At 70.2% G+C, this 55,797-nt stretch carries 47 protein-coding genes (1 of these 47 only partly in view); 25 read left to right on the top strand and 22 right to left on the bottom strand.

Annotated elements, in window-relative coordinates; genetic code table 11:
* Window positions 1–609, bottom strand: the 5' portion of a protein-coding gene (locus ACJ8AN_RS29745) for a tetratricopeptide repeat protein (protein ID WP_407758891.1). It extends 516 nt beyond the left edge of the window; the window shows 609 of its 1,125 coding nt (coding positions 1–609); the start codon lies at window positions 607–609; its stop codon lies off the left edge, out of view.
* Between the two features lie 193 nt (window positions 610–802).
* Between ACJ8AN_RS29745 and ACJ8AN_RS29740 the strand changes: the two genes are divergently transcribed.
* A complete protein-coding gene (locus ACJ8AN_RS29740; protein ID WP_407758890.1) occupies window positions 803–1,297 on the top strand; it encodes an endonuclease V in 495 nt (164 codons plus the stop codon).
* 18 nt (window positions 1,298–1,315) lie between these two features.
* Here the strand turns inward: ACJ8AN_RS29740 and ACJ8AN_RS29735 are convergent, their stop codons facing one another.
* Both ACJ8AN_RS29735 and ACJ8AN_RS29730 read right to left on the bottom strand, forming a co-directional pair.
* A complete protein-coding gene (locus tag ACJ8AN_RS29735) occupies window positions 1,316–2,467 on the bottom strand; it encodes an ArsA family ATPase (RefSeq protein WP_407758889.1) in 1,152 nt (383 codons plus the stop codon).
* Complete coding sequence (locus ACJ8AN_RS29730) at window positions 2,464–3,384, bottom strand: ArsA family ATPase (protein WP_407758888.1); 921 nt, start codon at window positions 3,382–3,384, stop codon at window positions 2,464–2,466. The genes ACJ8AN_RS29735 and ACJ8AN_RS29730 overlap by 4 nt, the downstream gene beginning before the upstream one ends.
* Window positions 3,385–3,547: 163 nt before the next feature.
* Between ACJ8AN_RS29730 and ACJ8AN_RS29725 the strand changes: the two genes are divergently transcribed.
* Together ACJ8AN_RS29725 and ACJ8AN_RS29720 are read left to right on the top strand one after the other, a co-directional pair.
* Complete coding sequence (locus tag ACJ8AN_RS29725; protein WP_407758887.1) at window positions 3,548–3,850, top strand: hypothetical protein; 303 nt, start codon at window positions 3,548–3,550, stop codon at window positions 3,848–3,850.
* Between the two features lie 9 nt (window positions 3,851–3,859).
* Complete coding sequence (locus ACJ8AN_RS29720; RefSeq protein ID WP_407758886.1) at window positions 3,860–4,669, top strand: ParA family protein; 810 nt, start codon at window positions 3,860–3,862, stop codon at window positions 4,667–4,669.
* 264 nt (window positions 4,670–4,933) lie between these two features.
* On the opposite strand, the gene ACJ8AN_RS29715 is transcribed toward ACJ8AN_RS29720, so the two are convergent.
* The gene (locus ACJ8AN_RS29715) at window positions 4,934–5,596 is read right to left on the bottom strand and encodes a polyhydroxyalkanoate synthesis regulator DNA-binding domain-containing protein (protein ID WP_407758885.1); all 663 of its coding nucleotides are present in this window, start codon (window positions 5,594–5,596) and stop codon (window positions 4,934–4,936) included.
* Window positions 5,597–5,747: 151 nt separating this feature from the next.
* Here ACJ8AN_RS29715 and ACJ8AN_RS29710 point away from each other — a divergent pair, with 151 nt between their 5' ends.
* A complete protein-coding gene (locus ACJ8AN_RS29710; protein WP_407758884.1) occupies window positions 5,748–8,096 on the top strand; it encodes a zinc-ribbon domain-containing protein in 2,349 nt (782 codons plus the stop codon).
* Window positions 8,083–8,832 carry a hypothetical protein gene (locus tag ACJ8AN_RS29705; protein ID WP_407758883.1) on the top strand — a complete coding sequence of 250 codons (750 nt, stop codon included), beginning with the start codon at window positions 8,083–8,085 and terminating at the stop codon, window positions 8,830–8,832. Before ACJ8AN_RS29710 ends, ACJ8AN_RS29705 begins: the two co-directional genes overlap by 14 nt.
* On the opposite strand, the gene ACJ8AN_RS29700 is transcribed toward ACJ8AN_RS29705, so the two are convergent.
* Window positions 8,829–9,062 (bottom strand): twin-arginine translocase TatA/TatE family subunit, encoded by a 234-nt coding sequence (locus ACJ8AN_RS29700; protein WP_407758882.1) that lies wholly within the window; start codon window positions 9,060–9,062, stop codon window positions 8,829–8,831. The two genes, ACJ8AN_RS29705 and ACJ8AN_RS29700, sit on opposite strands and share 4 nt — an antisense overlap.
* A 110-nt stretch (window positions 9,063–9,172) precedes the next feature.
* On the opposite strand from ACJ8AN_RS29700, the gene ACJ8AN_RS29695 reads away from it, so the two are divergent.
* On the top strand, window positions 9,173–9,901 hold the full coding sequence (locus tag ACJ8AN_RS29695) for a glycerophosphodiester phosphodiesterase (RefSeq protein ID WP_407758881.1): 729 nt from the start codon (window positions 9,173–9,175) through the stop codon (window positions 9,899–9,901).
* On the opposite strand, the gene ACJ8AN_RS29690 is transcribed toward ACJ8AN_RS29695, so the two are convergent.
* The 3 genes from ACJ8AN_RS29690 to ACJ8AN_RS29680 all read right to left on the bottom strand — a co-directional run bounded on the left by ACJ8AN_RS29690 (window position 9,898) and on the right by ACJ8AN_RS29680 (window position 15,298).
* Window positions 9,898–10,851, bottom strand: coding sequence for a hypothetical protein (locus ACJ8AN_RS29690; protein WP_407758880.1), 954 nt, complete (start codon window positions 10,849–10,851; stop codon window positions 9,898–9,900). The two genes, ACJ8AN_RS29695 and ACJ8AN_RS29690, sit on opposite strands and share 4 nt — an antisense overlap.
* Window positions 10,852–11,015: 164 nt before the next feature.
* The gene (locus ACJ8AN_RS29685; protein ID WP_407758879.1) at window positions 11,016–14,267 is read right to left on the bottom strand and encodes an MXAN_5808 family serine peptidase; all 3,252 of its coding nucleotides are present in this window, start codon (window positions 14,265–14,267) and stop codon (window positions 11,016–11,018) included.
* Window positions 14,268–14,491: 224 nt separating this feature from the next.
* The gene (locus tag ACJ8AN_RS29680; RefSeq protein WP_407758878.1) at window positions 14,492–15,298 is read right to left on the bottom strand and encodes an EI24 domain-containing protein; all 807 of its coding nucleotides are present in this window, start codon (window positions 15,296–15,298) and stop codon (window positions 14,492–14,494) included.
* Window positions 15,299–15,356: 58 nt separating this feature from the next.
* Between ACJ8AN_RS29680 and ACJ8AN_RS29675 the strand changes: the two genes are divergently transcribed.
* The gene (locus tag ACJ8AN_RS29675) at window positions 15,357–16,694 is read left to right on the top strand and encodes a glutamate--cysteine ligase (protein ID WP_407758877.1); all 1,338 of its coding nucleotides are present in this window, start codon (window positions 15,357–15,359) and stop codon (window positions 16,692–16,694) included.
* A 237-nt stretch (window positions 16,695–16,931) separates the two neighbouring features.
* A complete protein-coding gene (locus ACJ8AN_RS29670) occupies window positions 16,932–18,575 on the top strand; it encodes an ATP-binding protein (protein WP_407758876.1) in 1,644 nt (547 codons plus the stop codon).
* 76 nt (window positions 18,576–18,651) lie between these two features.
* Here ACJ8AN_RS29670 and ACJ8AN_RS29665 read toward each other — a convergent pair whose 3' ends face one another.
* From ACJ8AN_RS29665 to alaS, 4 genes are all read right to left on the bottom strand, one after another.
* Window positions 18,652–19,284, bottom strand: a complete 633-nt coding sequence (locus tag ACJ8AN_RS29665; protein ID WP_407758875.1) for an outer membrane beta-barrel protein — start codon at window positions 19,282–19,284, stop codon at window positions 18,652–18,654.
* A gap of 155 nt (window positions 19,285–19,439) precedes the next feature.
* The gene (locus ACJ8AN_RS29660) at window positions 19,440–22,076 is read right to left on the bottom strand and encodes a TIGR02266 family protein (protein WP_407758874.1); all 2,637 of its coding nucleotides are present in this window, start codon (window positions 22,074–22,076) and stop codon (window positions 19,440–19,442) included.
* A gap of 26 nt (window positions 22,077–22,102) precedes the next feature.
* Window positions 22,103–22,738, bottom strand: coding sequence for a hypothetical protein (locus tag ACJ8AN_RS29655; RefSeq protein WP_407758873.1), 636 nt, complete (start codon window positions 22,736–22,738; stop codon window positions 22,103–22,105).
* On the bottom strand, window positions 22,735–25,434 hold the full coding sequence (gene alaS / locus ACJ8AN_RS29650) for an alanine--tRNA ligase (RefSeq protein WP_407758872.1): 2,700 nt from the start codon (window positions 25,432–25,434) through the stop codon (window positions 22,735–22,737). Before alaS ends, ACJ8AN_RS29655 begins: the two co-directional genes overlap by 4 nt.
* Before the next feature lie 72 nt (window positions 25,435–25,506).
* Here alaS and ACJ8AN_RS29645 point away from each other — a divergent pair, with 72 nt between their 5' ends.
* The 6 genes from ACJ8AN_RS29645 to ACJ8AN_RS29620 all read left to right on the top strand — a co-directional run bounded on the left by ACJ8AN_RS29645 (window position 25,507) and on the right by ACJ8AN_RS29620 (window position 30,701).
* A complete protein-coding gene (locus ACJ8AN_RS29645; protein WP_407758871.1) occupies window positions 25,507–26,250 on the top strand; it encodes a HEAT repeat domain-containing protein in 744 nt (247 codons plus the stop codon).
* A gap of 59 nt (window positions 26,251–26,309) precedes the next feature.
* On the top strand, window positions 26,310–27,056 hold the full coding sequence (locus ACJ8AN_RS29640) for a HEAT repeat domain-containing protein (protein ID WP_407758870.1): 747 nt from the start codon (window positions 26,310–26,312) through the stop codon (window positions 27,054–27,056).
* An 85-nt stretch (window positions 27,057–27,141) separates the two neighbouring features.
* A complete protein-coding gene (locus tag ACJ8AN_RS29635) occupies window positions 27,142–27,693 on the top strand; it encodes a Wall-associated protein precursor (protein WP_407758869.1) in 552 nt (183 codons plus the stop codon).
* A gap of 136 nt (window positions 27,694–27,829) precedes the next feature.
* A complete protein-coding gene (locus ACJ8AN_RS29630; protein ID WP_407758868.1) occupies window positions 27,830–28,378 on the top strand; it encodes a hypothetical protein in 549 nt (182 codons plus the stop codon).
* A 108-nt stretch (window positions 28,379–28,486) separates the two neighbouring features.
* Complete coding sequence (locus ACJ8AN_RS29625) at window positions 28,487–29,500, top strand: GlxA family transcriptional regulator (protein WP_407758867.1); 1,014 nt, start codon at window positions 28,487–28,489, stop codon at window positions 29,498–29,500.
* A 79-nt stretch (window positions 29,501–29,579) separates the two neighbouring features.
* A complete protein-coding gene (locus ACJ8AN_RS29620; protein WP_407758866.1) occupies window positions 29,580–30,701 on the top strand; it encodes a DJ-1/PfpI family protein in 1,122 nt (373 codons plus the stop codon).
* A gap of 12 nt (window positions 30,702–30,713) precedes the next feature.
* On the opposite strand, the gene ACJ8AN_RS29615 is transcribed toward ACJ8AN_RS29620, so the two are convergent.
* Window positions 30,714–33,665 carry a helicase C-terminal domain-containing protein gene (locus tag ACJ8AN_RS29615; RefSeq protein ID WP_407758865.1) on the bottom strand — a complete coding sequence of 984 codons (2,952 nt, stop codon included), beginning with the start codon at window positions 33,663–33,665 and terminating at the stop codon, window positions 30,714–30,716.
* A gap of 279 nt (window positions 33,666–33,944) precedes the next feature.
* Between ACJ8AN_RS29615 and ACJ8AN_RS29610 the strand changes: the two genes are divergently transcribed.
* Window positions 33,945–35,567: a DUF4153 domain-containing protein gene (locus ACJ8AN_RS29610; protein WP_407758864.1), complete on the top strand. Its 1,623-nt coding sequence runs from the start codon at window positions 33,945–33,947 to the stop codon at window positions 35,565–35,567.
* Between the two features lie 79 nt (window positions 35,568–35,646).
* Here ACJ8AN_RS29610 and ACJ8AN_RS29605 read toward each other — a convergent pair whose 3' ends face one another.
* The 5 genes from ACJ8AN_RS29605 to trmB all read right to left on the bottom strand — a co-directional run bounded on the left by ACJ8AN_RS29605 (window position 35,647) and on the right by trmB (window position 39,598).
* Window positions 35,647–36,054 carry a cupredoxin domain-containing protein gene (locus ACJ8AN_RS29605; protein ID WP_407758863.1) on the bottom strand — a complete coding sequence of 136 codons (408 nt, stop codon included), beginning with the start codon at window positions 36,052–36,054 and terminating at the stop codon, window positions 35,647–35,649.
* Between the two features lie 17 nt (window positions 36,055–36,071).
* On the bottom strand, window positions 36,072–36,926 hold the full coding sequence (locus tag ACJ8AN_RS29600) for a hypothetical protein (RefSeq protein ID WP_407758862.1): 855 nt from the start codon (window positions 36,924–36,926) through the stop codon (window positions 36,072–36,074).
* 406 nt (window positions 36,927–37,332) lie between these two features.
* A complete protein-coding gene (locus ACJ8AN_RS29595; RefSeq protein ID WP_407758861.1) occupies window positions 37,333–37,749 on the bottom strand; it encodes a hypothetical protein in 417 nt (138 codons plus the stop codon).
* A gap of 45 nt (window positions 37,750–37,794) precedes the next feature.
* Complete coding sequence (locus tag ACJ8AN_RS29590) at window positions 37,795–38,874, bottom strand: diguanylate cyclase (RefSeq protein WP_407758860.1); 1,080 nt, start codon at window positions 38,872–38,874, stop codon at window positions 37,795–37,797.
* 100 nt (window positions 38,875–38,974) lie between these two features.
* Complete coding sequence (gene trmB / locus ACJ8AN_RS29585) at window positions 38,975–39,598, bottom strand: tRNA (guanosine(46)-N7)-methyltransferase TrmB (protein ID WP_407758859.1); 624 nt, start codon at window positions 39,596–39,598, stop codon at window positions 38,975–38,977.
* A 92-nt stretch (window positions 39,599–39,690) separates the two neighbouring features.
* On the opposite strand from trmB, the gene ACJ8AN_RS29580 reads away from it, so the two are divergent.
* The 6 genes from ACJ8AN_RS29580 to ACJ8AN_RS29555 all read left to right on the top strand — a co-directional run bounded on the left by ACJ8AN_RS29580 (window position 39,691) and on the right by ACJ8AN_RS29555 (window position 47,958).
* A complete protein-coding gene (locus tag ACJ8AN_RS29580; protein WP_407758858.1) occupies window positions 39,691–40,617 on the top strand; it encodes a bifunctional riboflavin kinase/FAD synthetase in 927 nt (308 codons plus the stop codon).
* Between the two features lie 153 nt (window positions 40,618–40,770).
* Window positions 40,771–42,474 carry a type IV-A pilus assembly ATPase PilB gene (gene pilB / locus ACJ8AN_RS29575; protein ID WP_407758857.1) on the top strand — a complete coding sequence of 568 codons (1,704 nt, stop codon included), beginning with the start codon at window positions 40,771–40,773 and terminating at the stop codon, window positions 42,472–42,474.
* A gap of 47 nt (window positions 42,475–42,521) precedes the next feature.
* Window positions 42,522–43,625: a type IV pilus twitching motility protein PilT gene (locus ACJ8AN_RS29570; protein ID WP_407758856.1), complete on the top strand. Its 1,104-nt coding sequence runs from the start codon at window positions 42,522–42,524 to the stop codon at window positions 43,623–43,625.
* Window positions 43,626–43,676: 51 nt separating this feature from the next.
* Entirely contained in the window at window positions 43,677–44,933 is a 1,257-nt protein-coding gene (locus tag ACJ8AN_RS29565) for a type II secretion system F family protein (RefSeq protein WP_407758855.1), read from the top strand.
* Window positions 44,920–46,548: a two-component system sensor histidine kinase NtrB gene (locus ACJ8AN_RS29560; RefSeq protein ID WP_407758854.1), complete on the top strand. Its 1,629-nt coding sequence runs from the start codon at window positions 44,920–44,922 to the stop codon at window positions 46,546–46,548. The genes ACJ8AN_RS29565 and ACJ8AN_RS29560 overlap by 14 nt, the downstream gene beginning before the upstream one ends.
* Before the next feature lie 21 nt (window positions 46,549–46,569).
* Entirely contained in the window at window positions 46,570–47,958 is a 1,389-nt protein-coding gene (locus tag ACJ8AN_RS29555) for a sigma-54-dependent transcriptional regulator (protein ID WP_407758900.1), read from the top strand.
* 25 nt (window positions 47,959–47,983) lie between these two features.
* Here the strand turns inward: ACJ8AN_RS29555 and ACJ8AN_RS29550 are convergent, their stop codons facing one another.
* From ACJ8AN_RS29550 to ACJ8AN_RS29535, 4 genes are all read right to left on the bottom strand, one after another.
* On the bottom strand, window positions 47,984–48,751 hold the full coding sequence (locus ACJ8AN_RS29550; RefSeq protein ID WP_407758853.1) for an ABC transporter permease: 768 nt from the start codon (window positions 48,749–48,751) through the stop codon (window positions 47,984–47,986).
* The gene (locus tag ACJ8AN_RS29545) at window positions 48,751–49,719 is read right to left on the bottom strand and encodes an ABC transporter ATP-binding protein (RefSeq protein ID WP_407758852.1); all 969 of its coding nucleotides are present in this window, start codon (window positions 49,717–49,719) and stop codon (window positions 48,751–48,753) included. The genes ACJ8AN_RS29550 and ACJ8AN_RS29545 overlap by 1 nt, the downstream gene beginning before the upstream one ends.
* Entirely contained in the window at window positions 49,719–50,621 is a 903-nt protein-coding gene (locus ACJ8AN_RS29540; protein ID WP_407758851.1) for a hypothetical protein, read from the bottom strand. The genes ACJ8AN_RS29545 and ACJ8AN_RS29540 overlap by 1 nt, the downstream gene beginning before the upstream one ends.
* A 103-nt stretch (window positions 50,622–50,724) precedes the next feature.
* The gene (locus ACJ8AN_RS29535) at window positions 50,725–51,372 is read right to left on the bottom strand and encodes a prepilin-type N-terminal cleavage/methylation domain-containing protein (protein WP_407758850.1); all 648 of its coding nucleotides are present in this window, start codon (window positions 51,370–51,372) and stop codon (window positions 50,725–50,727) included.
* 279 nt (window positions 51,373–51,651) lie between these two features.
* Between ACJ8AN_RS29535 and ACJ8AN_RS29530 the strand changes: the two genes are divergently transcribed.
* From ACJ8AN_RS29530 to pilM, 4 genes are all read left to right on the top strand, one after another.
* Window positions 51,652–52,632 (top strand): prepilin peptidase, encoded by a 981-nt coding sequence (locus ACJ8AN_RS29530; protein WP_407758899.1) that lies wholly within the window; start codon window positions 51,652–51,654, stop codon window positions 52,630–52,632.
* Window positions 52,633–52,645: 13 nt separating this feature from the next.
* Window positions 52,646–53,767 carry a sensor histidine kinase gene (locus ACJ8AN_RS29525; RefSeq protein WP_407758849.1) on the top strand — a complete coding sequence of 374 codons (1,122 nt, stop codon included), beginning with the start codon at window positions 52,646–52,648 and terminating at the stop codon, window positions 53,765–53,767.
* Window positions 53,768–53,818: 51 nt separating this feature from the next.
* On the top strand, window positions 53,819–55,234 hold the full coding sequence (locus ACJ8AN_RS29520) for a sigma-54-dependent transcriptional regulator (protein ID WP_407758848.1): 1,416 nt from the start codon (window positions 53,819–53,821) through the stop codon (window positions 55,232–55,234).
* Window positions 55,235–55,447: 213 nt separating this feature from the next.
* A partial coding sequence (pilM, locus tag ACJ8AN_RS29515; protein WP_407758847.1) for a type IV pilus biogenesis protein PilM occupies window positions 55,448–55,797 on the top strand: 350 nt, incomplete at its 3' end.

Here is a 55,797-nt window from a genome sequence, read left to right as displayed (position 1 = left end):
CTTGTCCGAGAGCCCCTCGTACGTGGTGAGGACCTGGCGCAGCGTGGCCTCGGCCTTCTCCGGCTGGCCGGACTCCAGCTCGCACACGCCCTGCTGCACCTGCGCCTCCAGGCGCTTGCCCACCGGCAGGTCCCCCCGGGCGGCGATCGTCCCCAGCACCTTCGCGGCGTCCGCGAAGCGCTCCAGGTGGTACTGCGTCTCGGCCAGGCGGAAGGCTGCGTCCAGCGCGTCCCCCGTGCCCTTCTCGGCGTCGGCCAGCTCGGAGAAGCGCAGGTTGGCGTCCTCCCACTGCTCCAGCCGCTCGTGGGCCAGGCCCGCGTTGTAGAGCGCCTCGTGCCGGTGCGAGCTGTTGGGGTGGAAGTCCGCCAGCCGCCCGAAGTAGCGCGCCGCCCTGGCGAAGTCGTTGGCCGCGAAGGCCGACGTGCCGCCCGCGAACAGCTCCTCGTCGTTGAGCTCCGACAGCTCCAGGTCCGCCGTCACCGTCACGGGGTCGAACTGGACCACCTGCTTCGGCGTCTCCGCGCTCTCCCTCACCGCCGAGCCCGTCGTCCGGCACCCCACCAGGCCCAGGACTCCCACCAACACCCACTTGCGCCAGGTGGCCGACATGTATGTCCTCCGCTCCAAGTCTCGTCAGGGGCCCGCTGGGGGGCCGTCCGCGTTTCAGCCTCCAGGACAGCACGAGCCATCCCGAGGTTCCCAGGCGGGCCCCAGCTTAACCTCCACCCGCGTTTCCCGCCCGCATGGCTCGCCGCCCGGCGGCCAGCCCGGCGCCAGGGGTGGACACTCGGAGAGGAGCACGATGCTGGCCTGCCTGGACGTGGACTACCGGACCGGGCTCACCGTGGCCGCCTGTGTGCTCTTCCGGGACTGGACGGACGCCGCCGAGGCCTCGCACGGGGTGGAGCGCGGCCCGCCGGCCGAGCCCTACGAGCCCGGGCAGTTCTTCCGCCGCGAATTGCCCCACCTGCTCCAGGTGCTCGCCGCCGTGCGCGAGCCGCTGGAGACGGTGGTCATCGACGGGTACGTGTGGCTGGGCGAGGAGCGGCCGGGGCTCGGCGCGCACCTGTACGAGGCGCTCGGGCGGCGCGTGCCCGTGGTGGGCGTGGCCAAGACGGCGTTCCACTCCAGTGGGCTCGCGGTGCCGGTGCTGCGTGGGCAGAGCCAGCGCCCGCTGTTCGTCACCGCGGTGGGCATGGACGCCCGCGAGGCCGCCGAGCACGTGCGGAGGATGCACGGGGCCTCGCGCATCCCCACGCTGCTCGGCCGGGTGGACCGGCTGTGCCGGGACTCCTGAGGCCCTCCCCGCGTCCGCCTACGCCCGGCTCTCTCCCGGGGAGAGGGCGGGGGAGAGCGTGGCAATGTGCTCGTCGCCCATGAGGAAGCGGCCCGTGCGCCACAGCGCTCCAATGTCGTGCACGTCCAGCTCGAAGCGCGGCACCTGGATGAGCGGGGTGCCCTGGCACGCCGCCTGGAGCTCGGCGATGCCCCGTGCGTCCTGCTCGGCGAGCACCGTGAGCTCCCGCAGCGTCTCCTCCACCTTCGCGCGCCGGGCGGGAATCAGGCCCTTGGCCTCCTCCCACAGCTCGGGCCCCGGCATCGGGTGCACGCGGTTCACCACCACCGCCACCACCTCCATCTCGTTCTGCTTCAGCAGCCGGTGGAAGTGCATCACCTCGTCGAGCCGCTCGCGCCCGGGGCTCGTCACCAGCACGAAGCCCGTGGACTCGGCCTCCAGCAGCTCGCGCACCCCGCGCGCCCGCTCCCGGAAGCTCTCGTTCATCGGGGCGATGGCCATCATGAAGCCGGCCAGCTCCTGCAGCGTCTCCGTGCCGGTGAACTTGGAGAGGGTCTTCGCCGCGTAGCTGCTGCCCAGGCTGAAGAGGGACAGGCCAATCTTCCCCGCCGCCAGCGCGGGGGTGAGCAGCCACTTCGCCGCCTCGTTGTCGAGGAAGTCCAGCACCCGGTTGGGTGCCTCGAGGAAGTCCAGCGCGTGCGCCGTGGGCGGCGTGTCGAGCACGATGAGCTCGTAGTCGCGCCGGGTGCGCAGCTCCCACAGCTTCTCCATCGCGATGTACTCCTGGCTGCCCGCGAGGGCGCTGGAGAGCGACTGGTAGAAGCGGTTGGAGAGAATCTTCTCCCGCTTGTCCGGTGGGGCGTACTTGAGGATGAGGTCGTCCCACGTCTGCTTCATGTCCAGCATCATCGCGTGGAGGCGGCCCCGGGGCTTCACCCCGAGCGGCTCCAGCGCGGAAGCGGGGACCTCGGCCTCCACGTTGCCCAGCGCGTTGAGGCCCAGCGAGTTGGCCAGGCGCTTGGCCGGGTCGATGGTGCACACCAGGCTGCCGCGGCCGTCCACCGCCGCGCGCAGCGCCAGCGTCGCGGAGATGGTCGTCTTGCCCACCCCTCCCGAGCCAACGCACACCAGCACGCGCTTCTGCTTCAGGGCTTCCGAGAGCGCGTTCATGCCCCTGCCTTGCCGGTGACGAGGGGCTCCAGGTGGCCCATCACCTGTTCAATCGCCGAGCGGTCGAAGTTGGGCGTGAAGATGCGCGGCACCAGGTGCACCGGCACGTGGAGGTTGCGCTCCAGCTTCATCTCCGCGAGCACCGTCTGCGCCGCCCGGTCGTGGTGCGCGCGCGCCAGGTGCAGCAGCTCCGGCTCGTCCACCAGCGCCTCCAGGTCGTCCTCGGTGAAGCGCTCGGGGAAGGCCGCGTTGAGCACCGCCGCGTGGGTGCGCACCCGCACCTGGTCGCGCAGCGCCGAGTGCAGCTCCAGCGTCTCGTTCACCGGCATCTCCTCGGGCAGCGACACCAGCACCGCCGCCGTCGTGGCCGGGTCCTCGAGGAGGTTGCGCATCTTCATGGCCTCGCGGGTCATCGGCCCGGGCGGCAGCGTCTGCAGCAGCACCTGGGGCACCCGCAGGAAGGTAATCGCGTGGCCCGTGGCCGGCGCGTCCATCACGAGGGTGTCCCACAGCGGCTGGCCGTCCGGCCGCTTCTCCTGCGCGTGGTAGAGAATCTTCCCCAGCAGCACCAGCTCCTGCAGCGAGGGGATGAAGCGCAGGAAGTAGCGCACCACCTTGTTCTCGAAGACCGTCTTGTAGAGGGTCTCGAAGCGCAGGACCATGAGCGCGTACTCGCGCATGGCCTCCTGGGGGCGCACGTCCACCGCCCACAGGTTGTCTTCCAGCTTCGTCACCTCGGGGCCCACGGGCTGGTGCCCGAGCAGGCGGCTGATGCGCTCCTGGGTATTCACCTCGCACACCAGGGTGCGCCGGCCGGCACGCGCCGAGCGCAGCGCCAGCGCCGCGGCGATGGTGCTCTTGCCCACGCCGCCCTTGCCGGAGACGATCCACAACCTCTTGTCGAGCAGGCCGGCCATTGAGAGGCGCGAACCGTAGGGATGCCCCTCTCCCCTGTCAACGCGCTCTGTCACCTGGATCCCATCGCTTGACACGTCGCGTTGCGTCCAACCAGAGTTCGCGCGTTTTCTCCAGGACTTTCCGCGGCCTCCTGACCCCCGCGCGCGGACCTGACGGACCCCCATGCTCAAAGACAACCCCGTGGTGAAGAAGCTCGTCGAGACCGGCGAGGAGCGCGTCGGCAAGCTGGCGCAGCAGCTGATGTCCAACGAGAAGTTCGTGTCGATGGTGCAGAACCTGGTGTCGCGCTCGCTCGCCGCCAAGGGCACGCTGGACGGGGCGCTGCGCACGGCGCTGTCGGCCATGAACCTGCCCTCCACGGCGGACGTGGAGCAGCTGCGCAACAAGGTGGACGACCTGGAGCGGCTGCTGTCCTCGGTGGAGTCCAAGGTGGACACGCTGGTGACGACGGCCCGGAAGAAGTAGAGGCCCGACATGCGGCGCATCGCCTTCATCAACGAGAAGGGTGGCACCTGCAAGACGACGCTCGCGGTCAACACCGCGGCGTGGCTCGCGCGAGAGCGCGGGCTCAAGGTGCTCCTGGTGGACCTGGACACGCAGGGGCACGCGGGCAAGTCGCTCGGCCTGGACGTGCGCACGCTGCCTCGCAACATCTTCCACCTGCTCACCGACCCGGCCGTGCGCCTGGAGGACGTGGTGCGGCCCTCGGCCCTTGAGGGCCTGTCGGTGCTGCCCGCGTATAAGGAGATGGCGGACTTCCCGCTGGCCGTGGCCCAGGACGAGCGGCGCGCGCACCGGCTCGCCGAGCGGCTCGCCCCCGCCGAGGCCGCCGGCTACGACGTGGTGGTGTTCGATGCCCCGCCATCCATGGGCATCACCACGCGCAACATTCTCGTGGCCGCCACCGAGGTGGTGGTGCCCGTGGGCCTGACGTACTTCGCGCTCGACGGCTGCGCCGAGGTCGCCGACACCGTGCGCCAGGTGGCCGAGTCCGAGGGCCGCCCCGGGCTGCGCATCACCAAGGTGGTTCCCACGCTCTACCGGCGCACGGCGCTTGCCACCGCCATCCTTGAGCGCCTCGAGTCCTATTTCCCCGACGCGCTGGCGGCCACGCCCCTCGGCTACAACGTCAAGGTGGACGAGGCGCAGAGCCACGGGAAGACCATCTGGGAGTACGCGCCCAGCAGCACGGGAGCGCGGATGCTCGCCGCCATCGCCGCGGAGATTTACGACGGCGTGCCCGCCAGGGCGAAGCGCGGCAAGAAGGCCTCCCGCGTGGCGTAGGGCCGGGCAGGGAGCGTCTCTTCACCTGGAGGCGCCGTCCGGGGGAGGGGACTCCTCACCTTCCGCTTCTCACCGGTGAGAAGTGAAAAGTGGGGACAGGCACCTTCCGCTTCTCACCGGTGAGAAGTGAAAAGTGGGGACAGGCACCTTCCGCTTCTCACCGGTGAGAAGTGAAAGTCACGGCCACGTCACGCCGCGTGCATCACGACTCGACCCCGGCCCTCTCCCGCGTGGGGAGAGGGAGTGCGCGGGGGAGGTGACGTGCTACTGCTGCTTGTTCTTCTCGAGCTCGTCCAGCTTCTTCTCGAGCTCTTCCAGCCGCTGCGTCAGCACCTGCATGTCGCGGCCGAGCGCCGGCAGGTTCCCCGCCAGGTTCTCCACCACGTGCTTCACCCGCTCGTCGATGCGCCGCTGCCACTCCTCCAGCGCGCGCTGGCTGGCCTTGAGCAGCTCCGCCGGGCCACCCGCCGCGTTGGCGTCCTGCTGAGCCTGCGTCTGCTCGGCCGGCTGCTCCGCGGACGTGGACTCGGCCCCCAGTGCGGCTTCTTCCTTCTCGCGCCGCAGCAGCTTGTCCAGCCTGGACTCGGCCTCCTCCCGGATGGACGCCACCCTCGGCGTCACTTCCTTCTGGATGAAGTCCGTCAGCGACTCGCCCGGATGGCGGATGATCTCCCGGAGCACCGTGAGCGGCATCCGGTTCCGCTTCTTCTCCTCCTCGAAGATGATCTGCGCGAGCGTGACCGAAGTGAGATCCTCTTTCGTCCGATTGTCGACGATCTGGACCTCCACGCCCTCTTTGATCATCGCGGCGATTTCATCGAGGGTCACATACCGGCTCTCGACGGTGTCGTAGAGCTTGCGGTTGGTGTACCGCTTGATGACCTTGGGCTCCTTGCCCGGTACGCCTGCCTGCTCTGGCTCGCTCATGTCTGTTTCTCCCCCTGTGCGTCCGGACACTTTCGCACATGGTGCGTGATCAGAGCCTGTAGCAGAGGGGGTGGGGGCGGGCAAGCTGGGTGGAGGCTTGCTCGCGGTAGTTGCCCTCTGCGCCTATACTCTCGGACCGGCCGAGCCCTGAATGATCGTCAAGTGTGAGCGTTGCCAGACGCGGTTCAAGATCCCCGATGAGAAGGTGACCGACAAGGGGGTCAAGGTCCGCTGCACCAAGTGTCAGCATACCTTCCGGGTAGCGCGTGAGGACGTCGCGTCCGCCACGCCCGCCCCGGCCGACCCGGCTTCGTCCGCGAAGCCACCGGCCGCCACCCCCCGTGCGGGCCCCCCGCTCGAGGTGCCTCGGGCCTCCGCGCCCGGCACACCGGGCAAGGCGCCGGCCCGTCCACCGGGCTCCGGCCTCGAGGGGCTGTTCGATGCGCCCGCGAGTGCTCCGGCCGCCTCGGGACCGGGCATGGCCGCTCCTCGCGGGGGCGCTCCGGCCCTCCCGCTGGGCCTGCCGCGCGAGGCGCCGAGGACCCCGGCGACCATCGACCTGGATCCGCTGATGGAGTTCATGGGCGAGAACACCCCCCAGCCCTCCGAGGCGCTCAAGCTCGCCGCCAAGGCGCCCCTGCCCAACAAGCCCGCGGGGGCGCTCTCGGTCGGCCAGGTCCAGCCGCAGCAGCTCCCCACGCCCGTGCCCGCTCGCAGCGCGCCTCTGGCGCCGAAGCCGGCCGCCAGCGCCGCGCCCGTGCAGGTGCCGGCGAAGAGCGCCGCGCCCGTGCAGGTGCCGGCGAAGAGCCTCGCTCCCGTGAGCAGCGCTCCGTTCTCCTTCGACGAGAACGATCCGTTCGGCGCGACCGAGGCCGAGCCGACCGTTCCGGCCACGCCCACGCTGCCGCCCCGTCCCGTGCCCACGCCCGTGCCAGTGCGCAGCGCGCCTCCGGCTCCGAAGCCGGCGCCCGTGCCCGTGCAGGTGCCGGCGAGGAGCCCCGCGCCCGCGCCTCGCGCCAGCGCGCCGGTGGCGCTCGAGGAGAATGATCCGTTCGCGCTGCCTCCCGACGACGCGCCGACGGCTCCCGCCACGCCCACGCTGCCGCCCCGAGGCGCCGCGCCCGCGCCGATGGCGCTCGAGGAGAACGATCCGTTCGCGCTGCCCCCGGACGACGCCTCTTCGGGTCCGGCCTTCGAGGAGATGGAGGGGCTCGAGGGCAACAACCCCTTCGTCTCGTTCCAGGTTGCGCCGACGGTTCCGGCCACGCCCACGCTGCCTCCGGCTCCGGCTCCGGCTCCGGCGCCCAGGCCGGCTCCGGCCCGCGGCCCCGCGCCCGCTCCGGTGCCCGCCGCGGCGGCCTCCGAGGAGATGGAGGGGCTCGACGGCAACAACCCGTTCGCCTCCTTCGACCCCGTGGCGGCGCTGCCTCCGGCTGCTGGCAGGGGGCCCGCTCAGGCGCCCGCCACGGCTCCCGAGACGGACAACCCGTTCGACGCGTTCGACCCCGTGGCGGCGCTGCCTTCGTCTCCCGGGATGGCCGCGGTGCCCGCTCCGAGTCCCGCGCCGTCGGGCATTCCGGACTGGGGCGCTCCGCAGCAGCAGCAGTCCGCTCCGGCGGGCATGCCGGACTGGGGTGCACCGCAGGGCGCCGTGCCCGCGGGCATGCCGGATTGGGGTGCCCCGCAGCAGACTCCTCCGGCGGGCATGCCGGATTGGGGCGCCACGCAGACGGTCGCGGCGACTCCCACCGCCAAGGCCAACGCGCCCACCGAGCGCAACCCCTTCCCGGACTTCCCGGGCGCGGGTGCTCCGAGCACGGAGATCCTCCCCGACCTGCCGGCCGCGACGCCCACGCCGCCGGTGATCGCCCCGCCGGCCGTGAAGCAGGCGGAGGCGTCCCAGGAGCGCACGGGTCCGCGGCTGGTGCAGCGTCTGGCCGCCGTGGCCGCGCAGCTCGTGGTGGCGGCGGTGCTGGTGGTGGGCCTGGCCGCGGTGGGCAGTGCCTGGCTCAACGGAGGCCGGGTGGAGCTGTCCACCCTGTCGCCCTCGCGCATGAGGGAGCTGGTGTCGCCCACGCGTCCCCTGGTGGCCAAGGACCTGTCCAACGGCCTCTACGAGACCGCGGACGGCCACGCGCTCTTCTTCGTCCGGGGCGAGGTGGAGAACCGGGGCACCGCCCCCATCCGCGTGAAGGCCACCGTCGCGCTGTTCGACGGAGAGCAGCGGGTGAAGTCCGCCGAGGGCCTCGCGGGCACCGTGCCCTCGCCCGAGGAGCTCTTCCTGCTCGAGAGCGCCAGCGCGGCCGAGGCGCTCCGGGGCCGTCTGGACGGGGCCGTGAAGGACGTGGCTCCCGGCGCCCGGGCTCCCTTCGTCGTCTTCTTCTACGACTACCCCTCGGACCTGGCGGGCTTCCGGCTCGAGGTGACGCTCGAGCCGCACGGCGCGACCGCCGCCGCGGGAGGGTCCAAGCAGGCACCGGCCGGCAATGCCCAGCCGTGAGGAGGCCAAGAGCGTCGTCCGGCGGCTGCATGCGCTGAGCGGGGGCGCGGAAATCGTCCGCAAGGCCGCCGCGCGCGAGCTCGCCCGGAGGGATCCGCTCGACGCCAACGAGCTGCTCCACCACGTCATCTTCCTGGCGCGGGGTGCCTGGGAGCCGGCCACCTGTGTCCTCTCCGCCTTCGTGGCGGCGCTGGGCCAGGAGTCCGCGAGCATCCCCTATGCGGACTCGCTGCGGCGCATGGCCGAGGTGCAGTCGCTGGAGTCGGTGGCGGACCTCTTCGAGACGGCGCCGGCCCGCAAGGAGCTCGACGAGGGCGCGGCGGCCAAGGCGGACGCCAGGGTGCTCACCCAGTCGCTGGGACACCTCAAGCAGCAGGCCCGGCTCACGCGAGACCCGGATGTGCTCGCGCGGCTCGTCACGGTGAGCAACCCCTTGGTGGTCCGCAACGCGCTGCTCAACCCCCGGCTCACCGAGCCCCTGGTGGTGCGCATGGCGGCGCGCCGTCCCGCCCGGCCCGAGCCGCTGGTGGAAATCTGGAAGTCGACGCGCTGGAGCTCGCGCCACGGGGTGCGCCGCGCGCTCGTCTTCAACCCGTACCTGCCGCCGGAGGTGGGGGTGAAGATCGTCCCCCTGCTCAACGGCAGCGACCTGGCGGAGCTGGCCGGTGACACGTCCGTGCACCCGTCGCTACGGGAGCAGGCGGCGCGGCTGTTGGCGGGGGCCGGGACTCCCTAGCCGCGCTTGGGACCGGAGGAGTCGGTGTACTCGGCGTCGGAGACGTCCGGGCCGCGCTTGGAGCGGGGCAGCGTCTTCACGTCCACCAGGTCCTCGCCCTTGGCGGCCTTCTTGAACGAGTAGACGAAGCGGCCCACGGCGTTGCCGAGCTGGCCCATCCGAGCGGCGGAGAACACCACCACGAGGATGAAGCCGATGAAAAGAATCTCCCCGGTGCGCAGTCCCAGCATGCCGCGCACAGTGCAGCAACGGCTGGGGGGAGGCAAGCCGCCTGTCACACCCCGGACGGCGCGTGCCGGGACGCTCGCCCTTGGGGCCGGGCTGTTGCAGATTGCGAGGCATGCTCCTGCTCGCCCACCGAGGTGCCAGCGCCGATGCCCCGGAGAACACCCTCGCCGCCTTCCAGGAGGCCGTGGCCCAGGGGGCCGACGGCGTGGAGCTGGACGCCATGGTGTGCGGCTCCGGCGAGGTGGTGGTGTGCCATGACGAGAAGCTGGACCGGCTCGCCGGCCTGCCCTGGGAGGTGCGCACCACGTCCTATTGGAAGCTGAAGGGGGCGGACGTGGGCAGCCGGCTCGGCTTCGCGCCCGAGCGCATTCCCCTGCTGGAGGAGGTGCTGGACGCGCTGCCCTCGCACTTCCTCGTCAACATCGAGCTCAAGTGCGACCAGGCCGACGACGGGGGGCTGTCGCGCAAGGTGGCGGAGCTCGTCCTGCGCCGGAAACTGGAGGAGCGGGTGGTGCTCTCCAGCTTCAACCCGCTGTGCCTCTTCCGGGTGGCGGCCGTGGCGCCCTCGCTGCGCCGGGGCTTCCTCATCGACCCGGACAAGCGCTGGGGCCCGCAGGCGCACGTGGTGACGCCGCTCGTCTCCTCCCACTCGGTGCACCCCTATTACGAGCAGTGCACCCCGGAGCGCGTGGAGCAGTGGCGCCGCAAGGGCCTGCGCGTGGCGGTGTGGACGGTGGATGACCCACGCCGCGCCCGGGCGCTGGAGGAGATGGGCGTCTCCTACCTCATCACCAACAAGCCTCGCTTCCTCCGCGAGGCCCTGCGCGGCAAGGCGGCCTAGAAGTCCAGGCCGAGCGTGGCGTTGAAGGCGAACACAGCGGGCAGGGCACGCGAGCGCGTCTCCTGCGTCTGGGTGTCGAGTACGTCGATGCTGCCCTGGTTGCTCAGGGACACCTCGGCGCCCAGCTGCAGCGCGCCGCCGATGAAGCGCACGCCGCCGTAGATGCGCTGGTTGATGTTCTCGCCCAGCTTCACCTCGCTGTAGACGCCGGTGTTGTCCAGGCCCGCGTAGGGGTTGGCCGGATCGAGCGTGCTGCCCAGCGAGCGGCCCTGGTTGAAGTCGAGCGTGTCCGTGCTGGCCATCACGCCCACGAAGTCCAGGCCGCCGTAGGGGGTGAGCGTCACCATGCCGCCGAGCGGGAACTGCTTGCCCACGCCGAGGTCGAGGCCGGCCGCCGTCAGGTCGAAGTCCCGGTTGCCCATCAGCCGCGTCACATGGGCGCGCACGCCGATGTCCGGCAGATAGGTGAAGCCCTCGTTGACGGCCCACTTCAGCTCGCCGGTGGCGGTGTACATGCTGCTGCGGTCGATCCACCCCACGCGGGCGCCCACCTCGAAGGAGAAGGGCAGTCCCTTGCGCACGTGCACCGAGGGCAGCAGCAGCGTGCCCGTCTGCGTGCGCTCGGTGGGCAGCGTCACCTGGCCGTCCTCGCGGCCCGGCGAGGGCAGGGCAATCACGCCCAGCTCCACGTTGACGGTGAAGCCCGCGTGCCCCGTCGTCTCCGGGGGCATCAGGGTCGTCGAGCTGATCGCCGCGGCGAACGTGCGCGCGAAGGCGCGGAAGTCCCCGTTGGCCTCCGGGTTGTAGTTGACCGAAGCCTCGGACGAGCCCGCCCTCACGAATTGATTCGGATTGCCGAGCTTCGTGATCTCGAGGTCGTTGCGATCCGCGTACGCGGCGGGGCCGCACACCAGCACCGCGAAGGCCATCCAACGGCTGAACGTCCGCATCCTCAGTACCGCCTCCCGAGGCGCACGTCCGGCGACGGCGCCAGTCGCGAGCGACGCTAGCGTGCGTGCGAGCAGAGCGTCAATAAAACGGGCGGCTTCCGAGGGGGCACGGGGCCCCGACGAAAGCCGCCCGGAAGGCAGCCGAACAGCCGCGCTACTTCCGCTTACGGCGTGGCCGACTTGGACGCCGGCTTGATGGCGGTGGCCGGCGCCGCCAGCTTCTGGGCCATCTCGGCCGGACGGCGGCGGATGACCAGGGTGCGCCGGCTGGCGAAATCGGTGCTCTCGCGCGCCACCACCAGGACGCTGTTGTTGCCCTCCTTGAGGGAGAACTCGGTGGAGAACTTGAGCTTGTGCGGCTCGTTGTTCTTGGCGGCCACGGCGGCGTCCACGGCCTGGAAGTAGACCTTCTGGTCGTTCACCAGGACGTACATGTCCAGGAGGCCGTTCACGTCATCCACCTCGCCCGAGAGGGTGTACTTGTCGCCGTTGGCCACGAGGCCCCCCTGGCTGAAGTCCACGTCGAGCTTGATCTCCGGCGGCGAGCGGCGGGCCACGTACGTCAGGCCCTGCTGGAGCGCGGTGGCCTTGCCAGCCGTGGCCCGGGCGTCCTGGGCGCGCACGAAGGCGAAGCGATCCTTGTCCAGCTCCACCCGGTAGTAGCCCTTGGTGGCCGCGTCGGTGACGAGCACCGCCGGCTTGGACAGCCTGGCCAGCACGGTGGCGTCCTGCTGCGGCGAGGCGAGCAGCTCCGCCTTCTCCGACACCTTCACCAGGCCCTTCTTCGGCTCGAGCTTGGCCACCGGGGCGTCCGTCACGGGCAGCACCAGCCGCTCCATGGAGAACTCCTCCAGGGGCTCGTCGAGGATGGCCAGCTTCAGCGGGAAGGAGTCCTCCTTGAAGCCCTTCTTCACCTCGAGCTGGAAGCGCGCCGTCTTCGTCTCGCCCGGGGCGAGCTCGCCCAGCTTGAAGCGGCCCTTCTCGATGAAGATGTTCGGGTCGCCCACGTTCTTGATTTGAGCGAACGAGTCGAGCGCCTTGCCCTTGCCGGTGTTCGTCACGTCGAGCACCACCCAGACGTCCTCGCCGCGCTGGGCGACGCCGTCGCGGTTGCACGACTCGCAGTCATCGACGATCTGCCAGTTGAAGGCGAACGAGGGACGGGGCAGCTCGGTGAAGTTGAGCTCGCTCACCAGCGTGGTGGGCAGGGCCCCGTTGTCGTCGTGGAACTTCACCGTCACGTCGTCGCGGCGGGAGGTCAGGTCCTTGGGCAGGCGCACCTTCACCTTCCAGGTCTTCTTCTCCCCCGGGGCGAGGCTGCCGATGAGGAACTCGCGGCGATCCAGGTAGTAGTTGTCGCTCTCGGTCCAGGCGCGCACGCGCTTGAGGGCCTCGCTGCCCTTGTTCTCGGCGGTGAGGGCCAGGTCGAACGTCTCGCCCGCGGCGATGTGCTGGTCGGCCGAGGGGCTGAAGGTGGCGGCGAGCTTCACGTCCTTGGGCGTGGCACCCGCGCTCCAGTCCACGTTGAGGGCGCCGATGGCGGAGTTGATGCGCTGCTCCTCCTCGCGGCGCTTCGTCTCCACGAAGTCCTTGCCCTTCTGAATCATGGCCTGGCGGTTGTTGTAGGGCACGTTGAGGACGAAATCGCGGGCGAACTGCACCTCGAAGTCCTCCTTCACCTCGTCCTGGCTCTCGGCGTCCATCTGGTCATCCAGCTCCTCGCTGGCGCCCACCGAGTCCACGTCCAGCAGCGGGTGGCCGGGCTTGGCCTTGGGCGCGTCCTTGGAAGCCGTCTCGGGGTTGGCCTTGGCGGCCTCCTCCTGCTGCTTCTTGGCCAGCGCCTGCTGCTTCTCGTCGAGCTTGAGGTACTTCACCGACTCCTGGGGCTTCTCGCGGCCGAGCACGTCCTCGCGCTTCTTGGCCACCGAGTCCGAGTTCGGGTTGCCGAAGTGCTGGTCGAGATCCGCCTCGCCAATCGTCTTGCGGGGGGCGAACACCACCACGCGCTCGTCGGTGACGGCCGAGGGCACCAGCTCGATGTCCGGGATGATGCCGACCTCCTGGATGGAGACGTCGCCCGGGGTGAGGTACTTGGCGATGGTCAGCTTCAGCGCGCTGTCGTCCGGGAAGTCATAGAGCACCTGCACGCTGCCCTTGCCGAACGTCTGGCGGCCGATGATGACGGCGCGGTTGAGGTTCTTGAGCGCGCCGGCGACGATCTCCGAGGCCGAGGCGCTGCCCGCGTTCACCAGCACCGCCACCGGGAAGGACTCCTCCCCCTCGTCCGGACGGGCGCGCTTCTCCTCGCGCAGCTTGTCGGACAGGCCCACCGTCGAGACGATGGTGCCGTTGGACACGAAGGTGTCGGACACCTGGATGGCCTGGTCGAGCAGACCGCCCGGGTTGCCGCGCAGGTCCAGCACCACGCCCTTGAGTCCACCCTTGGACTCGGTCGCCCGGCGCATGTCCGCCAGCGCCGCCTGCAGGTCCTTGGTGGTGTTGCCCTGGAAGTTCTTCAGCCGGACGTAGGCCACGTTGCCCGCCAGCAGCTTGGACTGCACGCTCTCGATCGAAATCATCGCGCGCGCCAGCGTCATCGGGTGCGCCTTGTCCCAGCCCTTGCGCTCCACGGTGATGTTCACGCGGCTGTCCACCGGGCCGCGCAGCTTGGACACGGCCTCGTTGAGGTCCATGTTGACCGTGGACTCCTCGCCAATCTTCTTGATCTGATCATCCTTCTGGATGCCCGCGCGAGCCGCCGGCGTCTTGGGCAGCACCTTGACGACGGTGAGGTTGCCCTCGCGCATCTGGATGACGAAGCCCAGGCCACCGAACTCCCCCTTGGTGGACAGCTTCATCTCCCGGTACACCTCGGGGCGCAGCAGCACCGAGTGCGGATCCAGGGTGGAGAGCATCCCGTTGATGGCCGCGTACTCGATGTCGCGGGTGTCCTCCATGGGACGCATGTTCTTGTTCACGAAGTCGAAGACGTCCTTGAGGGTGAAGGACATCTTCCAGAGCGAGTCGACGTGGCTGATGTCGAACTCGCGCGTCTTGCCGTTGACGTTGACGTTGAGCTTGCCGGTGTCGGCGTTGCCGTCCACGAGCACGTCCGGGACGCTCTTCTCCACGTACTCCAGCGCGGAGATCATCATCTCCTTGGGCCGCACGCGCTTGGGGTCGACGTAGTTGTCCTTCACGTAGAGGATGACCTTGGTGAAGACGCGCAGGGAGGAGAGGTCGTGCTGGGGGCCTCCCTTCTCACCGGAGATGCGGGAGGAGTCGGAGGCGTTGCCCTGGCCGGCCGCCGCGGCCGCTCCGAGGGTCAGGGGCAGGGGGGCCCGGTCGTTGCCCACGAGGGCCCAGGCGCCAAGGAGAACGGCGACGGCGGTGATCCGGCGAAAGAGTCGCGGCATGGTCCATCCAGAGTGAGGCCCGTGAGCCCCGGGGGTGATGCGTGAAAAGCTCAGCGAAATCGAGGGTTTGGCGGTGAGGAACGTGTGCCGGGAGCAACCGGGCAAGCCTAATCATGGACCCCCGGTGCTTCAAGCGGACGCCTTTGCGCAACGTTGGAGAACGCCAGGAGCGCACGTTGCGTTCCCGGATCGGAGCCAGCGAACGAGACAGCCGGGCCGGACGATTATTTCCCAGCGGGGGGAGGGGGCGGGGGCACGTTCCCCACGGCGAGCAGCCCTCGGTAGAGGAGCGTGCCGCCCACCACCGCCACCGGGAGGAAGAAGCTGTTGAGGATCGGAACCCAGAGCAGGACGTAGACGCCCACGCCGAACCCCAGGCACAGGAGCCAGCGCTCGCGCAGCACCCGCCGCACCTCGGAGAAGGGGTACAGGTGGCGCGTCATGGGCGCGGCCAGGTGTTCACCCGCCAGCCAGAGCACCGTCCACAGCGTCCCCAGCACCGTCCACGCCACGCTCCCCACCCCGGGCACCAGGTTGAGCGGGAAGAGCACGGCCAGTCCCAGCAGGAGGAAGAAGACGCGCGCCAGGGTGTGCCCCACGCCGGTGGCGAGCCCCCTCACGAAGGCGCCCGGCCGGAAGGGGGGCGAGGTGTAGCCCCCGCACTGCTCCTCGGTGAGCTCCGACAGGGGATCCTGCAGCGGGGCCAGCACCACCGGCAGCACCACGTTGGCCCCCACCACCAGCAGCACCACGAACAGCAGCACGAGGAGGACGTACCAGAGGGCCTGGCCGTACCAGACCTGGGGACGGGTCCACAGCCACGCCAACAGGTCGGGCGTGTAGACCCAGAGCAGGGCGAAGAGGCCTCCGAGGGCCACCAGGGTGACGGCCGCGCAGACGGCGGACAGGCGCAGCAGCCGGGGCGTCCGGAAGATGAGGCCCCAAGCTCTGCCGAGCAGGGCCAGTCCCTGGAAGAAGTCCGCCGGACCGGGCCGGGCGGAGAAGGTGGGCACCGCCGAGGTGTGGGTCATTGTCGGGACGATGCGCAAATGCCAGCGGAAGGGTCAATCACCGTTATATACGGCGGCCATGTCTCTCGATCTCCAGCGCGCGGCCTCCGAGCCCATCACCTCCCTCGACATGCTGTTGGCCGGCTTCCGCTCCGCCGAGAAGCCCCGCTCCAAGCACCTGCTGGGGCTCGAGCACGAAAAATTCGTCTACCCCGTCCAGTCCGCCCAGCAGGTGCCCTACGAGGGCCCCTCGGGGATTGGCGCGCTGCTCGAGAAGCTGGCCCCGGCCGGCTACACCCCCTTCCGCGAGACGCCGGCCTCGCCCGTCATCGCCCTGCAGAAGGGGATGCTCACCATCTCCCTGGAGCCCGGGGGCCAGCTGGAGCTGTCCGGCTCGCCCTTCCGCACCGCGCGCGAGGCCCACGCGGAGAACCTCGCCCACCTGGCCGAGGTGAAGCAGGCCGCCGGGGCGCTCGGGCTGCGGCTGGTGGCCCTGGGCTACCGGCCCTTCGCCACCCCGCAGCAGATGTCGTGGATGCCCAAGACGCGCTACGTGGCCATGCGCCAGACGCTCCCCGAGCGAGGCCCGCTCGCCCACAACATGATGCTGATGACCGCCACCGGTCAGGTGTCGTTCGACTGGGAGAGCGAGGCGGACTGCGTGCGCAAGACGGTGCTCATCGCGCGCTTGGCCCCGCTCATGGTGGCCCTCTACGCCAACAGCCCGCTGCTGGACGGCAAGCCCTCGGGCTACCTCTCCTTCCGCAACCGCGTCTGGGACGAGGTGGACCCCACCCGCTGCGGCTACCTGCGCTCCTTCTTCGACGGCTCCTTCTCCTACCGCGCCTACCTGGACTGGGCCCTCGACGCCCCCATCCTCTTCCTGCGCCGCGACGGCGAGTACCTCCGCCCGAAGATGACCTTCCGCGACTTCATCCATCGGGGCTACGCGGGCAGCCCCGCCGACATGAGCGACTGGACGGACCACCTCTCCACGCTCTTCCCTGAGGTGCGCCTCAAGAAGGTGGTGGAGGTGCGCGGGGCGGACTGCGCCTCGGCGGAGATGACGGGCGCGCTCGGGGCGCTCTGGCGCGGGCTGCTCTACGAGCCGGGCGCGATGGAGGAGGGCGAGCGCCTGCTGCCGAAGCTCTCCTACGAGGAGCACCTGGCCTTCCACGACACCGCGCGCCGCCAGGGCCTGGCCGGACGGCTCGGCACCCATGAGCTGCACCGGCTCGCCGGGGAGATGGTGGCCATTGCCCGCCGGGGCCTGGAGCGCCTGGATCCCGCGGACGCGCCCCTGCTCGAGCCGCTCGCCGCACAGGCCGCCTCGGGCCGCTCGCCGGGCCAGACCGTGCTCGAGGCCTGGCAGAAGGATCCCCGCCCCGAGGCCTTCCTCGGCCACTTCACGCTCTGACGGAGCGGGTCGCGGGCCCGGCTGACCCGCACCGTCTCCAACGTGCCCCCGAGCGCCTTTCTCCGGCCTTTTCCCGGTTTGACGGGTTCCCGACAAATACCGCACTGTTGGACAATTCCGCTATGACTTGAGTGGAGAGGTAGGGTATTTGCGGCCGCGGAGCTGGGCACGTGGGGGGGCAGTCGGGTGGGGCGGGTAGGGGTCGACGCGTGCCCGGGGGTCCAAAGAGAGGCCACGATGAAGACGGTGCGCGGCAAGATCCTGCTGTTCGCGACGATGGCGGTGGGGCTGGTTGCGGTGATGGGGGGAGCCCTGTTCGCCCTGGCGAACCGGGGGGTGCGGAGCACGGAGGAGATGATCGCCATGCAGGAGCAGAACGCCCTGTACGGCAAGCTGACGGGGGATGCGGTGTGGGTGACGCACGCGCTGCTGGAGGCGCGGGGGAAGGGGGAGGGGGGGCGGGAGGTGCTCGACCGGGAGGTGCGGCGGGCCGAGGCGGACTTCGAGCGCCTGAGGGAGCTGGCCCGGCGGGAGCGGGCGCCCGAGGCGGTGCCCTCCGAGGACCTGGCGCGCATCGAGTCGGTGCGGCAGGTGCACCAGGGGTGGATGCGGCGCATGGCGGCGCGCGTGGGGGAGGGTGGGGCGGAGGACCGGCTGCTGCACGAGTCCATCGACACCTTCCACTCGGACGTGATGCCGCTGCTCAACGCGGCCTGGGCGAAGAACCGCGAGCGGCTGGAGGCGCACAAGCGCGGGCGGCTGGAGGCGCTGCGCCTGGGTCAGCTGTTCGGCGTGGCGGTGCCGCTGCTGGCGCTGGGGCTGACGCTGGTGCTGGCGGCCACGCTGATGCTCACCCTGCGGCGCTCGTGGAGCGAGCTGCTGCGCGGGGCGGAGCGCATCGGCCGGGGCGACTTCACCACCGAGCTACAGGTGACGGGCGAGGACGAGCACAGCATGCTGGCGCGCGCCTTCAACCGGATGGCCACCGAGCTGCGGGACACGGTGCGCGAGAAGGAGCGGCTGGCCAAGGCCGAGGCCGAGGCGTCCGAGCGCGAGATGCGCCGCTACAACGCCCTGCTGGAGGAGACGGTGCGCCGGCGCACCGCCGAGCTGGAGGAGGCCAACTCCCAGCTGCTCTTCGCGGACCGGCTGGTGACGGTGGGCCAGCTCGCGGCGGGCGTGGGGCATGAAATCAACAATCCGCTCGCCTTCATCCTCAGCAACATCGACTACGTGCGCGAGGAGCTGGGCCGGATGCCGGGCACGCCCTCGCCCGAGGAGCGCCAGGAGTGGCTGGCGGCGCTCTCCGAGGCCCACGAGGGCGCCGAGCGGGTGCGCCTGCTGGTGCAGGACCTGAAGATGCTTTCGCGCGCGGACGATGTGGCGAACGAGCCGGTGGACCTGGGCACCGTGCTGCGGAGCGCGTCGAAGATGGCGGCCCACGAGGTGCGGCACCGGGCGCGGCTGGTGATGCAGTCGGAGGGGCTTCCCCCGGTGCGCGGCAACGCGGCCCGTCTGTGCCAGGTGTTCCTCAACCTGCTCATCAACGCGGCGCACGCCATTCCCCCCGGCCAGGTGGAGCGCAATGAAATCCAGCTGCTCGCCCACGCGCAGCCGGACTCCCGCGTCGTGGTGGAGGTGAGCGACTCGGGCTGCGGGATTCCTCCGGAGAACCTGGAGCGCATCTTCCGGCCCTTCTTCACCACCAAGCCCGCGGGCGTGGGCAGCGGGCTGGGGCTCTCGGTGTGCCAGCGCATCATCACCGCGCACGGCGGGGACATCTCCGTGGACAGCGTGGTGGGCCGGGGCACCACCTTCCGGATCGTCCTGCCCCTCCATACCGCCGGGGAGGACTCGAGGCCCGGCGCCCTGGCCGCCTGAGCGCGGGAGGCCCCACCGCGCCTCGGCTCGCGAGGAACGGTGGGGCTCGAGCTCCCGTGACCTGGGGGGGCGCGGACTAGAAGCTGCCGCCGACCGACAGGTTGAAGTTGAGCAGGCCGCCCGAGGTCTGTCCCGTCCCGGTGACCTCGTCCGCCCAGGACGTGCCGAACATGGCGTGGTACGCGGCGCGGGCCCCGGCGTAGATGCTGGGGGTGATGTGGAAATCCACGCCGGCCGCGAGCGGCACTTCCTCGACGAAGTCGTTGTTGTAGCGGGACTCGGCGCCTTCACTGGCGTTGAAGTAGCTCAGGCCGACGCCCGCTCCCACGTACGGACGGAGCTTGTCCTGGAGCAGCGGCATACCGGCCTTGGCCAGGAGGCTGAGGTTGTGGCGCCAGATGGCCTCCCCGTCGCCGACAACCGCGTCATCGATGGGCATGCGCTGTCCCTCGTAATCCGCCTCGATGCCGAGGATGCGCCCGGGCTGGGCATTGGCGGCGACGCCGAGCAGCGCGCCCGTTTTCGTGTGCTCCGCCCCGTTCCCGGTGAAGGCGCCCAGGCCTCCGATGAGGCCGATGCCCACGGGGACCCGTTGCTCGTCGAGGTGGACCTTCCGGCCGAGCTGCGAGGCATCCACCGCCGCGAACGCCGAGCCCGCGGTGCAGAGAGCCATCAACGCGATACCACTCATCCACGAACGGACCTGCATGTCGTCCTCCCGAAGGGGTGTCTGCTGGGCGAAATCTGGCCATTCGTCTGGAATGAGAAGCCATGGACCCCGCACCCGCCGGGATGCTCGTGCACGACTCGGGCAGGGCGTGGGGCGCCCGGCAGGCTGCTCGCCCTGCGTGAGCGGGGCGCGGCTCAGCGGCGGCCGAAGAGCTTGCGCAGGCCGGAGAGGAGCCCACCCGGACGCGCCTCGGGCTCGCCCTCCAGCGGCGAGCGGGCCAGGAGGGCCTCCAGCTCCGCGTCCTCGGGCATGTCCGTGGAGAGGGAGACGGCGTGGCGCTTCACCCCGGGCAGCGTGGCCGCGAGCGACAGGATGCCGTCCTGCGAGAGGCTGAAGTGCACCTCGAGCTCGCCGGGGCGCTCCAGGGTGAAGGCGAGCGAGCCGAGGTACTCGTTCTCCGCGGCCACCGGCGAGGGCCCCTGGAAGAGGGCGAGTGAGAGCGGCCCGGGCGTGACGGGAATGACGAGCGTCTTCTCCGCGGGCAGGCGGGTGTTGCGCTCGAGGACGCGGCGCAGGGTGCCGCCGCGCTCGGCCACGCCGATGGGGACGGAGAGCACCTCGGAGACGCTGGCGCAGGGCTTGCCGGCCGCGGCATCGAGCATCCCCTGGCCGAGCAGCGCCGCGCCGAGCGCCGCCGAGTGGGTGGTGTCCACGTCCGCGCGCACGGGCACCCCGAGGCTCTCCTCCAACCGGCGGCGCACCAGGGGTGAGCGGCCCTGGCCTCCGAGCAGCAGCACCTCGTCGAGCCCCTGGGGGATGAGTGCGCTGGACTCGAGCACGTGGCGCACCACGAGGGTGATGCGCTGCACGAGGTCCGCGGTGAGCGACTCCAGGCGCTCTCGGTTGAGAGAGAACGGAGTGGGGGCCCCGGGGAGGGGGAAGGAGACCTCGTCGCGCTCGCTGAGGGCCACCTTGGCGGCCTCGGCGGCGGTGAGGAGGGGGAGCCAGTCGGAGGGGTGCTCGGGGCGGGGGAGGCCCTGGGCCTCGCGCTCGCTGACGAGGGCCTCGGCGATGCGCGCATCGAAGTCCAGGCCGCCCACGGTGGGGTCTCCTCCGGTGGTGATGACCTCGAGATCATCGCCGGTGAGCTGGACGACGGACACGTCGAGGCCGCCGCCGCCGAGCTCCACCACGAGGATGCGCTTGCGGGCGAGCACCCGGCCATGACCGAAGGCGAGCGCCGCGGCCGAGGGGGCGTTGAGGATGCGCAGGACCTCGAGCCCGGCGAGCGAGCCGGCCTCGCGCATGGCGGCGCGCTGGCGGTCGTCGAAGTGGGCGGGGACGCAGAGGACGGCGCGAGAGGCCTCGTGGCCGAGGAAGGTGCTGGCGGCGGACTTGAGCTCGCGCAGGAGGTGGGCGGCGAGCTCGGGGAGGAGGAGGGTGCGGCCGTGGAGCTCGACGCTGGCGTCGCCGTGGGGCCCGGTGGAGAGGGGGAAGGGCAGGGGAGCGCCGAGCGCGCGCACCAGGGGAGAGCGGGCGCGCAGTCCGAGGAGCCGGCGGAGCCCGTGGATGGCGTGGCGGGGGGAGCGCTCGGCCTCGGCCCTGGCGGCGGCGCCCACGAGGAGCTGGCCCGAGGGGTCCACGGCGATGAGCGAGGGCAGGGCCTGGGACTCGCCGAGGGGGATGAGCTGGAGCGTGCCCTGGTGGTGGACGGCGACGCGCGCGAGCGAGGTGCCCAGGTCGATGCCGAGCACCACCTCGGGATGCGTGGCGGTGACGGGCGTGGAGGTGGGGACGTCGAGGATGGCGCGCCGGCGGCCCTTGGACTCGGCCGAGACGGAGCGGCGGGGCTCCTCGGGGACGGGAGGCACCTCGCGGGCGATCTCCGGACGCGCGGGAGGCTCGAGCTCCAGGGTGAGGGTGGCGGAGGGCTCCAGCTCCTCGGGGTCGAGATGCTCCAGGACGGCGTTGGCGATGAGATCCTGGGTCGTGGGCCGCGCGGGCTCGGGCTCGGGGAGCGTGATGCGCGCGGGGGTGAGGGGCCGTGCGGGCTTCTCGGCCACGGGAGCCGGGACGCGAGTGGGAGCGGGCGCCTCGGGGGGCGGAGCCGGAACCTGCTGCGCCGTGGTAGGGACGGGCTGCGCCGCTGGCGCTCGAGCAGGCGTGGGGGGCTCCGGCGCGAGCGTGACTTCGAGCGGGGCGGGCGCCGTGGAGGGAGCGGGAGGCGTCACCGTCGCCTGGGGCGTGGGCGCGGCGGGTTTCGGCGCGGGCTTCGCGACGGGCGCGTGGGGCTGGGTCTGCCTGGGCGGAACGGGGGCCGCGGGCTTGGGTGAGAAGGGAGCGGGTGCGCTCGCGGCCTGCTTGCGAAGGGCCTCCGCGGAGATGACGGGCCGCCCACGCTTCGGGGGCGCCTCCGGGCGCGCGGCCTGCGCCTGCACGGGCTCCTCCACGGGGGGCGCACCGATGGGCGCGGGCGGGGCCGCGGCTTCCGGTGCCGGTTCGAGGAGCTGCTCGGGCGCCGAGCCCCTGCGGGACACGATGCGGTCGATGAGCGCCTTGCTGTGCGCATCGAGCCGCACGAAGCGCACGGTCATCCCGGAGCGAGGGCCCTCGGCGCGGGACTTCACCACCACGCCCTCGCCGCGCAGCAGGCGTCCGCCATCGGCCAGCACCAGCTCGAAGGCGAGCCCGGTGCCCTCGGGTTTGGGCGAGCGCGTGGCGATGAAGAGTCCCCCGCGCGCGACGTTCGAGCCGTACTTCTCGACGAAGTCCTCCTCCGTCGCGTACGGGAGGCGGATGCGCAGCGGGAGCAGCTTGGGCTCGACCGTCACCGTCCGTCACCGCCTCCCGGCGGGCCTCATTGCAGCGGAATGCGGGCGTTCTCGCCGCCGCTGGTGGGAATGAGGAGGGCCAGTCCCGGGGCCATGGCGGCCGGAGGCGCCTCGAAGAGGAGGACGAGCGACTCGTGCTGTTCCCGCTCCCAGGAGTGGTCCAGCTTGCGCGTGCCGCCCACGGTCTGGGCATCACTGGTGATGGGGTACTCCTTGCCTTCCGCGTCCACCAGGCGTGCCTGCGACAGCGGCACGTTCACCGGTGCGCCGCCGGTGTTCTGGGCCTCGAGCTTCACGCGGACGAACAGGTCCGTGGTGGTGAGGGACACCTTGCCCGTGCCGCTCAGCGAGTGCAGCGACTCCAGCGCGGTGGGCTGGAGGGAGAGGCCGTCCACCTTCACGGCCTCCTTCGAGGGCAGGGAGTACGTCCTGGCCTGATCCGCCTCGTGGCCCGTGGCGAGTCCGGCCAGCCGGGCATTCGGGTCCTCGGGGGCGCCGGGCGCGGTGGAGGGCGCACCGCCCTGGTTCACGCGGTCCACCTCCTGGCGCAGCTTCTCCAGGGTGCGGTCCTCGGTGACGGGGGCGGGCTCCTCCTTCTTGCAGCCCTCGAGGAGGGCCGCCGCGCACAGCAGCGCCGCGAGACCACGGGCGGTGGGGCTCATGAGAGGCTCGTTCCCTTGACCAGCTCGTAGAGCTTGTCGAAGGCGGCGGGGATGCGCGAGGGGTCCTCGCCACCGCCCTGGGCCAGGTCCGGCTTGCCACCGCCGCGGCCGTTGACCTCCTTGGCCAGCTCCTTGAGCAGGTTGCCCGCGTGGATGCCGCGCGCCACCACGTCCTTGGTGGCCGCCACCAGCAGGACGACCTTGCCGTCCTTCTCGCCGCCGATGAGCACCACGCCGGACTTGATGCGGTCTCTCAGCTGGTCCGCCAGCCCGCGGAACACGTTCGGGTCCGCCGGGTCCACGCGCGTGGCGAGCACCTTGAGCCCGTTGATGTCACGCGCCTGCTCCAGCAGGTCCTTGCTGGAGCCGGCCTGCGCCTTGACGGCCACCTCCTCGACCTTCTTCTCCAGCTCCTTCACGCGGCGCTGCGTGGCCTCCACGCGCTTGAGCACATCCTTGGGGGACGTTTTCAGCAGCTCGGCGACCTTCTTCACCTCGCGCTCGGTTTCGCGCACGTACTGGAGCGCGCCCACGCCGGTGACGGCGGTGATGCGCCGCACGCCCGAGGCCACGCCGCTCTCGGAGACGAGCTTGAACAGGCCGATGTCCCCGCTGCGCCGCACGTGGGTGCCGCCGCACAGCTCGGTGGACTGGGGGTGCACGGTGACGACGCGCACCGTCTCGCCGTACTTCTCGCCGAACATGGCGACGGCGCCGGACTTCTTCGCCTCCTCCAGGTTCATCACGCGCGTCTGGGCCTCGGTGTTCTCGCGCACCCAGCCGTTGACGAGGTCTTCCACCTGGTCCTGCTGCTCGGGCGTCATGGGCGAGAAGTGCGAGAAGTCGAAGCGCAGGTAGTCCGGCGCCACCACGGAGCCGGCCTGCTTGACGTGCTCGCCGAGCACCATCTTGAGCGCCTTGTGCAGCAGGTGCGTGGCCGAGTGGTTGGCGCGGATGGACGAGCGGCGCTCGCCGTCGACGCCCGCCTGCACCATGTCGCCGACCTTGAAGGTGCCCTCGGTCACCCGCACGTGGTGGACGATGAGGCCCTGCACCGGGCGCTGCGCGTCCTTCACCTCGGCCTTGGCCTTGCCGCCGTGGCCCACGATGCGGCCGGTGTCGCCCTGCTGGCCGCCGGACTCGCCGTAGAAGGGCGTGCGGTCGAGCACCAGCTCCACCTCGTCCCCGGGCCTGGCCTCGGTCACCTCGGCGCTGCCCTTGAGGATGGCGCGCACGGAGCCCTCGCCCTCGTGGCCCACGCCCTCGTAGCCGAGGAACTGGGTGGGGCCGAGCTTCTCGAGCAGCTGGAGGTGGATGGTGGCGATCGCCTTGTCCTTGCTGATGCCGCCCGCGGCCGTGGGCTTGTCCGCCTCATCCTGCTTGAGCTTGTTGAAGCCCTCGAGGTCGGTGCCCAACCCGCGCTCCTTGAGGATGATCTCCGTCAAGTCCCACGGGAAGCCGTAGGTGCCGTGGAGCTCCCAGACCTTCTCGCCCGAGAGGACCTTCTCCCCGGACTGCTTCATCCGGGCCACTTCCTCGTCGATGAGCTTCATGCCGCGGTTGAGCGTGCGGCGGAAGCTCTCCTCCTCGAACTTGCACACCTCGAGGATGAAGGTGCGGCCGTCGCGCAGCTCGGGGTAGGCGTCGCCCATGAGCTCGATGACGCGGTCGACCACCTTGAAGAAGAACACGTCCTCCAGGCCCATCAGCGAGCCGTGGCGGATGGCGCGGCGCATGATGCGGCGCAGGACGTAGCCGCGGCCCTCGTTGGAGGGCTGCACGCCGTCGGCGATGAGGAACGCGGCCGCGCGGCTGTGGTCCGCCACCACGCGCATGGAGGCCCCGCCCTCCTGGGAGTAGGGCTTGCCCACCAGCTCGCTCACGCGCCCGATGATGGCCTGGAACAGGTCCGTCTCGTAGTTGGAGCGCTTGCCCTGGACGACGGAGGCGATGCGCTCGAGGCCCGCGCCCGTGTCGATGGACGGCTTGGGCAGGGGGATGAGCGGCGCGTCCTTCTCCTTGCGCTCGAACTGCATGAACACGAGGTTCCAGATTTCCAGCCACCGGTCGCAGTCGCACGCCACGCCCTGGCACTTGCGGCCCGCGGCCTCCTCGACACAGGGGATGTCGTCGCCCTGGTGGAAGTGGATTTCCGAGCAGGGGCCGCACGGGCCGGTGTCACCCATGGCCCAGAAGTTGTCCTTGAGGCCGAGCTTGAGGATGCGCTCGCGCGGCACGCCCTGCTTCGCCCACAGCTCGAAGGCCTCCTCGTCCCAGGGGATGCCGCCCTCGCCGTTGAACACGGTGACGCAGAGCCGCTCCTTGGGCAGGCCGAGCGTCTTCGTCACGAACTCCCAGCCGTACGCGATGGCGTCGGGCTTGAAGTAGTCGCCGAAGGAGAAGTTGCCGAGCATCTCGAAGAACGTGTGGTGGCGCGCGGTGTAGCCCACGTTGTCGAGGTCGTTGTGCTTGCCGCCGGCGCGCACGCACTTCTGCGAGGTGGTGGCGCGGGTGTAGTCGCGCTTCTCGCGGCCGGTGAAGACGTCCTTGAACTGGACCATGCCCGCGTTGGTGAACAGCAGGGTGGGGTCGTTCTGGGGGACGAGGGACGATGACGCCACGCGGCGATGGCCACGCTCTTCGAAGAACTTGAGGAACGCCTCGCGAATCTGGGAGGCGGACAGGGCAGAGGACATGGTGAGGGTATATGCCACAAGTGAGGGGTGCGCTGCGTTTCTTGAGGACCGGGCTAGGATCCGTTCCCTGACATGCGCTCTCCATCCCACCTTGTCGCCCTCTGTCTGTTCGTTCTCCCGGCAACCGTCCTGGCACAGACGGAGGCGCAGACGGCCTCGCTCGCCCGGACGCTGAAGCAGGGGGCGGCGCCCGCCCAGCGCGTCCAGGCGGCGCGGGTGCTGGGGGAGTCGGAGGACCCCGAGGCGGTGGGGCCGCTGTGCGCCGGGCTCCAGGACGAGAGCGCCGAGGTGCGGGCGGCGGCGGCCCAGGGGCTGGAGACGCTGGCGGAGCTGGACGGACTGGCGTGCCTGGAGGCGCGCAAGGACGAGCCGGACGCGGCGGCGGGGGCGGCGCGGGAGTCCGCCCTGCGCTCGCTGCGCGCGCTGAAGGCGAAGCCGCCGCACCAGTACGTGCGCTTCAGCGGGTTGAAGGACACGACGGGGACGGTGCCGCCGGAGCTGGTGAAGCTCACCGAGGCGCGCATGCGTCGCGCACTGGTGCGGTCCGGGGCGTGGCTGGCGCCGGAGAAGGAGAGCGAGGCGGCGGCGAAGGGGGTGCTCCAGAAGCAGAAGATTCCGGGCTACCGGCTGGTGGGGGAGATCCGCCCCGGGCCCTCGGGGGGGCTGAAGCTGTCGGTGATGTGCCTGCGCTACCCGGGCAAGCAGCTGTTGGGGAACGTGGAGGTGCAGGCCTCGGGAGGAGAGCCCGGGGAGTTGCTGGCGGCCTTGGCGCCCCGCGCCATCGAGGAGACGGGGGAATCGTTCAAGTGGAAGTAGCGCACACGCTCGGTGCCGCTGCGTTTCGCGCGGCGGGGACGCTAGGATTTGTCCTCCGCATGCGGAGCCCTTCCTCGCTCATTGCCCTGCTCTTGTTGTTCCCGCCGGGGGTTGCCCTGGCCCAGGTGGATTCCCGGACGGCCTCGCTGAGCAAACAGCTCGGAGTGGGGCAGGAGCCGCGGCTGCGCGCCCAGGCGGCGCAGGGCCTGGGGTCCTCGGATGACCCGGAGGCGGTGAAGCCGTTGTGCAACGGGTTGAAGGACCCGAGCGAGCAGGTGCGGGCGGCGGCGGCCCAGGCGCTGGGGAAGCTGAAGGAGGTGGCGGGGCTGGAGTGCCTGAAGACGCGCAAGGGCGAGCCGGACGCGGCGGCGCAGGCGGCCATCAAGGCGTCGATGCAGGCGCTGCAGGACTTGAGGGACCAGACGCCGCGGCTCTACGTGCAATTCGGAGGGGTGAAGGACAAGACGGGCCACCTGAAGCCGGAGGTGGTGAAGTTCGCCGAGGCGCGGATGCGGCGGAAGCTGACGCAGGTGGGGGCGTTGCTGGCGCCGGCGAAGGAGAGCAAGGCGGCGGCGCAGGGGGTGCTGCGCAAGCACGGCATCCACGGGTTTCGCGTGCAGGCGGAGATCCACGACACGGAGTCGGGAGGCCTGAAGGTGCGGGTGGTGTGCATCGGGTACCCGGACCAGGCGCTGCTCGGGGACGTGGAGGTGCAGGCGTCGGGAGCCAAGCCCGAGGAGCTGCTCAAGGTGCTGGCGCCGCGCATCGTCGAGGAGGCGGCGGACACGTTCGAGTGGGACACGTGAGGCGAGGCCCGGCCGGGCCGCTCGTCTTCGCCCGCGAGACCGGGTAGGAACCTTCCGAGGTCAGAGAGTGCCCGGGAGGGGCCACATGTTCGCGAGTCTGTTGTTGCTCCTGGTCACCCAGATTCCCTGCCTACCGGACGAGTCGTCGGTGGTGTGCCACTGCAAGGCGGGGATGCTCAGCGCGTGCACTGCGCTGAGCCAGGAGAACCCCCAGCAGGCGGCGGAGATCCTCGCGCAGTTGGAGAGGGTCGCGGCGCTGGCCAAGGTGGTGGAGGAAGAGGGGCAGAAGACGGAGGTGGCGCTCGAGGCCGAAGCGCGGGCCGCCGCTGCGGACTGCTCCGAGCCCAAGGAGTGCAAGGGCCAGCTGCACCACGTCATCTCCCGGCCCATCGCCAAGGCGCTGGAGGACCACAAAACACTCCGTGGCCTGTACAAACCACGCGACCCGCGCTTCGTCGCCCGCGCTGTGGATGAGAAGTCCCACTGCGGCTACCAGGAGTGGCACCGGAAGGTGGACGCGGAGGTCGTCAAATGGATCGAGGACAACCGCACGGCAACCCCGAAGCAGTTCGAGGCCCTCCTTCGGGAAATCTACAATCGGCACTTGATGCGCGCGAGGTTCCCCAATGGCTTCTGAGTCGTCTACCTCTCCGCGTTTCTTGGTCCTGGAGAAGGGTGCGCTTTGGTCCCGTTACGACGTTGAGGTCGAGAAGGCCGAGCCCGTTAACCGCGAAGAAGGGGCCGACTGCCTGCGGTGCGGTGGCCCTATTGGAATGATGAGGTGGCTTCCCCCTTATCGTGTCGAGCTGATGCTGCACGGAGAGGGTCTCGGGGACTTCATCGACGCGCCGGGGGATGACCTTCTCGTGTCCGAGCGGTTTGCCCAGGCCTACCGGGAGGAGGGGCTCACGGGGCTGGAGGGCTTCCACCCGGTGGAGGTGGTGAGGGTGCGCCGCAAACGGCGAGGCCCCAAGCCTTCCCAAATCCCCCAGTACTTGGCCGTCACGGCCTGCTTCGGCCGAGCGGCGGTGGACCTTGCGCGCAGCCGCATCCGCTACGCCGACGAGTCTCCCTCGTGTGATGAATGCCGCGAGGCAACCAAGAATGCCATCCACGGCTTCACCCTGGAGCCCGGCACCTGGCGGGGCGAGGACATCTTCCGTCCCCGGGGACTCTATGGGCGTCTGGTCGTCTCCGAGCGCTTCGCGCGCTTCGTGGAGCGCCACGGATTCACCAACATGACGCTGGTGCCCACCGAGGAGCTCGTCTGGGATCCACTGGGGCTCGGGCCGTCGCCTGGCCCCAAGCCGGGCTCCGTCTGAGGGCCGGCGGACGCGTTCGCCTGGGCCCCATGCGCTGGCCCGAAATGTCCGCTCTTTGTCCGGGGCGCGTCTGGGAACCCGGCCCCGGTGCCCTCTAGAGTACCCGGCATGTCATCGCCCCCGAGGGAAGGACAGAGCGCGCGAGCGAGGAAGACGGTCCGCACACGGCACGTCGCCGTGCTCGTGCTCCCTCATGTCCACCTGCTGGATTTGTCCGGTCCGGTGCAGACGCTCTTCGAGGCCAACGGATTCGGGGCCGACTACCGGCTGCGCCACTGCGGCACCGCCGCGGAGGCCACCTCGGCCCAGGGGCTCGTGCTGGGACGGCTCGAACCGCTGCCCGATCCGCGCTCGCTGGACCTGGTGCTGGTGCCGGGCATGGACTCGCGCACGCTGAAGGACCTGGGGAGCGTGCCGGTGGCGTGGCTGCGCGAGGCGCACGCGCTGGGCGTCCGGGTCGCCTCCATCTGCAGTGGGGCGTTCGCTCTCGGGCGCGCGGGGCTGCTCGACGGGCGCTCGTGCACCACGCACTGGAAGGTCGCCGAGCTGCTCCAGAAATGGCACCCGACGGCGAAGGTTCTGAACGACCGCCTCTTCGTCCGCGACGGCAACGTCATGACGAGCGCGGGCGTGGCCTCCGGCATCGACCTGGCGCTCTCGCTCATCCACGAGGACCACGGCCCGTTGATGGTGGCTCGCGTGGCGCGCGAGCTGGTCATCTACCTGCGGCGCAACGGTGAGCAGACGCAGGAGTCCGTCTTCCTCGAGTACCGCACGCACCTGGACCACGGTGTCCACAAGGTGCAGGACTGGCTCGTCACGCACCCGAACGAGCGGGTGACGCTCGACGGATTGGCGAGGCTCGCCGCGATGAGTCCGCGCTCCCTCACCCGGGCGTTCCGCCGCGCCACCGGCATCACGGTCAAGTCCTTCACGCAGAAGGTGAAGCTCGAGGTGGCGGCGAACATGTTGAGGGATCCCGAGGCGAACGTGGAGAACGTCGCCTCGCGGTGCGGCTTCATGGATGCGCGCCAGCTGCGCCGCCTCTGGAAGGAGGAGTTCGGCGTGAGTCCCTCCCAGTGGAAGGTGAAACGGCGCGCTCCGCCCTCGAGGCCCGTGTAGCGCGCGGCCGTACCGCGGCCGTCGAAGTCAACGCAGTCAACGCAGTCAACAGCCCGCATCCGCGGGTCAGGGGGAAGTCATGTCCAAGGTATTGGGAATGGCGCTCGTCTTCGTGTCGCTCTTCGTCCCGGCGAGGGGCGAGGCCGCACCCGAGACGAAGGCACCACGCAAGCCGTACACGCGCAACGTCGCCATCGTCCTCTACGAGGGAGTCGAGGTGCTCGACTTCTCCGGGCCGTCGGAGGTGTTCCAGGCCGCGGGTGGCTTTGGCGCCTCGGGCCAGGAGCGGGCCTTCAAGGTCTACACGGTGGCGCGCACGAAGGCGCCGCTGACGAGCCAGCACTTCATCAAGGTGCTCCCCGAGTACTCCATCGAGGACGCGCCGAAGCCGGACATCGTGGTCATCCCCGGCGGCAGCACGCAGGTGGTGCTCGAGGACGCGGAGTTCATGAAGTGGATCTCGAAGACAGCGAAGGACTCCGAGCTGGCGCTCACGGTCTGCACCGGCGCGATGACGCTGGGGAAGGCCGGGCTGCTGGATGGGCTGGACGCCACGACCTACTACGGCGCCATCGACAACCTGCAGAAGATGGCACCCGCGGCACGTGTCCACCGAGGGCGGCGGTTCATCGACAATGGCCACATCGTGACGACGGCGGGAGTGTCCGCGGGCATCGACGGCTCGCTGCATGTCGTCGCCCGGCTCCTGGGCCGGCGCGTCGCGGATCAGACGGCGCAGTACATGGAGTACAAGTGGACGCCGGAGTCCTACCTGCAGACGGAGTACGCGTATCTCAATCCGAGCCTCGACGAGCGGGGCCGGGCCATCCAGCAGGCCAGCGTCCAGGCCCAGGACAAGAACTGGACGGCGGCGGTGGAGACGTACCGCGAGCTGCTGAAGGAGCAGCCCGCGGATGCGGGGCTCTGGAACGCGCTCGCCCAGACGCTCGTCGCCATGAAGGATTATGACGGCGCCATCGAGGCCTATACCCATGTGGCCGAGTCGAAGGAGCAGCGGGCCGGGGCGCTCTACAACACGGCCTGCGTCTACTCGCTGAAGTCCGACAACGACCGGGCGCTCGAGTACCTCGGGAAGGCCGTGGATGCGGGCTTCAAGGGCGCCTGGGCGCTGTCGGATCCGGACCTGGAGAACGTGCGCAAGGACTCGCGCTTCCAGAAGCTGGCCGCGCGCCTGCGGTGAGTGGCCGGGGGCTCACGCCTTGCGGATGAGCCCCATCTCCTCGATGGCGGAGTAGAGGCGCACGCGGGCCTCGGACCAGGGGAGCAGCTCCACGCGGTAACCCGCGAGCGCGTCCAGGATGAGCTGCCGGTAGCTGGGGTGGCCGGGGTCCGCGATGACGACCACGCCCCGGTCCGCGTGCGAGCGGATGAGCCGGCCCACGCCCTGGCGCAGCTGCAGCAGCGCGCGGGGCAGCCGGTAGTGGAGGAAGCCCAGGTGCGCGTTGCCACCGCGGGAGAGGGTCTCCTCGCGCGAGGCCACCAGGGGGCGGCTGGCGGGCTCCAGCGGCAGCTTGTCGATGAAGACGCACCCCACGCCCCGGCCGGGGATGTCCACGCCCTGCCAGAAGCTCTTCGTGCCCAGCAGCACCGTGCCGGTGTCCTTCTCCTGCCGCGCCGCCAGCGAGCGCCCGTGCCCTCGCGACTGCCGCATCACTTCAATCCCCTGGGGCTCCAGCTTCGCCTTCACCAAATCTCCCACGCGCTCCATCCGCCGCGTGGAGGCGAACAGCCCGAGCACCCGTCCGCCCATCACCTGCGCCAGCCCGGACACGCGCGTCGCGGCCCAGTCGATGAAGGCCTCCTCGTGGGCGCGCGGCGCGTCCATCACCAGGATGACCAGCGCCTGCTTGCGCAAGTCGAACGGCGTGGGCGCGCGCAGCAGCCGGGGCGCGGGAATCCCCTCGTTGCGCCCGTCCAGCCCCAGCCGCCCGAGCACGTACGGCGTGCGCTCGGTGCCCGTGCTCAGCGTGGCCGAGGCCAGCACCAGCGAGCGCTTGTGCTGGGCGAAGTCCCGGGACACATAGGCCGCCACGTTCACCGGCATCGCGCTCAGGTTCCAGCGCTGCTTGCGAGGCACCGCCGTGGCCGCGTAGCACCGGCCCTCGGCGGGCTCGTCGGACAGCTCCGAGGCCAGCGTGGCCAGCTCCTGCACCTCCGACACGCCGCCCGCGAGCTCCCTCTCCAGCGGCGGCATCTTCAGCGCCAGGTCCGGCAATATCTCCTGCAGCCCCACCGTGAGCAGCTTGTGCAGCGACTGGAGGCACTCGCGCACGTCCAGGAGTCCCTCGCGCACCGGCTCCCAGGTGGCGGCGGCGCGGACCTCGGGGGTGATGCGCAGCTCCGGCGCGTAGGCCGACTCGTCCGCGTCCTCGGAGGCACTCGCCGCGGCCGGCTCGCACAGGGCCATGACGCGCTCGCCCAGTCCGCGCGCCGCCGAGCCCACCGACAGCAGCGCGCTGTCGATTTCGCTCATCAGCACGCGGGCCTCGGCGCGCCGCGAGGCGAAGAGGGCCCGGCGCAGCTCGGCGAAGAGCCCGCGCCGTCCGTCCCGCCCATGGAGCCGCTCGGCGAGCCGGCTGAAGGCATGGTCCGACAGCTCCGAGGAGAGCGCGGTGGTGGCGACGTCCTCCACCTCATGGGCCTCGTCGAGCACCAGGTGCTCGAGCTTCGGGTAGCGCGCGGGCCAGGCGAAGGCGAGGGACTGGTTGATGACGAGCACGTCCGCGTCGCGCGCCTGGGCCACGGCCGAGTGGTAGTAGCAGCGGTGGAAGTGGGGGCAGCGCTCGCCGAGCGTGGTGGCCGCCTCCGAGCGCACGGCCGGGGCGAGCGCGAGCAGCACGGGGAAGCGCTCGCGGAACCAGTGACTGAGCCGGTCGAGGTCTCCGTCGGGGCCGCGGCGCATGAGGGAGCGCAGGTAGGCGCGGGGGGCGCGAGCGGCGTGGCTCATGCCGGGCTCGACGCGGGTGAGGTCGAGCGCGCGGCGGCGGCAGAGGTAGTTCGTCTGGCCTTTGAGCAGCGCGTAGGAGAAGGCGCCGCCGGTGGCGCGGTGCAGGCGGGGCAGGTCCTTCTCAATGAGCTGGTCCTGCAGCGTCTTGGTATTCGGGGCGACGCCCACCTTGCGCCCGTTGCGCGCGGCGAAGAGGGCGGCGGGGGCCAGGTACGCGAGCGACTTGCCCGTACCCGTGCCGGCCTCGACCGCGAGCTGTCCGCCCTCGGAGAGCGTGCGCGCCACGGCCTGGGACATCTCCAGCTGCGCGGGGCGGGCGGCGAAACCCTCCTGGGCGCGCTCCAGGGCGCCACCGGGGCCGAGCAGCGCCATCACCTCCTCGGAGCGCACGGGCTGCACGGGGGTGCTCTCGTCGGGCTGCTCGGAGGGGGGCTTCGTACCATCGGTGCGCTGGCGCTCGGGGCGGCCGGGGAGGAATCCCGAGGCCTTCAGCTCGAGTGGGGCGGGGCGCGAGCGGCACAGGTTCCACAGCCCGGTGAGCAGCGTCACGAGCGGGGCCGCTTCCGCATCCAGGGCGCCGTCCAGCTCCACGCCGGACTCACCGGCCTCGATTTGAGCCAGCCGCAGGGCGGCGCGCGGGTCGAGCGTCTCCAGCAGGTCCGCGAGATCCTCGGCGCGTCCGTCGCGCAGGCAGCCCTCGAAGGCGTGGAGGAGCACGGAGTGGGTGGCCTCGCAGTCCGTCATGGCGCGGTGGCGCGAGCGGGGGCCCTTGCCGGCCCAGCGCAGCAGGGACTCCAGCGAGTGGCTGGGCAGCTCCGGGTGCAGGTAGTGCATCAGCTCGCACGAGTCGAGCACGGGGGCGCGGATGGGGCCGAGCAGGTCCGGGAGGAAGCCCTTCTCGAAGGAGGCGTTGTGGGCCACCACGGTCCATCCGGCGAGCTTCTGGCGCAGCTCGGGCACCTTGTCGGCGAGCCGGGGCTGGCCGGTGAGCATCGAGTCGTCGATGCCGGTGAGCCGGCGGATGGTGAGGGGCAGGGGGCGCGAGGCGGCGAAGAAGTGGACATAGCGGTCCACCACCTGGCCCTTCTCGATGAAGAGGGCGCCGAGCTCGATGACCTCATCGGCGCGCGGATCCAACCCCGTCGTCTCGAGGTCGAGGAATACGTGCCGGGTGAAGAGCTCCGCCGCGCTGCCCATGGGGAAGAGAGGTGAGCCTACCTGTCTTCGGGCGTCGTGCCGAGAAACCGGGCGTCCGGGGTCGGACTTCACGCGGGGAGGGAGTGTGGTTCACCGGCCGCAGCCGTGGTGGCGCGGCCACGTGCGAGTGAACGAAGCGCGAGGGCGTCGCGAGTGGGGGGCCGGGTTGCGACCGCTCGGCGCCGCGAACCGACCGTTCGGCGCACGGGCCCTCGCCGCGAGGCCGGATGGGCCCAACCTTGCACCACACCGAGCGAACTCGCGCTCCCGGAGTCCACCATGAACACCGCCGCCACGGGCTTTCCCACTCCCACTGTCGATGCTCCCTCCGCCCCCGCGGTGCCGCGTCTGCGCCGGCCGCGCGCGACGTTGCTCGCGGCGCTCGGGTTGGGCGTCTGCGCCGAGGTGCTCCTCGATGGGCCCGCGCTCGGCCTCTCGTTCCCGCTGTTCGTCGGGCTCTTCCTGGCGGCGCTGCTCGGGCTCGGAGGCCGCGAGGGCTGGCAGCGCGCGCGTCCCAACGCATGGCTGCTCGTGCCGCTGCTGTTCCTCTCCGGGATGGTGTTCGTGCGCGCGAGCCCCTTCCTCACGACGCTCAACGTGCTCGCCTCGGGCTTCCTGCTGCTGCTGGTGACGCACTTCTGGGCGGCGGGCCGGGTGGAGCGGCTCGGGCTGTGGAGCTATCCGTTCACCGTGCTCGGCACCGTGTTCCGCGCCGTGGTGCTGCCGCCGGGTGTGGTGCGCTCGGAGGTGGACCTGTCCACGGCCCGCGAGCAGGCGCCGAAGCTGGTGCCGGTGCTGCGCGGCATTCTGCTCGCGATCCCCGTGCTGTTCATCTTCACCGGGCTGCTCAGCTCGGCGGACGCTGTTTTCGCGAAGGTCGTGGAGCGGGTGCTGTCCTTCAACCTGGGCCTGTCGTTCCTGGATGCGGTGTGGCGCGGGGTGTTCATCGCGGGCAGCGCGTTCGGGGTGCTCGGGCTGCTGGCCCACGCGCAGCGGCGCCGCCGCCATGGAAACGAGGCCGGTGAGGCGGAGGTGACGCCCGCCGAGGCCCGCCTGGGCTTCACCGAGAGCCTCACGCTGGTGGCTCTGGTGGACCTGCTCTTCCTGGGCTTCGCGGCCATCCAGCTCGCCTTCCTGTTCGGCGAGGCGCGGCTGCCCGCGGGGTTCATGACCTATTCCGACTACGCCCGTCGCGGCTTCTTCGAGCTGCTCGCGGTGTCGATGATGACGCTGGGGCTGAGCCTGGCGCTGGCGCGGTGGACGCGGCTGCGAGGGCAGGGGCAGGTGGATGCCTTCCGGGTGGCGTGCACGGCGATGGTGGGGCTGGTGCTGGTCATCCTCGCCTCGGCGGTGAAGCGCATGGCGCTGTACGAGTCGGCCTACGGCTACACGGAGCTGCGCGTGTACACGCACGTCTTCATGGTGGCACTGGCGGGGGTGCTCGGGTGGCGCGCGGTGACGCTGTGGTGGCGCCCGGAGCGCTTCGCCATCGGCGCCTTCGTGGGGGCGCTGGGCTTCCTCGCCGCGCTCAACGTGCTCAACCCGGATGCCTTCATCGCGCGGGGCAACCTCGCGCGCTCCTCGGAGGGTGTCGTCCTGGACATGGAGTACATGGCGCGCAGCCTCTCCGAGGACGCCGCGCCGGAGCTCGCCGCGTACCTGGCCCTGCGGCCCGGGGAAATCTCCTCCGCCGCCGAGAGCTCCATCGCGATGCGGGCCCGCGACATGCTCTGCGCCCACGCCCGCGAGCCGATGCCGGGGGGCTGGCCGGCCTTCCACCTCGCGCGTCACCGGGCGGCGAAGTTGGGGCAGCCGCTCTCGTGCCCCGCTCCGTCGCAGACGCCCGTGTCCGAGGCGCTGTCCCGCGCCGCGCAGCCCGAGGAGTCGTGGGACGCGGATTGAAACACGAAGGGGGCCGCTCCTCCTCGCGGATGGAGCCGGCCCCCTCTGGGAAGGCGGAGTGGACGCGGCCGCTGGCGTCTCACTCCACCATGAACACGCCGTTGAGCATCTTCCCCATGGCGCAGCCGTAGACGAGCTTGCCCGTCTTGTTGGGGGTGAAGGTCACCTCCACCGGCTGGTTGAGGGGGAGCGCGGTGTTGATGTTGTACTCGTCGAGGACGATCTCCGTCGCGCAGGTGTGCTCGGTGGTGCGGGTGAGCACGAGCTTCACGGGCTCGCCCTGCTCGAGGGTGATGGGGCTCGGCTCGTAGCCCTTGTCGGTGACGGTGAGGGCCACGGTGCGCGGCTGCCCGGGCTTCGCCGGCTGGGCGTTGGCCTGGGGCTCCGCCGCCTTCGAGTTCTGGGTACAGCCCTGGCCGGCGGTCAGCACCGCCGCCGCGAGGGTGAGGGCCAGCAGCGGCTTGATGAGCTTGGAGAAGTAGGGCATCGGCGATTCCTCGGGGGCTACTCGTTGTCCCCGGCCTCGTCGCCGGGCAGCTCCGCGTCCGCGGCTTCCGCGTTCGCGTCCTCATCCGCGGCCGAGAAGCGCACCAGGGCATGCAGCGGGATGAACACCTCGTGTCCGTCCTCACCGACGATGAGGTCGAAGCGTCCCACCACGCGCAGCCGCAGGGTCAGCTGGATGCCGTTGCGCAGCGTGAGGCGCACCGGGTCGCCCTGGTGGGCGAGGAAGGGGCGCGGGTCCGAGAAGGGGCGCTTGTCGGGCTGGCGCGCGACGTTGGCGGGCTTCTGGGCCAGCTTCTGGTCCCGCTCGAGCGTGGGCGTGAGCTGCTCCCAGTCCGAGCGGCGGGTGAGCATGACGACCTGGAGCTTCTCCAGCCGGCCGCTGCGGCCGAGCACGAAGGAGATGGGCTCCACGCCCGCGAGGGTGTCGAGCACGGTGCGCTCGCCCAGCACCACGGCCAGCTCCGTCTTGGACTCCAGCAGGCCGTTGATGAAGGCGCCCACCGAGGTGTCATCCACCTCGCCGCGCGCCAGCTTCACGGCGGCCTTGCGCTGGGTGCGCTCCTTGCGCGCGAGGAAGTCGGCCACGGACAGGCCGCTCTGCAGCACGCCGAAGGCGTCGGGGAGCGACAGGCCCGGGTGCTCGCCCATGAGCACGTACACCTGGTCGAAGCGCTTCGCCTCCTCGGCGTGCAGCTTGCGCCAGATGCGGCACTTCATCTTGCCCTCGAGCTCGCCCTTGGCGATGCGCGCGGGCACATGCTCCTTGGTGGCGAGCGCGAGAATCTGCTCGGGGGTGGGAGGAGGCCGGGGCGTCCGGGGGCGTCCGAAGCCACCGCCGGGGCGCGCGCCCATACCGGCTCCCGGGCCGCGGCCGGCGGAGGAAGCGGGCCGGGGGGCGGGGGCCACGGAGGCGGGGGCCGGCGGGCTCACCGGGGCGTCCGGGGTCACCGGCGCCGTGGGGCTCACCGGGCCGGTGGGGCCCGGAGCCGGCCGGGGAATGGGTTTGGGCGTCACGCTCACCGTGGGCCCCGGCGCGGGCGCCGAGGGGGCCGCCGCCGGACCCGGCGTGGGCCGCGGGGTCGGCGTCGGGGTGGGGCGAGGCGTGACAGAGGTCGTAGGCGCCGGGGTCGGCGCAACGGTGCCGGGAGTGGCGGCCGGGCGCCGGATGACCTCGACTGCGGGGGCGATCCGCCGTGTCTTCCGATCGTTCACGTTCGTAGGCTACCTGATGCGCGAGCGGCCTGGGGGAGGCCTGTTCTCACGGCTGCTGGAGGGACTGCGTAAGGTCTATCTTCCATCCGGTCGGTTCGCGAACCATCCGGACCTGACTCGTGCCATTCGAGGATTTCACGCTCACCGTCGCCACGCCCCCCTCCTCACCCGATGGCGAGACCTGGGTAACATCGGCGGGGGGAGGAACATTCGCGAAGAAGAAGGCTACCGGATCCGCCTTCACCGCGCCTCCGGAGGCGGTGGCGGCCGCCTGGGCCCGGGCCTGGAGGAGCTCCTGGGTGGGCTGGGAGAGGGCGGCGTAGGCCTTCTTGTCATCTCCGCGCTGGGCGCTCTGGAGGAAGGACTGGTAGGCCTTCACGGGCGTTTCGTAGTTGGGCCGGTTGCACCCAGCGAGGGCCAGCAGGGCTAGCAACAGGAGCGACATCGCGGGCGGCAGGCGCATGCTTCTGCATCTAGGCCAAAGTGCCCCGCTCGCCAAGGGGCTGAATCATGCCGGGGGCTCGTCCCGGTACTGGCGGACGCAATTGCGGCCGGCGGCCTTGGCCTCGTACAGGCAGTTATCGGCCGAGCGCAGCAGCTCCGCCATGGCGAGGATGCTCTTGGCGGGCACGCTGGCCACCCCCAGGGAAGCCGAGCACCGCACCTCCTTGCTCGAGCCGTCCGCGGCGCGGTGCTCGAGCAGGAGCGAGGCGATGGCCTCGCGCACCCGCTCGCACGCCCCGAGCGCCTCCTTCGGCCCCGTTTCCGGCAGCAGGGCGATGATCTCCTCGCCGCCGTAGCGGGCCACGAAGTCCACCTCGCGCAGCTTGCCGCGGACCGTGCGGGCCACCGTGCGCAGCACCTCGTCCCCGAAGGGGTGGCCGTAGGTGTCGTTGAGCTTCTTGAAGTGGTCGATGTCCAGCATCACCAGCGACAGGGGCGAGCGGTAGCGCGTGGAGCGGATGAACTCCTCGGTCAGCCGCTCCTCGAAGTAGCGGCGGTTGTGGAGTCCGGTGAGCGCGTCGGTGCGGGTGAGGGCCAGCAGCTCCTCGCGCTTCTGGTCCAGCTCCTTGTTGGCCCGGTCCAGCTCGCGGTTCTTGAGGTCCAGCTCGCGGTTCTTCTCCAGCAGCGTGTCCTGCAGCGCCTTGAGGCGCAGCATGGACTTCACGCGCGCGGAGAGCTCCAGCATGTCGAAGGGCTTGACCAGGTAGTCATCCGCCCCCAATTCCAGGCCCTCGATTTTTCCCGCCGCCTGCCGGGCCGTCACGAGGATGACGGGGATGAAGCCGAAGCCGCCCTCGCCGCCGTTGGCCTTGATGATGCGGCACACCTCCACGCCGCCCAGCCGAGGCATCTCCACGTCCATGATGATGAGGTCCGGCCTCACCTCGCGGATGGAGCGCAGCGCCTCGGTGCCGTCCTGGGCCTCGCGGAAGCGGTAGCCGTGGGAGGCCAGGCCCTCGCGCACGTGCTGGATGTTGGCCGGATCGTCGTCGACGAGCAGGATGGTGCGGTCGGCGAGCGCCGGCGTGGACATGGTGCTGCGACGGGGCACCTCTCCCATCTTTCTCATCGAGCCGTCGGCCATGGCGCTGACATCCACCCCGTGCCCCCTGGACTTCCGGGGCCCTCGGATTCTTCCCCGGAAGGGGCGTTGATGCCAAGTCGCCCGCCTGTCCGGTTGCTGCTCAGGCGGCGGGCTTGCGCAGGCGGGCGCGGTACACCGGCTCGCCGCTGGCCAGGTAGCGCCGCTCGCGGGTGGAGGGCACTTCCTCGGGCTCATAGGGGTGGAACACCCCCTGGCCGAGCGGGTTGACGAAGCCGGCCTCCTCCAAAATAGTCAGCATGGACACGCCCCGGTCCTGCACGTCGGTGCGCATGTCGAAGAGGCCCCCGGGCTTCATCTTGTCCAGGAGCAGCTTCGCGAACTCGGGCTGGATGACGGCGCGCTTGAAGTGGGCGCGCTTCCACCACGGGTCGGGGAACTGGAGGTGGACGGCGTCGAGCGAGCCGGCGGCGAAGAGGCGCGGGACGACGAAGCGCGCATCGGCCTCGAGCACGCGCAGGTTGCGCAGGCCCAGCTTGTTGCCGCGGTCCTGGGTGTCGCGCGCGTACTTCTTGCGCCACTCGAAGGCGATGAAGCGCACCTCGGGGTGGCGGCGGCAGTACTCGAGCGCGTGGCCGCCGGCGCCCGAGCCGATTTCCAGCTCCAGGGGTCCGGAGAAGCCGAACTCCGCGTCCCAATCGGGAGGGGTTTCGAGCTGGGCCAGGTGAAGGCCAACGGGTTCGGGCAGGAGGCGGGGGCGGGCCATGACGGATGGGTGACGCTGGGGGCGCCTCTTCGCATGGGCGGGGGCTCTCTGGCCAGGGCAAAGCGACGGCTTTGGCGCTATACCGGCGCCCCATGAAGGTCTTCCACGCTGTGTCGGAGGCGCGCGAGCTCGCCGGCTGCGCGCTCGCGCTGGGCAACTTCGATGGGGTGCACCTGGGCCACCAGGCCCTCTTCGCCGAGGCCCGGCGCCACGCAGTCCCCGCCGCCGCGCTCACCTTCCAGCCCCACCCGGGCAAGGTGCTGCAGCCGGACCTGGCGCCCAAGTTGATTACGCTCTTGCCGCGCAAGCTCGAGCTCTTCGCGGCGCGCGGCCTGGACGCGGCGCTGGTGCAGCCCTTCACGCGCGAGTATGCCCGGCACTCGCCGCGCGACTTCGAGGCCTCGCTGCTGGACGAGCTGGGCGCGCGTCACCTCGTGGTGGGCCATGACTTCACCTATGGTGCGGCCCGGGGTGGCACGGTGGAGACCCTGCGCGCGGCCGCCGCCACCCGGGGCGCCGAGGTGCACGTGGTGGCCCCCGTCACCGTGGACGGGGTGGTGGCCTCCTCCTCCAAGGTGCGCGAGTACATCCTCGAGGGCCGGGTGAGCGCGGCGCAGCGGCTGCTGGGGCGGCCCTTCGATCTGGACGGCACCGTCGTCACCGGGCATGGGCGGGGCCGGGGCATCGGCTTTCCCACCGCCAACGTGGACACCCAGAACGAGCTGCGGCCCGCCGCGGGCGTCTACGCCATCCGCGTGTGCTTCCTCGGGACGCCGGACGCCTCCTGGCTGCCGGGGGTGGCCAATATCGGTGTCAAACCCACCTTCGGGGTCAACGAAGTGACGATCGAGGCGCACCTGCTGGACTTCAGTGGGGACCTGTACGGCAAGGAGCTGCGGGTGCAGTTCCTGGAGCGGCTGCGCCCCGAGCGCCGTTTTGGCTCGGTGGCAGAGTTGGTGGGACAGATCAAGCGGGATGTCGAGGCTGCCCGGGCGGTAATCGCGCGAGCGTCCGACTGAACTTTTCCCGAGTGGATTCAATGGGTTGTCGGAAGAGCGGGCCGGGGACGCCGCCTTGACAGGGCCGCGGCTCCCTTCCTTTAATCTCAAAAGTCTCATGCGCGCGCACGTCCGCGCATCTCTTCGATATTTCCAACGCTCGAGGCCCACTGAATGTCCGGTCGACTTGGTGAACTGCTGGTTCGCGAGAACCTCATTTCCGTCCAGCAGCTGCGCAAAGCCCAGGAGGAGCAGCAGAAGACGGGCACGCGTATTGGCACCGCGCTCATCAAGACGGGAGCCATCGAGGAGTCCAAGCTCACCGACTTCCTCTCCAAGCAGTACGGCGTCCCCGCCATCAACCTGAAGGACTTCGACATCGACGCGGAGATCATCAAGCTCGTGCCGAAGGAAGTGGCCGAGAAGCACCTGGTGATCCCCGTCAACCGCGCGGGCCCCTCGCTCATCGTGGCGATGTGCGATCCGTCCAACATCTACGCGGTGGACGACCTGAAGTTCCTCACCGGCTACAACGTGGAGCCGGTGGTCGCCTCTGAAATCTCCATCCGCGAGGCCATCGAGCGCTACTACGCCGAGAAGGGCCCGGACATGAACGCCCTCGTGGAGGAGATGGCCGACGACATCGAGGTGGCCAAGGAGGAGGAGGAGGGCAACGTCGAGGAGATGGCCCGCGCCGCGGACGACGCGCCCGTGGTCAAGCTGGTGAACCTCATCCTCCAGGACTCCATCAAGAAGCGCGCCTCGGACATCCACGTCGAGCCCTACGAGAAGGACTTCCGCGTCCGCTTCCGCATCGACGGCTCCCTCTACGAGGTGATGCGTCCGCCGATGAAGCTCAAGAACGCCATCACCAGCCGTCTGAAGATCATGGCGAACCTGGACATCTCCGAGCGCCGCCTGCCCCAGGACGGCCGTATCAAGATCAAGCTCGGCGGTGGCAAGGAGATGGACTTCCGCGTGAGCGTGTGCCCCACGCTCTTTGGCGAGAAGGTGGTGCTCCGCCTCCTGGACAAGTCCAACCTCCAGCTGGACATGACGAAGCTGGGCTTCGATGCGCAGCCGCTCGCCTGGTTCAAGGAGGCCATCGAGCGTCCCTACGGCATGGTGCTGGTGACGGGTCCCACGGGCTCGGGCAAGACGACGACGCTCTACTCGGCGCTCGCGATGCTCAACCAGATCGACACCAACGTCGCCACCGCCGAGGATCCGGTCGAGTTCAACTTCGCCGGCATCAACCAGGTGCAGATGCATGAAGACATCGGCCTGAACTTCGCCGCGGCGCTGCGCTCCTTCCTCCGTCAGGACCCCGACATCATCATGATCGGTGAGATCCGCGACTTCGAAACGGGCGAAATCGCGGTGAAGGCGGCGCTCACGGGCCACCTGGTGCTCTCCACGCTGCACACCAACGACGCCCCTGGCACGGTGAGCCGTCTGCTCAACATGGGTATCGAGCCCTTCCTCGTGACGGCCTCGCTGAACCTGATTCTGGCCCAGCGTCTGTGCCGCCGCCTGTGCCCGGCGTGCAAGAAGCCGGCGGAGAACGTGGACGAGCAGGCGCTCATCGACGCGGGCGTGCCCCCGGAGAAGATGGGCACCTTCACCATGTACGAGAAGGTTGGCTGCCGCGAGTGCAACGACCGTGGCTACCGCGGCCGCGTGGCCGTGTACGAGGTCATGCCCTTCTGGGACGGCCTCAAGGAGCTGGTCATCAACGGCGCCTCCACGGCCGAGCTGAAGCAGGAGGCCATCCGCCTGGGAATGAGCTCGCTGCGCATGTCGGCCCTGGCGAAGATGATGGACGGCGTCACCACGCTGGATGAAGTGGTGGCCAACACCGCGCCCGACCGCTTCTAGTCCGCCCCCATCCCCGGCATCTCCCCTCTATCTGAAGGACGGTTTTCGTGAATCTGCATCAGCTGCTCAAGGCGATGGTCGAGAAGGGCGCCTCCGACCTCCACATCACCACCGGCTCTCCGCCCCAGCTGCGCGTGGACGGCGAGCTGGTGCCGCTCAAGACGGCCCAGCTCACCCCGGTGGAGACCAAGCAGCTCTGCTACTCCATCCTCACCGACGCCCAGAAGCACAAGTTCGAGGAGGAGAACGAGCTCGACCTGTCCTTCGGTGTGAAGGGGCTCTCCCGCTTCCGCGCCAACGTCTCGATGCAGCGCGGCGCGGTGGCCGGGGCCTTCCGCACCATTCCCTTCAAGATCTTGACGTTCCAGGAGCTCGGCCTGCCCCCGGTGGTGGCCGAGCTGGTGAAGAGGCCGCGCGGCCTCATCCTGGTGACGGGTCCCACGGGCTCGGGCAAGTCCACGACGCTGGCCTCGATGGTCGACAAGATCAACACCGACCGCCATGAGCACATCATGACGATCGAGGATCCCATCGAGTACCTGCACCCGCACAAGAACTGCCTGGTGAACCAGCGCGAGGTGGGCGCGGACACGCGCAACTTCAAGACGGCGCTCAAGTACATCCTCCGCCAGGACCCGGACGTGGTGCTGGTGGGCGAGCTGCGTGACCTGGAAACCATCGAAGCGGCGCTCGTCATCGCCGAGACGGGCCACACCTGCTACGCCACGCTGCACACCAACAGCGCGGTGCAGACCATCAACCGCGTGCTGGACGTGTTCCCCCCGTACCAGCAGCCGCAGGTGCGCGCCCAGCTGTCCTTCGTGCTGGAAGGCGTGATGAGCCAGTCGCTCATCGCCAAGGCGGGCTCTCCGGGCCGCGTGCTGGCGCTGGAGGTGATGATTCCCAACCCCGCCATCCGCAACCTCATCCGCGAGGACAAGGTGCACCAAGTGTACTCGGCCATGCAGGTGGGCCAGGCCAAGTTCGGCATGCAGACGTTCAATCAGGCCCTGGCGCAGCTGCTGGCGCGCCGGCTCATCTCCCAGGACGAGGCGTTCGGCCGCTCGAGCGACCCGGACGAGCTGCGCAACATCCTGGCAAGTGGTGGTGGGACGCCCGGTCAGCGACCGGCCGGCCCTGGCGCACGCTAATTCGCGAAATTCAACCGCGGGGATAGACTCGCGTCCCCCTCGGAGGCCTGTATGGCTGCAACGGCAACCCAGAAGTCGGCACCTCAAAAGTCGAAGAATACGGCCCAGTTCCTCTGGGAGGCCAAGACCAAGTCTGGCGAGACCAAGAAGGGCGAGATGGAGGCCTCGGACATCGAGGCCGTCAATGCTCGTCTGAAGTCGCTCGGTCTCAACCCGACGAAGGTCCGGCGCAAGGGTCTCCTGGACTCGGACCTCAACCTGACCATCGGGTCGGCGGTCACGGGTAAGGACATCCTCATCTTCACCCGTCAGTTCGCCACGATGATCGACGCCGGCCTGCCGCTGGTGCAGTGCCTCGACATCCTCGGCAGCCAGATGGACAACCCGGCCTTCCGCAAGGTCGTGTTCGCCATCAAGAACAAGGTGGAGCAGGGCTCCACCTTCGCCGACGCGCTGGGGGATCACCCCAAGGTGTTCGACGAGCTCTTCGTCCAGCTGTGCGCCGCGGGCGAGGTGGGCGGTATTCTCGACAACATCCTCAACCGTCTGGCGTCCTACCGGGAGAAGAACGAGAAGCTCAAGCGCAAGGTCAAGAGCGCGATGACCTACCCGGCCATCGTTCTGTTGGTGGCCTTCGGCGTGACGGCGCTGCTGCTGCTCAAGGTGACGCCGGTGTTCGCGAAGATGTTCTCGGACTTCGGCCAGGCGCTGCCCGCGCCCACCCAGTTCGTGGTGGACCTGTCCGCGTGGGCCCAGGCGTACTGGCTGCACGTGTTCAGCGGCATCGCCGCCGTCGTGTTCGGCTTCTCGTACACGTACAAGAACCCGCAGGGCCGGCGCTTCCTGGACAAGGCCTTCCTGCTGGCGCCCATCCTCGGGCCCGTCATCCGCAAGGTGGCCGTGGCGCGCTTCACCCGTACGCTCGGCACGATGATCTCCTCGGGCGTGCCCATCCTGGACGCGCTGGACGTGACGGCGAAGACGGCCGGTAACCGCTCGGTGGAAGAGGCCATCTACTACGTGCGCGGGAAGATCGCCGAGGGCAAGAACATCGCCGGCCCGCTGCTGGAGACGAAGGTGTTCCCGCCCATGGTGGTGCAGATGATCGGCGTGGGCGAGGCCACCGGCGCCATGGACACGATGCTCAACAAGATCGCCGACTTCTACGACGACGAGGTCGACACGGCGGTCGCGGGCCTCACGGCGATGATCGAACCGCTGATGATGGTCTTCCTGGGCGGCGTGGTCGGCGGCTTCCTCATCGCGATGTACCTGCCCATCTTCTCCATCGCCGGTGCCATCAAGTAGCGTCGGCACGCTGGTGCTCGCCGCTCCGCCGGAGGCCGACGCGCTACGAACGCGGCTGGTCTGGCTCACCGTGTTCCGCACGGTGGCCGTCAGCCTGTCGCTCGTGGCCGTCGCGGCCCGGCTGCTCCTCCAGCCCGTGGAGGAGCCCAGCCGCGTGGACACGCTGTCCTTCGCGGTCATCGGGCTCGTCTATCTCTTCACGCTCGTCTACGGCCTCATGCTGCGCGGCGGCCGCGCGGACCGGGCGGCCGCGGTGCTGCAGGTGGTGGGCGATCTGCTCATCGCCTCGGTGCTCGTCTTCCTCACGGGCGTGGGGGAGAGCCCCTTCACCTTCCTGTACCTGCTGGCCGTCATCGGCGCGAGCATCCTGCTGGATGGCCGTGGGGCCCTGCTCGCCGCGGCGGCCAGCGCGCTCGCCTATGCACTGCTGCTGGTGGCGGTGAAGCTGCAATGGCTGGAGCCGCCCCTGGCGGTGGGAGACCTCAGCCGGCAGCGGCTCGCCTTCCTGCTGGGCAGCAACGTGCTGGCGCTGTTCCTCATCGCCGCGCTGGCGGGCTACCTGACGCGCCAGTTGTCGGCCACGGGCGGGCGGCTCTCCGAGCGCGAGGCGGACCTCAAGAAGCTGGACACCCTGCAGCGGCAGATATTGGCCAACATGCCCTCGGGGCTCATCACCTGCGACGAGTCCGGGCGCGTCACCTTCGTCAACCGGGCCGCCAGCGCCATCCTCTCCCTCGAGCCGAGGCTGCCGCCCGGCACGCACCTGGAATCGTTGCTGCCGGGGGCCCTGGGCTCCGAGGTGCACCTGCGCCGCCGGGAGCTGTCGGTGCACACGCCCGCGGGCATGCGCACGCTCGGGCTGACGGTGACGGGGCTGGAGAGCGGGGGGAGCGGGGGCACGCTCATCGTCTTCCAGGATCTCACCGAGCTGCGCCGCATCGAGGAGGATCTCCGGCGCGCGGACCGGCTGGCCGCCCTGGGGACGCTCTCCGCCCAGCTCGCCCACGAAATCCGCAATCCCCTGGCCGCCATGCGGGGCTCGGCGCAGCTGCTCGTGCTGGATTCCAGCGCGGACCCGACGTCGGCCAAGCTGGTGGAAATCCTCCTGCGCGAGTCGGATCGGCTCTCCAAGCTGGTGGATGACTTCCTGCGCTTCGCCCGCCCTCCACCCCCCGTGAAGCAGGTGCTGGAGCTGGAGGTGCTGGTGGCGGAGACGGTGGACATGCTGCGAGCCGACCCCCTGGCGCGCAACGTGGGGGTGGACATGGTGCTCGCTCCCCTGCGCGTGCCGGTGGACGCGGATCAGCTCCGCCAGGTGCTCATCAACATCCTGCGCAACGCCTTCCAGGCGACCGGGGAGGGGGGACGGGTGCGAGTGACGCTGGAAGCGGCTGGAGAGGAGGCCTGGCTGCGCATCTGGGACTCGGCGGGCAGCATCCCCGCGGCGGACCTGTCGCGTATCTTCGAGCCCTTCTTCAGCACCCGCGAGGGGGGGACCGGGCTGGGCCTGTCCACTGCGTACTCCATCGTGCGTGCCCATGGTGGCAACATCCGGGTGTCCTCCTCGCCGCAGGAGGGCACCGAGTTCCTCATCCAACTGCCGGTGCAGGGTTGAGGGGAAAGGGAGAGCGTGGCCGTGCACATCCTGGTGGTGGACGATGAGCTGTCGATGCGCGAATTCCTGGAGGTGCTGCTCACCCGGGCCGGCTACCAGGTGACGTGCGCGGACGGGGTGGCGGCGGCGCAAAAGGTGCTGGGCTCGGCGCAGGTGGACCTCGTCGTCACGGACATGAAGCTGGGCGCCTCGCAGAGCGGCATGGACGTGCTGCGCGCCGCGCGGGTGCTGGACGAGCCGCCCGAGGTCATCGTCATCACCGCCTTCGGCACGGCGGCCTCGGCGGTGGAGGCCATGCGCGAGGGCGCGTACGACTACATCGGCAAGCCCTTCGACAACGAGGAGCTGAAGCTGCTGGTGCAGAAGGCGCTGGAGAAGCGCAACCTGCGCCGGGAGAACGTCTCGCTGCGCGAGCACCTGGTGCCGGGCGCGGGCGTGATGGGGGTGGGCCGCAGCGAGCGGATGCGCGCGGTGTGGAGCCTGTTGGAGAAGGTGGCGCCCACGCGCTCCACCGTGCTCATTCACGGGGAGAGCGGCACGGGCAAGGAGCTCATCGCCAAGGCCATCCACCTCAAGAGCCCGCGCGCGGGCCAGCCCTTCCTGCCCGTCAACTGCGCGGCCCTCAACGAGGGCGTGCTGGAGAGCGAGCTGTTCGGCCACGTGAAGGGCGCCTTCACCGGGGCCACGCAGGATCGGCCGGGCCTGCTGGTGCACGCGGGGGAGGGGACGGTGTTCCTCGACGAGATTGGCGAGGTGCCGCTGGCCACGCAGGTGAAGCTCTTGCGCGTGCTGCAGGAGCGCAAGGTGAAGCCGGTGGGCAGCGCCGCGGAGATTCCCTTCCACGCGCGCGTGCTGGCGGCAACCAACCGGCGCCTGGAGGCCGAGGTGAAGGCGGGGCGCTTCCGGGAAGATCTCTTCTACCGCCTCAACGTCATCACCCTGGAGCTGCCGCCGCTGCGCGAGCGCGCGGGCGATATTCCACTGCTGGCCGAGCACTTCCTCGAGCGCCAGCGCAAGGAGCTGGGGCGTCCGGGGATGCGCTTCTCCTCGGAGGCGCTGGCGGTGCTGGCCGCCTATCCCTTCCCGGGCAACGTGCGCCAGTTGGAGAACATCGTCGAGCGCGCGGCCACGCTGGCGGACGGGGACGTGCTCTCGCTGGCCTCACTGCCTCCCTCGCTGCGGGGCGAGCCGCCTCTGGCCACCGTGGCGGCTCCGGGAGAGGTGTCCCTGGGCTCCGGCTTCTCGCTGGAGCACCACCTGGACGAGGCCGAGCGGCGCTACCTGCTGGCGGCCCTCGCCCAGTCGGGTGGGGTGAAGACGCGGGCGGCGGAGCTGCTGGGCTTGACGTTCCACTCCTTCCGCTACCGCATGGCCAAGCACGGCCTGTCCGACCGGGAGGACGAGGCCTGAGCCTCGCCGCCCAGGGCCGGGCGCCTCAGCGGAAGTCGCGCCGGTTGAAGAGGAGGATGGCCAGCGCCACCAGCACGCCGGTGTAGGCCAGGCCGTAGCCCGCGGCCGACAACAGCTCGCTGCCGGAGACGGTGGCGTAGTACGTCGCGTGCGGCCGGTAGTTGAAGCGCGAGAGATCCGGCAGCAGGTAGTACACCGTCTTGCCCAGCGCCTGCACCGCGCCGCTCTTGGACTTGCTCGCCAGCGAGTAGATGTCCGAGGACAGGTTGCCGGCGAAGTACACGCTCACCGTGACGAAGGCCGACACCATCTGGCTGGAGAAGCTGGACATGAGGAAGCCCACGCCGCTGAGCACCCACAGCTCGAACCACAGCATGCCCACCGCCGCCAGGTGCGCCGGGCTGATGGGGCTGCCGTAGACGCGCATCATCACGAAGAAGAGCGCGGCCATGGCCAGCTGCAGCACCGTCACGGTGAGCATGTTGCCCAGCAGGCGCCCCACCAGGAACGCGCCTCGTGAAATGGGCTTGGACACCATCAGGAAGATGGTGCGCCGCTCGATCTCCCGCGAGATGAGCCCGCTGGAGAGGAAGACGGTGAGCAGCACCAGCATCAGGCTCATGGCCCCCAGGCCCACGTCGGTGAGGACGCGGTCGAACGTGCCGATGGTGACCTCCAGCACGAGCGAGGTGGACAGGAGCATGGCCAGCGCGAAGATGGCCACCAGCAGGGTGACCCGGTTGCGCCGGGCCTCCCGGAAGCCATTGAGCGCCAGGGCGACGAACGGACCCATCACGAAATCTCTCCTCCGACGGGACCCTGCCGCGCCTCCTCGAGCGCGCGCAGGAACAGTTCTTCCAACGAGAAGCGGGCCGGCTGCAGCTGGGTGACCCGTCCACCCTGCTCCAGCACCTGCTTGAGCAGGCGCTGGGAATCCGCGTCCCGCGAGCGCAGCAGCACGCGGTTCTCCAGCTTGCGCGCCTGCTCCAGCTCGAAGCCCATCGCCTGGATGCGCTCCAGCGGCAGGCCCTCCACCGTCATCTCCATGTGCGTGGCCTGCGAGCTCACCAGCTCCGCCACGCTGCCCTCGCGCACGCGTCGGCCACCCACCAGCACGGCCACGCGGTCGCAGAGCGCCTCCACGTCCGGGATGATGTGCGTGCAGAAGAGCACCGTCGTGCCACGGTGGCGCTCCTCGAGGATGAGGTCGCGGATCTGCCGGCGGCCCACGGGATCCAACCCCGAGGTGGGCTCGTCCAGGATGAGCAGCTCGGGCTTGGACACCAGGGCCTGCGCCAGCGCCACGCGCTGCACCATGCCCTTGCTGTAGCGGCGGATTTGAAGGCCCGCGGCGCGCGTCATCTGCACCATGCCGAGCACCTCGGTGACGCGGTCATCCAGCTCCTTGCCGCTCATGCCCGCCAGCCGTCCCGACAGCGTGACGAACTCGCGGCCGGTGAGGTACTCGTAGGGCGCGGGATTCTCCGGCACATAGCCCACGCGCCGGCGTGCCTCGCGGTCCGTGGGCGAGCGGCCGAAGAGCCGCGCCTCGCCACTGGTGGGCTGCACCAGGTTGAGGAGAATCTTGATGGTGGTGGACTTGCCGGCGCCGTTGGGCCCGAGCAGGCCGTAGACCTGGCCCGGCATCAGGGCGAGGTCCAGCGACTGGAGCGCTCGCACCTGCTTGTTCATGAAGAAGCCAAGCCGGTACGTCTTGGAAAGGTTGCGGATCTCGATGGGGGCGGGAGAGTCCATGGGCATTACTTCTCCACGACCGTCGACCAGAGATAGCCACGGTTGTCGGGGGTGAAGATCTCGAGGCGCCGCCGCTGCGTCTCCGAGTAGGCGCGTTCGTCGTAACCGATGAAGAAGCCGCCGCCCTGGGGGTCTCGCGGGGGCTCCTGGAGGAAGCCCAGCCACGACAGCGTGTCGAGGTCCGGCGGAGCCACGCCGAAGGCCTGGCGGAAGTCCGCGATGGCGGCATCCACCCGCCGCAGCTCGCCTTCCATCTCCAGGTCGCGCACGCGCTGCTTGAACGTCTCGCGCGTCTCCTCATCTTCCGCGGACTCGGCCAGCGAGCGCGCCAGCGCCAGGCCCGCGTTCACGCTGCCCGCCTGCGCGTAGAGGCGGGTGGCCAGCGCGGGCAGGTAGGACGGCGCATTCGGGAGCGACGAGGCCCGCTCCAGCACCTCGGCGGCTTCCCGGTACTGCTTGTGGAAGGCGCTCAGGTTGTAGGCGAGCAGCAGGTTCATCTTGAGGTCGTTCGGGAAGAGCTTCAGGCCCTTGCGCAGCAGCCGGGTGGACTCCTGGGTGTTCACCCAGTTCTCACGTCCCAGGTTGGTGGGCAGCGCCCCGGCGGCGAAGGAGTAGGTGATACCGAAGCGCGGATCCAGGTCGGTGATGAGCTCCGCGTAGGGATAGAGGTCGCGGTACTCCTCGGCCTTCCGGGCCGCGCCCGTGGCCTGGACGAGCTGGATCCAGAAGTAGTCCGCGATCACCTCGATGTAGCCGCGGCCGGCCAGGCGCAGCACTTCCTGCCGGGGCAGGAGCGGCTCCTGATGGGGGCCACGGGGCGGCTTGCGAGGCGGAGCCGCGAACAGGACGAGGGCGGCGAGGCTGCAAAGGCCGGCCACGAGGGCGGGCAGGGAGTTTCTCGACGTCATGGGGCGGCACTAAAACAGAAAGGACACCCGGATTATGCCCGGGTGTCCTTTGAGTGAATCCGGCCGCGAGTAGCCCGAAGGCCAGGCTAGCGGCCAGACGTCATCAGCTGTCGCAGTCGACGTCGTTGTAGCTCAGCCAGGGCGTGCCGGCGACGGCGACCTTCTCGTCCGCGTTGCCGCACTTCGCGGCGGCGGTGGCGTCCTTGGTCGAGATGTACCAGGAGTCAAAGCCCGTGGTCTCGTTGTCGATGTTGCCGGCCGCGTACGCGTCGATGTTGCAGCCCGGGCAAACGCCGGAGATGCCGGGGCCCTTGGGGTCGGCGCCGCCGCCCGCGAACGTCAGGGTGGTGGCCTTGGCGGGGGTCGGCAGCTTCTGCGCGCCGGTGCCGAACTTGGCGGTGTCGACCTCGATGCAGAACGCGGAGGTCTGGGTGCCATCGATACCGGCCACGTCGCGCTTCTCGCACGTGGTGATGTTGGTGCCGAAGTAGTAGGCGTAGCGGTTGCCGCGCTCGGGGGCGTAACCGATGATCTTGATGTCCTCCTCGTAGCGGTCCTTCTCCTGGAGGAAGGCGCGCTCGGTGGTGAACCAGGCCTTGAGGTTGGCCTTGGCCTCGCCCTGCTTGGAGCGGGCCTGGAACTTGATGAAGTTCGGGATGGCGATAGCGGCGAGGATGCCGATGATGGCCACCACGATCATGAGCTCGATGAGCGTGAAGCCACGGTTCTTCCGGGCGAACAGACGGGTCATGGGGTTCCCTTCGATGGGTTGCGGCCGAAGCCGACGCAAGGAATAGCACGATCAGTGCCATGGTCAAACCGCCAGCCCCTTGACGGCGATCCAGGCACTTGCGCCGGATCTGCCCCGCGGAGTGACGAGATTTGGCTGCCCATTTTTGTCACCGGGTGACGGGAATCGTCTGCCCGCGTGTCCCGTTCGGGCCCTATGCTGCGCCGTCCTCCGGTGCGTCTCGCGGATGAAGGGACCGAGAACGTGACTCTTCAGGCGGTGGAAGCAGTGGCCGTGACAATGGTTTTCGTCATGGGCCTGGTGTTCGGCAGTTTCTTGAATGTCGTGATCGCTCGCGTGCCTGTGGGCGAGAGCATCGTGAAGCCTCGCTCGCGCTGTCCCCGATGCGGCCATCAGCTCGCGTGGTACGAGAACATTCCAGTGGTGTCATGGCTGGCATTGCGCGCGCGGTGCAGCTCGTGCGGCTTGCCCATCTCCTGGCGCTACCCGCTCATCGAGCTGCTCACCGGGCTGCTCTTCCTCGCCTGCCAGCGGCGGTTTGGTTGGAGCCCCGAGCTGGTGTCCGGCCTGGTGCTGGTGCTGCTGCTGGTGCCGCTCTCCTTCATTGATCTGGAGCACTGGATCCTGCCGCACGAGCTGACGTGGCCGGGCATCGCCGCCGGCGTGGTGCTCTCCGCCACGCTCGGCGTGGAGCGGCTGCGCGACTCCGTCATCGGCGCGGTGGCCGGCTTCCTCATCTTCTGGGGGATGGAGTGGCTGGGGGAGAAGATCTTCAAGAAGGAGGCGCTGGGCGCGGGGGACAAGGATCTGCTCGCGCTCCTGGGCGCCTTCCTCACCTGGAAGGCCCTGCTCGGCATCATCTTCCTCTCCTCGCTGCAGGGCGCGGTGGTGGGGATCGTGATGTTGCTCATCCACGGGCGGGCGGGCCCGGCGCCGGAGCCCGAGGACTCCACCGGGCCAGCACCCGCCACGCCGCCCGAAGGGCAGACACCCCCGGTGGGGGAGCAGGGCCCCTCCCAGACACAGGCGGGCGAGCCGGCGCCGGAGCAGACGGGCGCGGAGCGTGCCGAAGACAAGGAGGCGAAGGGTGCGGACGGGGAGGAGGGCGAGGAGGAGGAGGAGGACTGGGTGCCGGGTCCGACCAACATCCCCTATGGGCCCTGGCTGTCTGTCGCGGCGCTCGAGGTGATGCTGCTCGGGCCGTGGTTGCGCGAGGTGCTGCCGGTGCCGGTGGATCTGCTGCTGACGGGCGTGCGGTGAGGGGCATGTGGGGATGAAGTGGCGGATCGTCAGCGTCGCCTTCCTGCTCAGCGCGATGGGCACGGGCCTCACCTGGCTCACCCTGCAGCGGCCGCTGTTGGCATTGATGGAGGCGGCGCGCCAGTGCGCGGCGCAGGGCTCACCGGGCTCATTGGCACTGGCGCGCACGGTGGGCTCGTTGCCCTTCCTCCTGGGGTTGGACCTGGTGCTGCTCACCCTCATGGGGTACGCGGTGCTGGACTTCATGGTGGGCCGGCCCCTGCGGCGCACCGAGGACGTGGTGGAGCAACTCGGCCGGTTGGAGTTGGACGTGTCGCTGCCGGAGAGCCCGGGGCCGTTGCTCTCGCGCATCCAGCGGGCGCTCTCCCGTATGACGATGGCGCTCCAGGCCGAGCAGCTGACCACCCAGCAGCAGGTGGAGGCGCTGCGTGCCGCCAATGCCCGCCTGGCCCTGGCGCAGACGGAGCTGGTGTCCTCGGAGCGGCTGGCCACGGTGGGCCGGCTCGCCGCGGGCGTCGCCCACGAGGTGGGCAATCCACTGGCGGGCATTCTCGGCTACCTCTCGCTGGCGGGGGCCCGTACGAAGGATCCCGAGCTCCAGGAGTACCTGGGGCGCATCGACCACGAGGTGCAGCGCATCGACGGCATCGTCCGGGGCCTGCTGGAGATCGGCCGTCCGGCGCGGGAGCGCTTGGGGCCGGTGGATGTGGGGCACGTGGTGGAGACGTGCGTGCAACTGGTGAAGGCCGGGCGGGACTTCTCGCAGGTGCGGATGAGCCTCGCGCTGGCGCCGGGGCTGTTCGCGCGGGCGGACTCTGGCCCGCTGTCACAGATCATCATCAACCTGTTGCTCAACGCGGTGCAGGCCATGGAAGGGCAGGGGGAGGTGCGGCTTTCCACGCGCGGTGAGGGCGGGGACATGCTGCTGGTGGTGGAGGACACGGGGCCCGGCATTCCGGCGGAGGTGATGCCGCGGCTCTTCGAGCCCTTCTTCACCACGAAGGAGCCCGGTCAGGGCACGGGGCTGGGACTGGCCGTGTCGCTGCACCTGGCGGAGGGGATGGGGGGGCGGTTGACGGCGGAGAACGCACCCGGAGGGGGCGCCCGCTTCTCCGTGAGGCTGCCGGGCATCTGAGGCGGAATCTGGCCGCGCACCCAGGAGTGGGCTACTTGTTGGAGGGTTTCCATGGCCCTCTTCCGTAGCATTCTCGTCGCCGACGACGAGCCCTCCGTCCGCCACGTGCTCACCCTGGTGCTCTCCGGGCTGGGCTACGACGTGCGGGCCGTGGCCGATGGCGAGGAAGCCCTGCGCGAGCTGTCCGCCCGCGGCTACGACGTGCTGCTGTGCGACGTGCGCATGCCCCGGCGCGATGGCCTGTCCGTGCTGCGCCAGGCGCTCGCGGATCACCCGGGCCTCACGGTGGTGGTGATGAGCGCGTACGGCTCGCAGGAGCAGGCGCTCGAGGCGGTGGGGGCCGGCGCGTACGACTACGTCCGCAAGCCCTTCAAGCCCGAGGAGATCGTCTTCGTCCTGCGCAAGGCCGAGGAGCGCGAGCGGCTGTTGCGCGAGAACCGGCGTCTTCAGGGGGCGGGTGGCGCCGCGCCCTGGGAGGGAATCCTGGGCGAGAGCGAGCCCATGCGCATGGTGATGCGGCAGGTGGAGCGGCTCGCGCCGGTGAGCACCACCGTCCTCATCACCGGGGAGAGCGGGACGGGCAAGGAGCTCGTCGCCCGCGCCCTGCACGCGCGCTCGCCCCGGGCCGCCATGCCCTTCGTCGCCGTCAACTGCGGCGCCATCCCCGCCGGCCTCATCGAGAGCGAGCTCTTCGGCCATGCCCGGGGTGCCTTCACCGACGCGCGCACCGCCCGGCGCGGCCTCTTCAGCGAGGCCGATGGGGGCACGCTCTTCCTCGACGAAGTGGGGGAGCTGCCCCCGCCCGCGCAGGTGAAGCTGCTGCGCGTGCTCCAGGAGGGGGAGATCCGCCCGGTGGGGGAGAACCGCGCGGAGAAGGTGGATGTGCGCGTGCTGGCCGCCACGCTGAGGGATCTGGGCCGGCTGGTGGAGCGGGGCGAGTTCCGCGAGGACCTCTATTACCGCCTCAACGTCGTCAATGTGCGTGTCCCCCCGCTGCGCGAGCGCCCCGGGGACGTGCTGCTGCTCGCCCGCGCCTTCCTCTCGCGCTTCAACCGAGAGCTCAATCGCGAGCCGCCCGTGCTCGGCTTCAGCCCCGAGGCCGAGGCGCTCCTGTCCTCCTACGCGTGGCCCGGCAACGTGCGAGAGCTGGAGAACGCGATGGAGCGCGCCGTCCTGCTGGCCGAGGGAGAGCAGATCCTCCCGCAGAACCTGCCAGAGCGGCTCTGGTCCTCACCGCCTCCGGCCACTGCTCCCGCTCCGGCCCCCACCGGTCCCTCGCCCGAGGCCAATCTCTCCCTCAAGCAGGCCATCCGCGACCTGGAGGAGTCCTACATCCGCGCCGCCCTGCGCCGCACCCGGGGCAACCGCACCCGCGCCGCCGAGGTCCTGGAGATCAGTCATCGGGCCCTGCTGTACAAAATCAAGGAGTACGGAATCGACGCGGACGCCGAGGGGGAGCGAGGCTGACCGCCTGCCCTCCAGAAGACGGAGCGCTTGCCCGCACGATTTGACGGAACGCGTCCGGGGCCGGAAAATCGGGCCCTTGAAAGCGGCGTGGGTGCACCGCCGTGGGATTTCGGGGGACAGATTGTCCGCCTGCTGCGCTGGCAGGCTCGGAGCACTTTTTAGGAGGGCTTGCGCGCTGATGCTACGCTCGCGGCCCTCAGGAGCGACGACTGTATGGCGAAGGGAAAGCTGGCTCTCGGTCTGGATATCGGATCGACCTCGGTGAAGATGATCCTGCTCAAGGAGCAGCGCAAGCGCGGCCAGGTGAGCTACGCGTTGCAGAGCTTCGGCATGAAGCCTCTGCCGCCCGAGGCCATCGTCGACGGCGCGCTGATGAACTCCACCGCCATCGTCCAGGCGCTGCAGGAGTTGATGAACGAGCTCAAGGTGAAGAACAAGGAGGTCGCCATCGGCGTCTCCGGCCACTCGGTCATCATCAAGAAGATCCAGATGCCCCGCATGAGCCAGGAAGAGCTCGAGGAGAGCATCCAGTGGGAGGCGGAGCAGTACATCCCCTTCGACGT

Origin of the sequence: Archangium sp. (genome assembly GCF_045802675.1) — a bacterium.
Lineage (GTDB): Bacteria > Myxococcota > Myxococcia > Myxococcales > Myxococcaceae > Archangium.
This window is presented reverse-complemented; position numbering and strand designations above follow the sequence as displayed.

Coding starts and splice junctions, on each gene's coding strand:
- ACJ8AN_RS29740 (WP_407758890.1), top strand. CDS start 803: ATGCTGGCCTGCCTGGACGTGGACTACCGGACCGGGCTCACCGTGGCC.
- ACJ8AN_RS29735 (WP_407758889.1), bottom strand. CDS start 2,467: ATGAACGCGCTCTCGGAAGCCCTGAAGCAGAAGCGCGTGCTGGTGTGC.
- ACJ8AN_RS29730 (WP_407758888.1), bottom strand. CDS start 3,384: ATGGCCGGCCTGCTCGACAAGAGGTTGTGGATCGTCTCCGGCAAGGGC.
- ACJ8AN_RS29725 (WP_407758887.1), top strand. CDS start 3,548: ATGCTCAAAGACAACCCCGTGGTGAAGAAGCTCGTCGAGACCGGCGAG.
- ACJ8AN_RS29720 (WP_407758886.1), top strand. CDS start 3,860: ATGCGGCGCATCGCCTTCATCAACGAGAAGGGTGGCACCTGCAAGACG.
- ACJ8AN_RS29715 (WP_407758885.1), bottom strand. CDS start 5,596: ATGAGCGAGCCAGAGCAGGCAGGCGTACCGGGCAAGGAGCCCAAGGTC.
- ACJ8AN_RS29710 (WP_407758884.1), top strand. CDS start 5,748: ATGATCGTCAAGTGTGAGCGTTGCCAGACGCGGTTCAAGATCCCCGAT.
- ACJ8AN_RS29705 (WP_407758883.1), top strand. CDS start 8,083: ATGCCCAGCCGTGAGGAGGCCAAGAGCGTCGTCCGGCGGCTGCATGCG.
- ACJ8AN_RS29700 (WP_407758882.1), bottom strand. CDS start 9,062: ATGCTGGGACTGCGCACCGGGGAGATTCTTTTCATCGGCTTCATCCTC.
- ACJ8AN_RS29695 (WP_407758881.1), top strand. CDS start 9,173: ATGCTCCTGCTCGCCCACCGAGGTGCCAGCGCCGATGCCCCGGAGAAC.
- ACJ8AN_RS29690 (WP_407758880.1), bottom strand. CDS start 10,851: ATGCGGACGTTCAGCCGTTGGATGGCCTTCGCGGTGCTGGTGTGCGGC.
- ACJ8AN_RS29685 (WP_407758879.1), bottom strand. CDS start 14,267: ATGCCGCGACTCTTTCGCCGGATCACCGCCGTCGCCGTTCTCCTTGGC.
- ACJ8AN_RS29680 (WP_407758878.1), bottom strand. CDS start 15,298: ATGACCCACACCTCGGCGGTGCCCACCTTCTCCGCCCGGCCCGGTCCG.
- ACJ8AN_RS29675 (WP_407758877.1), top strand. CDS start 15,357: ATGTCTCTCGATCTCCAGCGCGCGGCCTCCGAGCCCATCACCTCCCTC.
- ACJ8AN_RS29670 (WP_407758876.1), top strand. CDS start 16,932: ATGAAGACGGTGCGCGGCAAGATCCTGCTGTTCGCGACGATGGCGGTG.
- ACJ8AN_RS29665 (WP_407758875.1), bottom strand. CDS start 19,284: ATGCAGGTCCGTTCGTGGATGAGTGGTATCGCGTTGATGGCTCTCTGC.
- ACJ8AN_RS29655 (WP_407758873.1), bottom strand. CDS start 22,738: ATGAGCCCCACCGCCCGTGGTCTCGCGGCGCTGCTGTGCGCGGCGGCC.
- alaS (WP_407758872.1), bottom strand. CDS start 25,434: ATGTCCTCTGCCCTGTCCGCCTCCCAGATTCGCGAGGCGTTCCTCAAG.
- ACJ8AN_RS29645 (WP_407758871.1), top strand. CDS start 25,507: ATGCGCTCTCCATCCCACCTTGTCGCCCTCTGTCTGTTCGTTCTCCCG.
- ACJ8AN_RS29640 (WP_407758870.1), top strand. CDS start 26,310: ATGCGGAGCCCTTCCTCGCTCATTGCCCTGCTCTTGTTGTTCCCGCCG.
- ACJ8AN_RS29635 (WP_407758869.1), top strand. CDS start 27,142: ATGTTCGCGAGTCTGTTGTTGCTCCTGGTCACCCAGATTCCCTGCCTA.
- ACJ8AN_RS29630 (WP_407758868.1), top strand. CDS start 27,830: ATGATGAGGTGGCTTCCCCCTTATCGTGTCGAGCTGATGCTGCACGGA.
- ACJ8AN_RS29625 (WP_407758867.1), top strand. CDS start 28,487: ATGTCATCGCCCCCGAGGGAAGGACAGAGCGCGCGAGCGAGGAAGACG.
- ACJ8AN_RS29620 (WP_407758866.1), top strand. CDS start 29,580: ATGTCCAAGGTATTGGGAATGGCGCTCGTCTTCGTGTCGCTCTTCGTC.
- ACJ8AN_RS29615 (WP_407758865.1), bottom strand. CDS start 33,665: ATGGGCAGCGCGGCGGAGCTCTTCACCCGGCACGTATTCCTCGACCTC.
- ACJ8AN_RS29610 (WP_407758864.1), top strand. CDS start 33,945: ATGAACACCGCCGCCACGGGCTTTCCCACTCCCACTGTCGATGCTCCC.
- ACJ8AN_RS29605 (WP_407758863.1), bottom strand. CDS start 36,054: ATGCCCTACTTCTCCAAGCTCATCAAGCCGCTGCTGGCCCTCACCCTC.
- ACJ8AN_RS29600 (WP_407758862.1), bottom strand. CDS start 36,926: ATGGGCGCGCGCCCCGGCGGTGGCTTCGGACGCCCCCGGACGCCCCGG.
- ACJ8AN_RS29595 (WP_407758861.1), bottom strand. CDS start 37,749: ATGCGCCTGCCGCCCGCGATGTCGCTCCTGTTGCTAGCCCTGCTGGCC.
- ACJ8AN_RS29590 (WP_407758860.1), bottom strand. CDS start 38,874: ATGGCCGACGGCTCGATGAGAAAGATGGGAGAGGTGCCCCGTCGCAGC.
- trmB (WP_407758859.1), bottom strand. CDS start 39,598: ATGGCCCGCCCCCGCCTCCTGCCCGAACCCGTTGGCCTTCACCTGGCC.
- ACJ8AN_RS29580 (WP_407758858.1), top strand. CDS start 39,691: ATGAAGGTCTTCCACGCTGTGTCGGAGGCGCGCGAGCTCGCCGGCTGC.
- pilB (WP_407758857.1), top strand. CDS start 40,771: ATGTCCGGTCGACTTGGTGAACTGCTGGTTCGCGAGAACCTCATTTCC.
- ACJ8AN_RS29565 (WP_407758855.1), top strand. CDS start 43,677: ATGGCTGCAACGGCAACCCAGAAGTCGGCACCTCAAAAGTCGAAGAAT.
- ACJ8AN_RS29550 (WP_407758853.1), bottom strand. CDS start 48,751: ATGGGTCCGTTCGTCGCCCTGGCGCTCAATGGCTTCCGGGAGGCCCGG.
- ACJ8AN_RS29545 (WP_407758852.1), bottom strand. CDS start 49,719: ATGCCCATGGACTCTCCCGCCCCCATCGAGATCCGCAACCTTTCCAAG.
- ACJ8AN_RS29540 (WP_407758851.1), bottom strand. CDS start 50,621: ATGACGTCGAGAAACTCCCTGCCCGCCCTCGTGGCCGGCCTTTGCAGC.
- ACJ8AN_RS29535 (WP_407758850.1), bottom strand. CDS start 51,372: ATGACCCGTCTGTTCGCCCGGAAGAACCGTGGCTTCACGCTCATCGAG.
- ACJ8AN_RS29530 (WP_407758899.1), top strand. CDS start 51,652: ATGGTTTTCGTCATGGGCCTGGTGTTCGGCAGTTTCTTGAATGTCGTG.
- ACJ8AN_RS29525 (WP_407758849.1), top strand. CDS start 52,646: ATGAAGTGGCGGATCGTCAGCGTCGCCTTCCTGCTCAGCGCGATGGGC.
- ACJ8AN_RS29520 (WP_407758848.1), top strand. CDS start 53,819: ATGGCCCTCTTCCGTAGCATTCTCGTCGCCGACGACGAGCCCTCCGTC.